The following is a 57671-nucleotide window of genomic DNA, read 5'->3' on the forward strand; positions in this document are numbered from 1 at the left end:
AAGTAAGAGTTATGGGCAAAGATACTTAATGATGAAATCCCCTAGATGGGAGTACTTGTTTATTCGAGAGCCATCGTAGGATGGCTCTTTTTACAGGGCATCCAATAATTTATCCTGTAACTGTTTGATTGGTACGGGCTAATTAAACTTTCACTTTATATGTAATCAAGAAGATTTGACAAGCTTGTCCTCTAATGAGCGTCTAATGATTTCTTGTTTTATAAGTAAAATGAAGTCGGGATTTAATTTTAGTTCTTTTGCTTTATAATAAGACTCAGTGAGTAACTCAGTGGATAACTGTTCCATATGTTTTGTTTTCAAGGTGAGTCACCTCCTAATAATATAAGGATTGATTCGTTGATGCATTTAATGTACCAAAAAAATATGACAGTCACAAACGGGTGGTTATCCACATACCTAGGTGGATAAAGTGTGTATAGTTTGTTAGTAAATTCCAAATTAACTGAAAAATTAATGTGGAAAATGTGTACAATTTTATCCACAGGTTATATATCGAAAAATGTTGTCGAAAAATTTTATGAAAAATCCTCAAAGAGGTGAAAGAAATTGAAACTATTTTTACCAAATGAATATGTGAAAAATGTATATCATGTTCAACCAGAAGATTTAAAAAAACGTGGGATTAAAGGTGTTATTACTGATTTAGATAACACTTTAATTGAATGGGATCGTCCAAATGCAACCCCGCAACTTGAAAAATGGTTCTTGAAAATGAAAGAGCACGGCATCCAAGTAACGGTTGTTTCAAATAATAATGAGCAACGTGTAAAAGATTTTGCTGACCCATTAGGCATTCCATTTATTCATAGTGCACGTAAACCATTTGTTCGAGCGTTTAAGCGTGCGATACAAGAGATGCGTTTACAGGCAGAGGAAGTTGTGGTAATTGGAGATCAGTTACTGACTGACGTGCTTGGTGGAAACCGAGTAGGGCTTCATACAATTTTAGTTGTACCGGTAGCACAAACGGACGGATTAGTGACGCGCTTTAATCGAAAAATTGAACGCAGAATTATGAAAAATATGAAGAAAAAAGGTTTAATTAACTGGGAGGAATAAAGTTTGACTGAAACAATTAAATGTATTGGTTGCGGTGTAGAAATTCAAACAGAAAATAAAAACGAAGTGGGGTATGCTCCTACCTCATCTTTAGAGAAAGAACAAGTTATTTGTCAACGTTGTTTTCGCTTGAAGCATTACAATGAAATTCAAGATGTATCGTTAACAGATGATGATTTCCTACGCATTTTAAATGGAATTGGAAAATCAGATGCATTAGTAGTCAAAATTGTAGATATTTTTGATTTTAATGGTAGCTGGTTACCTGGTTTACATCGTTTCGTAGGAAATAATAAAGTATTACTTGTTGGAAATAAAGCTGATTTAATTCCAAAGTCAGTAAAACATGATAAAGTAAAGCATTGGATGCGCTATAGTGCAAAGCAACTAGGATTAAAACCAGAAGATGTCTTTTTAATTAGTGCAGCGAAGGGACAAGGAATTGCTGAACTAGCAGATGCTATTGAGTATTATCGCGGCGGCAAAGATGTTTACGTTGTTGGATGTACGAATGTAGGGAAATCGACATTTATTAATCGTATGATTAAAGAATTTAGTGATGAGACTGAAAATGTAATTACAACATCTCATTTCCCAGGAACAACACTTGATTTAATTGATATTCCATTAGACGAAGAATCTTCTTTATATGATACGCCAGGTATTATTAACCACCACCAAATGGCTCATTATGTTGGAAAGCAAAGCTTAAAGCTTATTACACCAACAAAAGAAATTAAGCCGATGGTATTCCAATTAAACGAAGAACAAACGTTATTCTTTAGTGGATTGGCACGTTTTGATTATGTAAGTGGTGGTCGTCGTGCGTTTACTTGTCACTTCTCGAATCGCTTAACAATTCATCGTACAAAGCTTGAGAAAGCAGATGAATTATATAAAAATCATGCTGGGGATTTACTAAGCCCACCAACGCCAGAAGAATTAGCAAATATGCCTGAGCTAGTGAAATACGAATTTAATATTCGTGAACCTAAAACGGATGTTGTATTCTCTGGATTAGGATGGGTTACTGTGAACGAACCAGGAGCAAAAATTGTTGCACACGTACCAAAAGGAGTAAGTGTTTCACTACGTAAATCTTTAATTTAATATGGAGAGGGATTTATGAAACAATTATATGGTGTAATCGGAAATCCAATTGGACATTCATTATCACCCGTTATGCATAACAATGCATTTGAACACTTGAATATGGATGCCCATTATCATGCGTTTCTTGTTGAAGAGGAAGTGCTAGGGGAAGCAGTAAGAGGTTTAAAAGCATTAGGTATTTCAGGATTTAATGTAACAACTCCGCACAAGGTTGCTATTATGGAGTATTTGGATGAGATTGACCCATTGGCAAGGAAAATCGGTGCAGTAAATACAGTGGTTCATAAGAATGGAAGGTTAATTGGCTACAACACAGATGGGATTGGTTTTGTTCGAGCGTTGCAGTCAATTAGTCATGAACCACTTCAAGGGAAACGTATTTTGTTACTTGGTGCAGGTGGTGCTAGCCGAGCTATTTATTTTTCTCTTGCTGATGTAGGTGTAAAAGAGATTGATGTAGCCAATCGTACAGTAGATAAGGCGAAAGAACTTATTGCTGCACGTACGGCCGATGTTAATTCTGTTGCTTTGTCGTTAGAAAAAGCGACAGAAGAACAAGGGAATTATGATATTATCATTCAGACGACAACAATAGGTATGCATCCACACGTCGAACATACGCCATTACAAATTTGTTCGTTAAAAAAAGGAACGATTGTATCAGATATAATTTATAATCCATTTGAAACGAAAATTTTATGTGAGGCAAAAGAGCAAGGTGCAATCATTCAAAATGGTATTGATATGTTTGTGTATCAAGGAGCACTTGCATTTGAAATGTGGACAGGAAGTGTACCGAATATCGGGAGAATGAAACAATTAGTTATAGAAAAGCTTGGAGGCTAACATATATGTTAACAGGAAAACAAAAAAGATTTTTACGTGCACAAGCACATCATTTAACACCAATTTTTCAAGTAGGAAAAGGCGGAGTAAATGAAAATATGATTAAACAAATCGCAGATACTTTAGAAGCTCGTGAGTTATTTAAAGTAAGTGTATTACAAAACTGTGAATTTGATCGCCGTGAGGTTGCGGAAGAACTTGCAAAAGGTGCACGTGCTGAAATCGTTCAAGTAATTGGAAGCACAATCGTTTTATACAAAGAATCAAGAGAAAATAAACAAATTAAGCTTCCTCGATAAAAAGATTAGCATGCGCTATTTTTATCGCTGATGCGTAATGATGTAGAGAGCGAAACCAATTGAACTTTTATTAATAGCAACTCTCTTCATTCCTAACCAAGGAGAGTTGCTGTATGTAAAAGGAAGGGGCGTTTCTTTTGAGGAAAATTGGCATCATTGGCGGTACATTTGATCCGCCTCACTATGGACATTTGCTAATTGCAAATGAAGTATATCACGCTTTGGATTTGGAAGAAGTATGGTTCTTGCCAAACCAGATTCCGCCACATAAACAAGGACGTAATATTACAAGTATAGAAAGACGTTTACATATGTTAGAGCTCGCGACTGAGGCAGAAGAACACTTTTCTATTTGTTTAGAAGAGTTAAGCAGGAAGGGCCCATCTTATACGTATGACACTATGTTGCAATTGACGAAGAAGTATCCGGATGTGCAGTTTCACTTTATTATTGGTGGGGATATGGTTGAGTATTTACCGAAGTGGTATAACATTGAAGCTTTACTTAATCTTGTAACGTTTGTTGGAGTTGCGAGACCTGGGTACACATTGCATACGCCGTATCAGATTACTACAGTGGAAATTCCGGAATTTGCAGTTTCTTCATCCTTATTACGTGAGAGATATAAGGAGAAGAAAACGTGTAAATACTTACTTCCTGAAAAAGTACAGGTATATATCGAGAGGAATGGGTTGTATGAATCGTGAGAATGCACTTCATATTGTTAAACAACAAATGCATGAAAAACGTTATACACACACAATTGGTGTAATGGAGACAGCGATTGAGCTGGCTAAGTTATACGGTGTGGACGAGAAAAAAGCAGAGATGGCAGCTATATTCCATGATTATGCGAAATGTAGAGCGATTTCAGAGATGGAAGAGATTATTAAACGTGAAGATTTGCCGAAAGATTTACTTTGCTATAATAAAGAGTTGTGGCATGCGCCTGTTGGGGCATACTTAGTAGAAAAAGAGGTAGGCATTACGGATTCTGAAATTTTGCAAGCTATTACATATCATACAAGTGGTCATGAGAACATGACAATGTTAGATAAAGTGATTTATGTAGCTGATTACATTGAGCCAGGGCGAAAGTTTCCAGGTGTGGAAGAGGCTCGTAAACTCGCATATACGGATATAAATCAAGCTTTATTATTTGCGTTAAAGAAAACAATTCAATTTTTAATGGAAAAAAATCAGATGATTTATCCATTAACATTCCAAACATACAATGCAGTTATCAAGGAGGAAATGAGTAAATGAACGATAAAGATTTATTAGTATTAGCGGCAAAAGCAGCTGATGATAAAAGAGCAGAAGATATGGTTGTCCTAAATATGCAAGGTATTTCACCAATTGCAGATTATTTCATTATTTGTCACGGTAATTCAGATAAACAAGTGCAAGCAATTGCACGTGAAATTAAATCAAAAGCACATGAGTTCCAAATCGACGTACAACGTATGGAAGGTTTTGACGAAGCACGTTGGGTATTAGTTGATCTTGGAGATGTAGTTGCTCATGTATTCCATAAAGATGAGCGTAATCACTATAATTTAGAGCGTCTATGGGGCGATGTGCCACGTGAAGATATTACAGAAGAGCTAGGCCAATGAAATACGAACAATTTGCATTGTTGTACGACGAACTAATGAATGATGTCCCTTATGATAAATGGGTGGAATTCACAGAGGAAAGCCTGCAGCAAGCAGATATGAAAGAGGCAAAAATTCTTGATGTAGCATGCGGTACGGGTAATGTAACCCTTCCGCTTGTGCAAAAGGGTTACGATTTAATAGGTGTCGATCTTTCAGAAGAAATGTTAACAGTCGCTCAGCAAAAACTGGGAGCAGAGGGATACTTTATTCCTTTTTATCAACAAGACATGCGAGAGCTTGATGTTCCAGGTGAGTTTGATTGTGTAACCATCTTTTGTGATTCATTAAATTATGTATTGCAAGAAGATGGAGTGCAAGAAACATTTAGAAGAGTATTTCACCATTTACGCCAAGATGGCTTGTTTTTATTTGATGTACATTCTTTATATAAAATACATCATGTATTTCAAAATGAAACGTATACAGTGAATGGAGAAGAAATATCTCTTATTTGGAATTGCTTCCCTGGTGAAGAATCAAATAGTGTAGAGCATGATTTAACATTCTTTGTTCAAGATCCAGAAGAAGATGTGTACCATCGGTTTGACGAATGTCACGTGCAACGTGCATATCAAGTGGAAGAGTTAACGAAATGGCTTGAAGAAGCAGGTTTTACAGTGCTTCGTGTAACAGGTGATTTTGAGCGACTTGAAGTTACAGAACAAACAGAGCGTATTTTCTTCATGGCGAAGAAAAACGGATAAAGTGAAACTTTAATCAGCGGGGTGCGAAGCTCCCCGCTGATTATTAGTTGAACCAATCGGGCTTTTACGGGCAGCCCGACCCCCTCCTAACTTCTTTGCTTTCGCTGAGTTTTAAGGTGGGGATTTTACTGGCCGTTAATGCGGGATAAAACAAAAGCAACCGAGAAGGTTGCTTTTGTTTTATAAAGAAGATGTATCTTTAGTTCTAGCATAATCTGAAGATCGTATGCGTAAAGTGTGGGAATAGTAGTTGAAGTGAAAATGTATTGTAAAAAAGTAATTATTTATAAAAAGGATTTGGAATGTAAATGACGTATTTATTATGTGTGTTTATTGAATTGCTGATCAACGCATTCTAAATCTTCATCAAATTTTTCATGTGTTCGCTCGATTAACTTATGGAACATATCTCCAACGTGTTCTTCTAAAACCCGAATGCCTTCCCCAGTAACGCCGCCTTTCACGCAAACCTTTTCTTGTAAGGTAGGTAATGTGAAGATTTCTTTTTCAAGTAATTTCCCCATCCCCACGACCATTTCACTTACTAAAGTAGTAGCCTCTTCGTGTGTAATATTTGTTTTATCTACAGCAGCGTTAATGAAGCATTGTAGTAAATAACTAAAGAAAGCAGGACCGCAACTTGCTATATCAGATGAAACGCGCGTTATATCTTCTTCTATTACAAGAGGTGTAGAAATGTTTTTGAATAGACGAAGTAATTTTTGTTGCCATTCTTCAGAGCAATTATCTCCAAATGTAAATAGTGAGGCGCCAGAGAGGGCGCGGTTTGTGATACTTGGAATGATACGCGCGACGTGACAAGGTACGAGAGTCTCTAATTGTGATGGAGATATTGGACTCGTAATAGAAACTAAGCACGTTTCATCAGAAAAATGTTCAGCGTATTTTTTTAGGATAGGGTATATATCTATCGGCTTAACGCAAATAAAAATAAGTTGTGATTGTTCGATTACTTCCGGGATTGTTTTTGCTATATGAACAGAAGGGTATTTTTCTTTTATATGATATGCTTTGGCAGGCGTCCGATTAATGATTGTAAGGCACGAAGGTTTGACAGCACGGGTTTCTAAAAATGCATCGATTAGTATATTCCCCATGTTTCCTGTCCCTATAATTCCTATGTTCAAAGTTTCATCCCTCCTTCGTAACAGCTTTCTCCTAAACAATATGAATGATGTTATAAATTTATGATTAGAGGTGTAAAATGATGTGGGATTTTCCGAAAAAGTGGTTAGGTTTAGTAGCTATTATTGGAACTTTACTTTTTCTTGTTTTTTGGAAAACGAATCAGAGTGTAGAACGAACGCCTATTACAATGAATGTGCAAGAGAAGGAGATAGAAAAAAAGGGTAAACCGAAAATATCGGATACAAAGGAACAGAAAAGAACAATTATAATTGATGTGAAAGGAGCGGTTAATAAAGAAGGGGTATATGAAATGAAGGAAGGAGATCGCGTAAAGGATGCGGTTCAAAAGGCTGGTGGTTTTTTATCAGAAGTAGATATCAAAAAAGTGAATTTAGCACAAATTGTACAAGATCAAATGCTTCTTTATATACCGAGTAAAAATGAGTCAGAACAAGGGATGTTTACTTCTTCTAAGGAAGATGGCAAGATTCGAATAAATACAGCAGTGAAGGAGCAATTGGAAAAGATTACAGGAATTGGCTCTCGAAAGGCAGAAAGTATTTTGAAATATCGAGAAGAACATGGTCCGTTTCAGAAAATAGAAGATTTATTAGAGATTGATGGGATTGGTGCGAAGTCTCTTGAAAAGATAAAAGATCAAATTATTATTCCGTAAAAGATTGACGAAGTTTTTCTTCTTTCGCTACACTACAAGTAGACAAAAAAGTAGGTGAAAAATATGGAACGAATTTCATGGGATCAATATTTTATGACGCAAAGCCATCTACTATCGTTACGTAGTACATGTACAAGGCTTGCGGTAGGAGCGACAATCGTTCGCGATAAACGAATTATTGCTGGTGGATATAATGGTTCGATTAAAGGTGGCGTACATTGTATAGATGATGGTTGTTACGTAATCGATAATCATTGTGTTCGGACAATTCATGCCGAAATGAATGCTTTATTACAATGTGCCAAGTTTGGTGCGAAAACAGAGGAAGCAGAAATTTACGTTACGCATTTCCCTTGTTTACAATGTTGTAAGGCAATTATTCAAAGTGGTATTACAGCGGTTTATTATGCGCAGGATTATAAAAATCATCCATACGCCATAGAGTTATTTGAACAAGCGAATGTAACAGTGAAGCACGTTCCGCTAGAATATGATATTGCTGCATTAGAGGAGCAAAAACGTTATACGGAGTTAAAAGAATTATTTGCGTCTTTAGAAAAAGATAATTTATCAATGGAAGAATTACAGCATGTATTCACGAAAGCAAAAATGATGCTATAAGGAGTGAGTATAAGTTGCAGGAACAATGGGGGTATGTTGCAATCTCGTTTATAATAGGGATTGCAATTGCCTTTTCCTCGTCACTTTTATTGATAGTTTTTTGCCTCTTTTTAAATATTTTCTTCTGTTTATATCGCACTTCGCGTAAAACCTTCTTTTTTTGCATTGTAGCGTGCTTTAGTGGCGCTATATACACTTCTTATGTTCAAGGGTGGAATAAGTCTCTAGGAGAGTCCTATGGAGTTACAAGAGGTGTTATACAAAATACACCGCTTGTTAATGGCGATCGCCTATCTTTTCAATTTGAAGATCACAATAAAAATATAGTGCAATTAAGTTATAGAATAAAATCAGCTCTGGAAAAGGAAAAAATGCAACAATTATACGCAGGGATATCATGTGTATTCGAGGGTGAGAGGAAAGAACCACAAACAGCTCGGAATTTTCATGGTTTTAATTACCGTGATTATTTATACAAGCAACATATTCATTTCACATTTGAGGCTACATATATTTCTGAATGCTATAAAACATCACTGTCGCTTATGCAATGGATTCTCCTTTTGAGGCAACAAGCAATCTCGAAAGTTACAGAAATGTTTCCAGAGCAATCAGGTGCTTTTATGAATGCGTTACTATTTGGTGATAGACAACAAATGACGTTTGAAGTGGAAGAGCAATATCAACAGTTTGGTCTTATACATTTGTTAGCAATTTCAGGTTCGCACATTGTATTGTTAATGGGGATAGTATATTTTATTTTGCTAAGAAGTGGTGCGACGAGGGAGGTAGCAACAATTTGCCTTATCGTCTGTATTCCTTTGTATATGGTTTTAGCAGGGGCGTCACCATCTGTTATAAGGGCTTCTATAGCAGGAGTTTTGATGTTGATTGCTTTTATGTGCTCGATTCGTTTATCTAGTTTAGATGCTTTAAGTGTAACAGCTATATGTATGCTTATATATGACCCTTATCTTGTTTTTAATATTGGATTTCAGTTTTCTTTTGTAGGTAGCTTCGCTTTACTTTTGTCTGCTCCGTTCTTATTAGGGAGTAGCAACGGAGTAATCCGAAATTCTATTTATATTTCTATCATTTCACAGCTCGTTAGTACTCCGATTTTGTTATATCACTTTGGTTATTTTTCTCCATATAGCATTTTCCTCAATCTCTTATACGTTCCGTTTTTATCTATCATTGTATTACCATGTAGCATTATTATTTTACTGTGTATGCCAATTGTCCCGTTTCTCGCAAAAGGATTTGCGAATGTATTATCAATAGGCTTGAGTATGTCTAATGATTTTCTAAGTTATTGTGAAAGTTTACCATTTACCCAGCTTGTTTTTGGGAAAACGCCCTTCAATCTTGTAGCTGTATATTGCGCGAGTATTGTCAGTATATTGATGGTTTGGGAAAGGAGAGCGCCGAAAAAAATGGTGTGTATAGTTGTGAGTGTATTTCTTTTTATTAGCACGTGTCATTATGTATATCCATATTTTAGAGGAAGCGGAAGTGTAACATTTATTGATGTTGGACAAGGTGATGCAATATTAATTCGCCTTCCGTATGATAAAGGGATTTATCTTATTGATACAGGTGGAACGCTTCGTGTTAATAAGGAAGAATGGCAACAAAAAAAGCATGAATTTTCTGTTGGAAATAATGTTTTAATACCCTATTTACAAAAAGAAGGTATTAAAACAATTGATAAATTAATCGTAACGCATGGAGATGCAGATCATATAGGTGCTGCGCAAGAATTATTATCATATATACCTGTAAAAGAAGTGGTATTTGGCCGAAAGGGAAAAGATGCAGTATTAGAAAAAGTAGTAAAGAAACAGGCATTAGAAAAGGAAATGAAAATAACTGAAGTGGGGGAAGGGGAGAGTTGGAGTGTAAATGAAGCTGAATTTTTCGTTTTAGCTCCAAAAGGAAAAGAAAAAAGTGAAAATAATGCTTCAATTGTAATATGGGCAAAATTTGGAGGATTGACGTGGCTATTTACAGGCGATTTAGAAGAAGAAGGAGAGCAGTTTTTAGTATCTGCGTATCCAGATTTGCGAGTGGATGTTTTAAAAGTTGCTCATCATGGAAGTAATACGTCATCTATAGAGTCTTTTTTGAACGTTATACAGCCCCGTGTAGCGATTATATCTGTTGGTAAGCAGAATAGATATGGACACCCGCATAAAGAAGTGATAGAGCGTTTGGAGAAGATGGGGAGTGCGATATGGCGCACGGACAAGCAAGGTGCTATTTCCTATGTTTTTAAAGGGGAAAATGGAACCTTTCAAAGTAAAATCACATACGATAAGACATATAATAGGTGAAAAAGAGAAGACTGCCATGAAGTGGCAGCCTTTAAGAACCGATAAATTTAATAACAGTTGCAATGATGAAAAGTGTTGCGAAAAAACCAAATGAGACGATAAATCCTACCCCTGAATCAATAGCGTCATTGCGTTTACTTTGAACGTTTTGTTCAAAATCATTCATTTAGAATCCCTCCCCAACATTCCACTTTAGTATAAAATATTGTCAGAAAAAAATCTACAATTTCAATGTGAAGAGAAAATGAGCTTTTTGCGAATTTTAGATTATGAAGTAACGTGAGTTTTTTGTTTCCAAGCATGTTAACAGTTGGCACTTATACTGGAATTTTTATTGTGAATAATAAAGGGAAGGTGATTACCGCACACCAATAAGAAACCCGGGGCTTATTGCGTGGCGTTTAATATAAATAAAGGGACGGGTTATAAAGCCTGTTCCTTTGTACTTGTAAAACAAAAGCTAGGGCATTAGTATAAATATATATTGCCAAGTTAGGGAGTAGGAAAAAGTATGAGTGATATACATAAAAAAATTAAAAAGAAACAGTTTGCTCCGTTATATTTACTATATGGGACGGAAGCTTTTTTTATAAATGAAACGATAAAGCTTATTACGACAGAAGCACTTGAAGAAGAAGATCGAGAGTTTAATGTTGTGACATACGATTTGGAAGAAGCGTATTTAGAAGATGTGGTTGAGGATGCGCGTACGCTTCCTTTCTTTGGAGAGCGGAAAGTACTGTTAATAAAATCACCGCTATTTTTGACTTCGCAAAAAGAAAAGTTAGAGCAAAATATAAAAATTTTAGAAGAATACATTGGTGAACCTTCTCCATTTTCTATTCTTGTTTTTGTTGCGCCTTACGAAAAACTTGATGAGCGAAAAAAAATTACAAAACTATTAAAGAAAACAGCAGATGTAGTAGAAGCGAATGCGATGCAAGTGCAGGATGTTCAGAAGTGGATTGTTGCTCGGGCAGATGAAGTGCATGTGCACATTGATAACGCGGCTGTTAGTTTGTTGCTAGAGCTTGTGGGAAGTAATGTAACGATGTTGGCGAAGGAAATGGACAAGTTAACGTTATACGTTGGTATGGGCGGAGAGATTACGACGAAACTTGTTGCAGAGCTTGTGCCAAAATCAGTTGAGCAAAATGTATTTGCTTTGACAGAAAAAGTGGTGAAAAAAGATATTGCAGGTGCAATGCAAATTTTGGATGGATTATTTACGCAGCAGGAAGAACCGATTAAATTGCTTGCGTTATTAGTGAGTCAATTCCGTTTGTTGTATCAAGTGAAAGAGTTACAGCAACGTGGTTATGGGCAAAATCAAATTGCATCTCATATTGGTGTACATCCGTATCGTGTAAAATTGGCGATGAATCAAACGAAATTTTTCTCTTTTGAAGAATTAAAAAAAGTGATTATAGAATTAGCGGAAGCTGATTATAGTATGAAGACGGGAAAGATGGATAAGAAACTTGTGCTCGAGTTTTTCTTAATGCGATTAAATCATATGTGATGACACAAAAAAAGTTCATGTACCTAGTGCATGAACTTTTTTTGTATATAAAAAAACGATCCAAATGGATCGTTTTTTAAACGCCTTACGCGTTTACTTGTTTCGCTAAGCGAGATTTTTGACGAGATGCAGCGTTTTGGTGGATAAGACCTTTACGAGCTGCTTTGTCAAGTTTTTTAGAAGCAGTTTTGAAAGCTTCTTTAGCATTTTCAAGATCGTTATTAGTAACTAAAGCTTCTACAGTTTTAACAGCAGAACGCATGTCAGACTTGATAGAAGCGTTATGTGCACGACGCTCTTCGCTAAGTTTAGCGCGTTTGATAGCAGATTTGATGTTTGCCATACTTTTCACCTCCCTGGTGCAATCGAATGACTCGATTCTTACATAGAACAAGTGATATTCTATCAAACGGTGAAGAGAATTGCAATAGTATATCCATGAAATTTCACGTAAAGGAAAGAATGACCTTATATAACTTTGGGAAATCTAACGATATTTACTATGAATTACGGAGGAGATACGATGAAAGAACCATTGGATTTAAGTAAATATAGCGTTAGAACTGACCTTGCTGTAGAAGCTCATCAAATGTTGCAAGAAAGCCAAGAAGAACAAAAAGGGATACAGGGGGTAATTGTAAAAGAGAGGGAAGAAGAAGGTACTATAATTACAAAAGTAACAATTGATGAAGCTGCCTCTGAAGCGATGGGTAAAAAACCTGGAAATTATTTAACGCTTGAAGTACAAGGTATACGTCAGCAAGATACAGAACTTCAACAAAAAGTGGAGCGTATTTTTGCAAAAGAATTTTCTTATTTCTTAGAAGAGGTTGGTGTTACAAAAGAAGCGAGCTGTTTAATTGTAGGCCTTGGGAATTGGAATGTAACACCGGATGCTCTTGGGCCAATAGTTGTAGAAAATGTATTAGTAACGAGACATTTGTTTCAATTGCAGCCTGAAAGTGTAGAAGAAGGATTCAGGCCTGTTAGTGCAATTCGGCCGGGGGTAATGGGGATTACAGGCATCGAAACGAGCGATGTTATTTATGGGATTATTGAGAAGACAAATCCAGACTTTGTAATTGCGATTGACGCATTAGCTGCCCGTTCTATTGAACGAGTAAATAGCACGATACAAATTTCTGATACTGGAATCCATCCTGGATCAGGGGTTGGGAATAAACGTAAGGAACTAAGTAAAGAGACATTAGGTATCCCTGTTATCGCAATTGGTGTTCCGACTGTGGTCGATGCCGTTTCGATTACAAGTGATACGATTGATTTTATTTTGAAACATTTTGGTCGAGAGATGAAAGAAGGAAACAAACCTTCAAGATCTTTGTTACCAGCGGGATTTTCATTTGGAGAAAAGAAAAAATTAACAGAAGAAGATATGCCAGATGAAAAGAGCCGAAATATGTTTTTAGGTGCTGTTGGTACGTTAGAAGAAGAAGAAAAAAGAAGGTTGATTTATGAAGTGCTATCGCCTCTTGGTCATAACTTAATGGTGACCCCAAAAGAAGTAGATACTTTTATTGAGGATATGGCGAATGTAATAGCGAGTGGTTTAAATGCAGCGCTGCATCATCAAATTGATCAAGATAATACGGGAGCGTATACACATTGAGGGAGAAAGATGATAATAGTTTGAGTCGTTTTGCGCTTTTGTGTATATGTAGTGTAGCTTTATGTTTACTTATGATGATAGCAGGAGTGTCACTTGCTAATCATGGTTTGAAAAGTATGAAAGGTTATCGGCAATTGTCGTATGAACAAATAGCTCATATGACAGGGACAGAGAGTACAGGTGCTGAATCAGAAATTTTGGGTAGTTCGTTTTCAGCTTCAGAAAAACAACAACAATTAGAACGTTTAAGAAGTTTTAATGTTGTAGAAGGAATTGGGATGGCGTTAGCAAGTGTAGCTTATGAAATGACGAAGTTCGGAACGGATATAGTTGTTGGGAAAATAAAGGGGATTTTTAGCTAAGAGTAGCATGGGAGATGGTTGTTTTACTGATTTGTAAGACAACCGTTTTAAAATTTGAAAAGGGTTTGTCTCTTATGGTTTATTCGCATAAGATATAGATAGAATGATTTGTATCGTAAGCAGCACGAGTTTTCATTGAATCTTTGTTGCTCTATTGATATAATCAGTGCTAGTGTATATTGGCGAGACTATTAGGAGTTGAGAACATAGATGAACAAAGAAGAAAGAGCAAAAAGACAGTCCAAAATTCGTAATTTCTCTATTATTGCTCATATTGACCACGGAAAATCAACGTTAGCAGACCGTATTTTAGAGAAAACAAATGCGTTAACACAACGCGAAATGAAAGCTCAGTTGCTTGACTCTATGGATTTAGAGCGTGAGCGTGGTATTACAATCAAATTAAACGCAGTACAATTAAACTATAAAGCAAAAGATGGTGAAGAGTATATTCTTCATTTAATTGATACACCAGGACACGTCGACTTTACGTACGAAGTATCTCGTAGTTTAGCGGCTTGTGAAGGCGCGATTCTTGTAGTAGATGCAGCGCAAGGTATTGAAGCGCAAACGTTAGCGAACGTATACTTAGCGCTTGATAACAACTTGGAAATTTTACCAGTTATCAATAAAATCGACTTACCAAGTGCGGATCCAGAACGTGTACGTCAAGAGGTAGAAGATGTAATTGGTTTAGATGCATCAGAAGCGGTACTTGCTTCTGCAAAAGCTGGAATTGGTATTGAAGAAATTTTAGAACAAATTGTTGAAAAAGTACCAGCTCCGGCAGGTGATTCAGAAGAGCCGTTACAATGTATGATTTTCGACTCTTTATATGATCCGTACCGTGGTGTAATTGCTTATATCCGTGTTGTAAATGGAACGGTAAAAGTTGGCGATAAAGTACGTATGATGGCAACGGGTAAAGAATTTGAAGTAACAGAAGTAGGTGTATTTACACCGAAAACTACGCAACGTGACGAGTTAACAGTAGGTGATGTAGGTTTCTTAGCAGCATCTATTAAAAACGTAGGTGATACACGTGTTGGTGATACGATTACACATGCGAAACGTCCAGCTGCAGAGGCGTTACCAGGTTACCGTAAATTAAACCCGATGGTATTCTGTGGGCTGTATCCAATTGATTCTGCTCGTTATAACGATTTACGTGATGCGTTAGAAAAATTAGAGTTAAACGATTCTGCTCTTGAGTTTGAACCAGAAACATCTCAAGCGTTAGGATTTGGTTTCCGTTGTGGATTCTTAGGACTTCTTCACATGGAAATCATTCAAGAACGTATTGAACGTGAATTTAAGATTGACTTAATTACAACAGCGCCAAGCGTTATTTATAAAGTTTATTTAACAAACGGTGAAGATGTTATTGTTGATAATCCATCTAATATGCCAGACCCACAGTCTATCGATCGTGTAGAAGAGCCGTTTGTGAAGGCTTCAATTATGGTTCCGAATGACTATGTTGGAGCTGTAATGGAAATTTGCCAAGGTAAACGTGGAACGTTTATTGATATGCAATATTTAGATGAAACGCGTGTTACATTAACATATGAAATCCCGTTATCAGAAATCGTATATGACTTCTTCGATCAATTGAAATCAAATACGAAAGGGTATGCATCATTTGATTATGAGTTAATTGGTTATAAACCATCTAAACTTGTGAAAATGGATATTCTTTTAAATAATGAACAAGTGGATGCTTTATCATTTATCGTACACCGTGATTCAGCGTATGACCGTGGTAAAGTAATTGTAGAGAAATTAAAAGAATTAATTCCGAGACAACAGTTCGAAGTGCCAATTCAGGCGACTATCGGAAATAAAGTTGTAGCACGTTCTACAATTAAGGCGATGCGTAAAAACGTACTTGCAAAATGTTACGGCGGTGACATTTCTCGTAAGCGTAAACTTCTTGATAAGCAAAAAGAAGGTAAAAAACGTATGAAGTCTGTTGGTTCTGTAGAAGTGCCGCAAGAGGCATTCATGGCTGTACTGAAAATGGATGACAACTAATATTTGAAATAAAAAAGAAGTCGTTTGTGCGGCTTCTTTTTTCTGTATAATTACTTTTTAGACATCTGAGCAGCTCTCATTTACAATAATGAGAGAGCTTTTTAGTTCATATAGAGTTAGGAGATTGTTAATGTCCGAAAATATTCGAAAAGATATTCAAGATAAAATACAAAATGGCAATTTTAATTGTGAAAAGGAATTGACGCTTTCTATTATTAGTGGAAAGTGGAAAGTTGTGATACTGTGGCATCTTGGTGTGGAAGGGCCTCATCGTTTTAGTGAATTACAACGGTTATTCCCAAGCATTTCTCATAAAGTTTTGTCGAACCAATTAAAAGAGTTAATGGAAGATGGGATTGTTGATCGAACAGTATATCCCGAAATTCCTCCTCGTGTTGAGTATTATATGACGGAACTAGGCATGTCACTTTTACCGATCGTTGAAATGATGTATGATTGGGGAAAAATGCGAATGGAACAAATTCGTAATACGTTAGAGAAGTAGAGAATCCTCCGGAGTGCGGAGGTTTTCTTTTTAGAAAGGTAGGAGTTATATTTGGTACAAGCTGCATATATTCATATCCCGTTTTGTCAGCACATTTGTCACTATTGTGATTTTAATAAAGTGTTTATTGAACGCCAACCGGTTGATCAATATTTAGATTATTTAGAGAAGGAAATAATAAATACGGTTCAAAGAGTTCCGTTTGATAGTATGAAAACGATTTTTGTGGGCGGTGGAACTCCGACAGCGTTAAATATGGAACAGACAAAAAAATTACTCGAGATTATTAATCGTCATTTGCGCCCGTTTGCTCCGAATTGTGAATTGACATTTGAAGCGAATCCAGGAGATCTACCGAAAGAGAAGTTGAATGTACTACTAGAAGGTGGAGTGAATCGAATTAGTTTTGGTGTGCAAACGTTCCGTGATGAACTGCTTGAGAAAATCGGGCGCAAGCATACGAGGGAAGATGCATTCCTAGCGATTCGAGAAGCTCAGGAAGTAGGCTTTAAAAATATTAATGTAGATATTATTTATGCTTTGCCAGGACAAACGATAGAAGATGTGAAGGAAACATTAGACATTGCTTTTACGCTTGGTGTACAACATTTCTCGGCATATTCATTAATTGTGGAACCTAAAACAGTGTTTTATAACTTAATGAATAAAGGGAAATTGCGTCTTCCGGGTGAAGACCATGAAGCGAAAATGTATGAAATGGTAATGGATGAAATGGAGAAACACGGTTATAACCAGTATGAAATTAGTAATTTCTCAAAAGGTGACAATAAAAGTAGACATAATCTCACATACTGGAATAATGAAGAGTATTATGGCTTTGGAGCTGGAGCTCATAGTTATGTGAATGGGGAACGTATTCAAAATGTAGGTCCGCTGAAGCAATATTTTAATAAAATTGATGAAACAGGATTTCCGTATTTAGATGTTCACGTGGTGACGGAGAAAGAAAAGATGGAAGAAGAGTTGTTCTTAGGACTTCGAAAAACAAAAGGTGTATCTAAAATAGCATTTCAAAAGAAATTTAATATGGAGATGGATCAAGTTTTCGCGAAGCAGTTACAAAACAACCAAGAACAAGGATTGCTTGAAGAGAGCGATGGATATGTTCGTTTAACGCGAAAAGGAAAATTATTAGGGAATGAAGTATTCCAATCATTTTTAATTGACTAATTAAATGTTCCATTAACGTGAAAAAGTTTCATTATTTCGTGACGTTTCCGTTGACAATTGAATGTCAATTTTGGTAAGTTATTAATAGATTTAGCACTCAAAGACAAAGAGTGCTAACAGAGGTGATGATGAGATGCTTACGGAACGTCAGCTCTTAATTTTACAAACAATTATTGATGACTTTATTGGATCAGCGCAGCCTGTTGGGTCTAGAACGTTGGCTAAAAAAGATGAAATTACATTTAGTTCAGCTACTATTCGAAATGAAATGGCGGACTTAGAAGAATTAGGTTTTATTGAAAAAACGCACAGTTCTTCTGGACGTGTTCCTTCTGAGAAAGGCTACCGATTTTATGTAGACCATCTTTTAGCACCGCAAAACTTACCGAACGCTGAAATTGTACAAATTAAAGATTTATTTGCTGAAAGAATTTTTGAAGCGGAAAAAATTGCACAGCAATCTGCTCAAATTTTATCAGAACTTACGAATTATACGGCCATTGTTCTTGGACCGAAGTTAAGCACAAATAAACTTAAAAATGTACAAATTGTGCCGCTTGATCGTCAAACTGCAGTCGCTATTATTGTAACTGATACAGGGCATGTACAAAGTAAAACGATTACCGTTCCGGAATCTGTTGATTTATCAGATTTAGAAAAAATGGTTAATGTTTTAAATGAAAAGCTATCTGGCGTACCGATGGAAGAACTTCATAATAAAATCTTTAAGGAAATTGTTACAGTTTTACGTGGGTATGTTCATAATTACGATAGTGCAATAAAAATGTTAGATGGTACATTTCAAGTTCCGTTATCGGAAAAGATATACTTTGGAGGAAAAGCAAATATGCTTTCGCAGCCAGAGTTCCATGACATTCAAAAGGTTAGATCTTTGCTTACCATGATTGATAATGAAGCCGAATTTTATGACATTTTGCGTCATAAACAAGTCGGGATTCAAGTGAAAATTGGTAGGGAAAACACTTCGACGGCTATGGAGGATTGCAGTTTAATTTCTGCAACATATTCGATCGGCGAAGAGCAACTTGGAACAATTGCTATTTTAGGTCCGACAAGAATGCAATATTCTCGTGTAATTAGTTTGTTACAGTTATTTACGAGACAATTTACAGATGGACTTAAAAAGTAAATGAGAGTAATACATTCGCTCAAGTGATGAAATTTTCATTGCTGTGTGTAATATATAATGCTTAGGTAATCATGCTATGCATGATACCTAATACCTTTTAAGGAGGTGAATATTGTGGAAGAGCGTAACGAACAAGTGGTAGAAGAAGTAAAAGAAGCGCAAGTTGAAGAAGCTGTCACGCCAGAAAACAGTGAAGAAACTGTAGAAGAAAAAAGTGAGGCTGCTCTTTTACAAGAAAAAGTAGATGAGTTACAAGCGAAACTAACGGAAACGGAAGGTCGCACATTACGTCTACAAGCTGATTTTGAAAATTATAAGCGCCGCGTCCAAATGGATAAACAGGCTGCTGAAAAATATAGAGCACAAAGTCTAGTTTCAGACATCTTGCCAGCTCTTGATAATTTTGAAAGAGCAATGCAAGTGGAAGCGACTGATGAGCAAACGAAATCCTTGTTACAAGGCATGGAAATGGTGCATCGTCAATTGTTAGAAGCGCTGACTAAAGAAGGTGTGGAAGTGATTGAAGCTGTTGGTAAACAGTTTGATCCTAATGAACACCAAGCTATTATGCAAGTGGAAGATAGTGAATTTGAATCAAACGCGGTTGTGGAAGAATTCCAAAAAGGTTATAAATTAAAAGACCGTGTGATTCGCCCATCAATGGTAAAAGTAAATCAATAATTTACATAAAACTAGGAGGATTCGCCATGAGTAAAATTATCGGTATTGACTTAGGTACAACAAACTCTTGTGTAGCTGTTATGGAAGGTGGAGAACCAAAGGTTATCCCAAATCCAGAAGGAAACCGTACAACACCTTCTGTTGTAGCTTTCAAAAATGAAGAACGTCAAGTTGGGGAAGTTGCAAAGCGCCAAGCAATTACAAACCCAAATACAATCATGTCTGTTAAACGTCATATGGGTACAGACTACAAAGTAGAAGTTGAAGGTAAAGATTATACACCTCAAGAAATTTCTGCAATCATTTTACAAAACTTAAAAGCTTCTGCTGAAGCATACTTAGGTGAAACAGTAACGAAAGCTGTTATTACAGTACCTGCATACTTCAACGATGCAGAGCGTCAAGCAACGAAAGATGCTGGTCGTATCGCTGGTTTAGAAGTTGAGCGTATCATTAACGAGCCAACAGCAGCAGCACTTGCTTACGGTTTAGAAAAACAAGACGAAGAACAAAAAATCTTAGTATATGACTTAGGTGGCGGTACATTTGACGTATCTATCCTTGAGTTAGCAGACGGCACATTCGAAGTTATTTCAACTGCTGGTGACAACCGTCTTGGTGGCGATGACTTTGACCAAGTTATCATCGATCACTTAGTAGCTGAGTTCAAAAAAGAAAATAACATTGATTTAAGCCAAGATAAAATGGCGCTTCAACGCTTGAAAGATGCAGCTGAAAAAGCGAAAAAAGATCTTTCTGGTGTAACACAAACTCAAATTTCATTACCATTCATTAGTGCTGGAGCTGCTGGTCCATTACACCTAGAATTAACGTTAACAAGAGCGAAATTCGAAGAGCTTTCAGCAGGTCTTGTTGAAAGAACATTAGAGCCAACTCGTCGTGCATTAAAAGACGCTGGTTTTGCTCCAAGCGAATTAGATAAAGTTATTCTTGTTGGTGGATCTACTCGTATCCCAGCTGTACAAGAAGCTATTAAACGTGAAACTGGTAAAGAGCCATATAAAGGTGTAAACCCTGATGAAGTTGTAGCATTAGGTGCTGCAGTTCAAGGTGGCGTACTTACTGGTGATGTAGAAGGCGTTCTATTATTAGACGTAACTCCACTTTCTTTAGGTATTGAAACTATGGGTGGCGTGTTCACGAAATTAATCGAGCGTAACACTACAATTCCAACAAGTAAGTCACAAGTATTCTCGACAGCTGCTGATAATCAACCGGCAGTAGACATTCACGTATTACAAGGTGAGCGTCCAATGTCAGCTGACAACAAAACGTTAGGTCGTTTCCAATTAACTGACCTTCCACCAGCACCACGTGGTATTCCACAAATCGAAGTAACATTCGATATTGATGCGAACGGTATCGTTAACGTACGTGCGAAAGACTTAGGAACAAGCAAAGAGCAAGCTATTACAATCCAATCTTCTTCAGGTCTTTCTGATGAAGAAGTAGAACGTATGGTACAAGAAGCGGAAGCAAATGCTGACGCTGACCAAAAACGTAAGGAAGAAGTTGAACTTCGTAACGAAGCTGACCAACTTGTATTCCAAACAGACAAAGTTGTAAAAGATTTAGAAGGTAAAGTAGATGCAGCTGAAGTTGCAAAAGCAACAGAAGCGAAAGAAGCATTACAAGCTGCAATTGAGAAAAACGAGCTTGAAGAAATTCGTGCGAAAAAAGATGCTTTACAAGAAATCGTACAACAATTAACTGTTAAATTATACGAGCAAGCTCAAGCAGCTGCTGGTCAAGCAGAAGGTGCGCAAGGTGCACAAGACGCTGGCACGAAGAAAGACAATGTAGTTGACGCTGAGTTTGAAGAAGTAAAAGAAGACAAGTAATTCAACTGTAAACATAATAAGTAAGATGACAAAAAGTCAAAGTCAAGCGTGCCTTGACTTTGGCTTTTTTCACGAATGAGAAGTGATGTGTGAGGATCTTAAGTTTTTCGCTTTGCATACTGTAAGTGAGGAAACTTTGTTGCAAAGCACTTTCTTTCGGTGTTAAAATTACGTTTATGTGAAAGATTCGGGGGTTGTAAATTTATGAGTAAACGAGACTATTATGAGGTCCTTGGACTTAGCAAGGGCGCTTCAACAGATGAAATAAAAAAAGCGTATCGTCGTTTGGCTAAAAAATACCATCCAGACGTAAGCAAAGAAGAAAATGCAATTGAAAAGTTTAAAGAAGTACAAGAAGCATACGAAGTGTTAAGTGATGATCAAAAGCGTGCGCAGTACGATCAATTTGGTCATGCTGGTGCAAATCAAGGATTCGGTGGATTTGGCGGCGGAGGAGACTTCGGCGGTGGCTTCGGTTTTGAAGATATATTTAGTTCTTTCTTTGGCGGTGGCGGCGGCAGACGTCGTGATCCAAATGCTCCGCGCCAAGGTGCTGACTTACAATATCAAGTCACTTTAGATTTTGAAGAAGCTATTTTTGGTAAGGAATTAAATGTGGAAATTCCAGTAGAAGATCCATGTGATACTTGTAAAGGTAGTGGAGCAAAACCAGGAACTTCAAAAGAAACATGTAAACATTGTTCAGGCTCTGGTCAAGTGAGTGTAGAGCAAAACACACCGTTTGGTCGTATCGTAAACCGTCAAGCTTGTGGTCATTGTTCAGGAACTGGACAAATTATTAAAGAAAAATGTACGACATGTCACGGTTCAGGTAAAGTTCGTAAACGTAAAAAAATCAATGTTAAAATTCCAGCGGGTATCGATAATGGTCAACAAATTCGTGTGTCTGGAAAAGGTGAAGCCGGCGTAAATGGCGGACCAGCAGGAGACTTATATGTTGTCGTTCATGTAAGAAATCATGAATTCTTCGAGCGTGAAGGAGATCACATTATTTGCGAAATGCCATTAACATTTGCGCAAATGGCGCTTGGTGATGAAGTGGAAGTTCCTACTGTTCATGGTAAAGTGAAGCTGAAAATTCCAGCAGGAACACAAACTGGAACAGAATTCCGCTTAAAAGGAAAAGGTGCTCCGAACGTACGTGGATACGGCCAAGGAGATCAATATGTAGTCGTTCGTGTTGTTGTACCGACGAAATTGACTTCACAGCAAAAAGATTTATTACGTGAATTTGCAGGACAAGAAGAGCAGGATGATAGTTTATTCGGAAAGCTTAAACGTGCTTTCAAAGGGGAATAATGGAAATAAAAAATGGAGTTGGTAAATTGTGAAATGGTCAGAAATTAGTATTCATACAACAGAAGAAGCAGTAGAAGCTGTCTCTCATATTTTACATGAAGCTGGTGCTAGCGGAGTTGCGATTGAGGATCCAGCGGAGTTAACGAAAGAGCGCGAGCAACAATATGGTGAAATTTATGCATTGAATCCAGATGAATATCCGGCGGAAGGTGTATTAATAAAAGCATATTTCCCGCAAACGGATTCTTTACATGAAACGATTGCAGGTGTAAAATCATCTATTGATGTGCTTCCATCTTACGACATTGAAATTGGTACTGGAAATATTACCGTTAACGAAGTCAATGAAGAAGATTGGGCTACTGCTTGGAAAAAATATTACCATCCAGTACAAATTTCTGATACATTCACAATCGTACCGACGTGGGAAGAATATACACCATCTTCTCCTGATGAAAAAATCATTGAATTAGACCCAGGTATGGCGTTTGGTACAGGAACTCATCCAACAACAACGATGTGTATTCGTGCTTTAGAAAAAACAGTACAGCCAGGTGACGCTATCATTGATGTAGGAACAGGTTCTGGTGTGCTTAGTATTGCAGCGGCAAAATTAGGTGCGTCTTCTGTTCAAGCATATGATTTAGATCCGGTTGCAGTTGAAAGTGCAGAAATGAATGTGCGTTTAAATAAAACAGATGATATCGTGTCTGTTGGGCAAAATAGTCTTTTAGAAGGTATTGAAGGTCCTGTTGATTTAATCGTAGCTAACTTATTAGCAGAAATTATTCTTTTATTCCCTGAAGATGCAGCGAGAGTTGTGAAGTCAGGTGGATTATTTATTACATCGGGCATTATTGCTGCGAAGGAAAAAGTAATTTCTGAGGCGTTAGAACAAGCTGGATTTACAATTGAAGAAGTTTTACGAATGGAAGATTGGGTAGCAATTATTGCACGAAATGCGTAATATAGATTTTAGTCTATAATGAAAAGGGGAGTCTCTCACTATAAGGTGAGGGACTTGCCGTTTGTTATATGAAAAATGATAATGTTTCGTTCTTTTCGTAAGTGTTGACTTACGAAAGGAACGAAACTCTACTAAGGTGATTATATGCAACGTTATTTTGTAGAAGAAAAACATGTAAGTGAAGCAAAAATTCGCATTGTAGGTGATGATGTACATCACATTGCGAGAGTAATGCGTATGACAGCTGGCGATCAAATTTATTGCTGTGTAAACGGAAAAACAGCAGTATGTTCAATTGATGAAATTACCAGTGAATTTATTAATACGGCTATTGTAGAATGGGTAGAGGCGTCAAGTGAACTTCCTGTTTTCGTGACGATTGCAAGTGGACTGCCAAAAGGAGATAAGCTAGAGTTGATTTTTCAAAAAGGAACTGAGCTTGGGGCAGCTGCATTCTTACCATTTCAAGCATCTCGCTCTATCGTAAAATGGGATGCGAAAAAAGCTGATAAAAAAGTTGAGCGTTTAAGAAAAATTGTGAAAGAAGCTGCGGAACAATCACATAGAAGTGAAATTCCGGAAGTACATGCTCCGGCATCATTTAAGCAACTGCTTACAATGAGTGGTGAGTATGATGTTTGTCTTGTTGCTTACGAAGAGGAAGCAAAACAAGGCGAGAAATCTAATTTTGCGAAAGCTTTAACGACAATGAAACCAGGTCAAAAGCTATTGATTGTATTTGGCCCAGAAGGCGGTTTAGCTGAGGAAGAGATTACAGCGCTTCGTGAACATAAATTTGTACCATGTAGTTTAGGACCAAGAATTTTAAGAACAGAAACGGCGCCGTTATACGCGTTAAGTGCTGCTTCGTATCATTTTGAATTGATGGGGTGATGATCAATGTCAACTGTTGCGTTCCATACGTTAGGTTGTAAAGTAAACCACTATGAAACAGAAGCCATTTGGCAATTGTTTAAACAAGGTGGTTATGAAAGAACAGAATATGAAAAGAAAGCTGATGTTTATGTTATTAACACATGTACAGTAACGAATACTGGGGACAAAAAAAGCCGTCAAGTAATCAGACGTGCTGTGCGTCAAAATCCAGATGCAGTTATTTGCGTAACGGGATGTTATGCACAAACATCTCCAGCTGAAATTATGGCGATTCCAGGTGTAGATATTGTAGTTGGTACACAGGATCGTGAAAAGATGTTAGGTTACATCGAAGAATTCCGTAAAGAGCGTCAACCAATTAATGCTGTCCGCAATATTATGAAAACACGTGTGTACGAAGAACTTGATGTACCTTATTTCACGGATCGTACACGTGCGTCTTTAAAAATACAAGAGGGTTGCAATAACTTCTGTACATTCTGTATCATTCCTTGGGCGCGTGGTTTAATGCGTTCTCGTGATGGAAAAGAGGTTATTAAACAAGCACAACAATTAGTGGATGCAGGCTATAAAGAAATCGTATTAACCGGTATTCATACAGGTGGATACGGCGAAGATATAAAAGATTATAACTTAGCTGGATTACTTCGTGATATGGAAGCGGAAGTAGGCGGATTAAAACGTCTTCGTATTTCTTCTATTGAAGCGAGTCAAATTTCAGATGAAGTAATTGAAGTGTTAGATAAATCTGAAGTAGTTGTACGTCACTTGCATATTCCGTTGCAATCTGGTTCTAATACTGTATTAAAACGTATGCGTCGTAAATATACGATGGAATTCTTCCAAGAGCGTTTAGATCGTTTGAAAGAAGCGTTACCAGGCCTTGCGATTACATCTGACGTAATCGTTGGTTTCCCAGGTGAAACAGAAGAAGAATTCATGGAAACATACAATTTCATTAAAGAGAACCGCTTCTCTGAGTTACACGTGTTCCCTTATTCAAAACGTACAGGAACACCTGCAGCACGCATGGAAGATCAAGTTCCTGAAGATGTGAAGAACGATCGTGTTCATCGTTTAATTGAGCTATCTAATCAATTAGCGAAAGAATATGCATCAGCGTTTGAAGGTGAAGTGCTTGAAATCATTCCAGAAGAGCAATTTAAAGACGGCGACCGTGAAGGGTTATATGTAGGGTATACAGATAACTACTTGAAAATTGTATTTGAAGGATCAGAAGAATTAATTGGTAAGCTAGTGAAAGTGAAAATTACGAAAGCTGGCTATCCATATAACGAAGCGCAATTTGTTCGTGTTCTTGAAGATGATGTGAAAAAAGAATCAGCAAGCGCATAAAAAAGAGCGTGCAACCGGAAATGGTTTGCATGCTTTCTTTATTTGAAGCGGTTAAGAACTAGAAGGTGTGGAGGCGTTTCGTGCATCCCTGTATGAAAAAAGTTGAAATGATAAAAATATAGTTGTCTTCATAAAAGAAGGATACTAGATATTTGTATAACTTTTGAAAAGGAAATGCTTCTATTCTTCTTTTATTCTGCCAAATAGTTGACCTGAAGTGATAAAATGTATTATAATCGTAAAAGACATGCTGAAGAAGTGTTTCTTTTTGCATGCTGAAGTTAGTATGTAAGTGTGATGTTTCGGAGGGAGGGAAAGAGAATGTCAAAAACAGTCGTTCGTAAAAACGAGTCTTTGGAGGATGCACTTCGCCGTTTTAAAAGATCGGTTTCTAAAACTGGTACACTTGCTGAAGCAAGAAAGCGCGAGTTTTATGAAAAACCAAGTGTAAAACGTAAGAAGAAATCTGAAGCGGCAAGAAAGCGTAAATTCTAAGAGAGGGTGTAAGTTATGAGTCTTCTCGGTCGTTTAAACGATGATATGAAACAAGCGATGAAGAATAAACAAAAAGAAAAATTAACCGTTATTCGTATGGTTAAGGCTGCTTTACAAAATGAAGGTATTAAACTGCAACATACTCTTACTGAAGAAGAGGAAGTAACAGTTTTAGCTCGTGAAGTAAAACAGTATAAGGACTCCCTCCTTGAATTTAAAAAAGCTGGTCGTGAAGACCTTGTTAATAAACTGCAAAGTGAAATTCAGATTTTAAGCGCATATTTGCCAGAGCAATTAACTGAAGAAGAACTAGTTGATGTAATCAAACAAGTTATTTCTGAAGTTGGTGCGACTTCTAAAGCAGATATGGGTAAGGTGATGACTGCTGTTATGCCGAAAGTAAAAGGTAAAACAGACGGATCACTTGTGAATAAGTTGGTTATCCAGCTATTAGCATAAAAAAACGTCTCATTTCGTATGAGACGTTTTTTTATTGTTCTTATTAAGGAAAAACGCTATATTGCTTAAAAAGCGTTTCTGTAAGTGATAGAAACGCCTCTGGTATGTAAAAAAGGGTAACGGCCTTAGTTATGATTAATCCCACCATAAAAAAAGCTTTTTCGTTTTCTTAATTTCTTCGACTAACTCCTCAATGCTTTCTGTTCCTTGTTCCACTATATCTGGACAAAATTCATACATTTCTTGCGCGAAAGATTGCATTTCGGCGTCTGTAGGTAACACGCTAAAAATGGTATCAACCCAGTCATAATCTGCACTGATTATGATAAAAGGATAGCGATCATTCCATTTTCTTAGTTTAAAAATAACATCTTTATTGCTAACTTCGTAATTAACGCCATTTGTTGGTTGGATTGCAAGGATATCAAATTGGCCATTTCCTTGTATACTTCCAATGCTACACTTACTCTTACTTCCTTGACTAAAACTTCTTTCACAAATAAAAGCTAAGTATGGGGGGCTGAAGCTCAGATTGAAGTTTTATAACTCTTGCTGTTCAGCATAATCTTCAAAGGTAACGACAGAGACTCCAGCTATTTTAGATTTTGAATCAGTTGCATAGAAGGGCTAGATGCTACTGTCAGTGACTTGTTTTATAACATTCAAAATTTCTTGACTAAATCCAATTTCCTTTCGTATTTCCTCGCTTATTAATTCATTTTTTTGTTTTTTAGTGAATCCTAATATTTTTTGAAATTCATATAACAACTACCTATAAAGTATTCTTACTTACAACGTAAAATTTAGAGTGGAGCAATTTCTTTTTCGAATTTTATTTCATTTGTCTAATGAATGACAACTACTTATTCTATGGTCAGTATGTCACGCCCAGAACAAATTGTAACAGGGTTTTTCAAGTTTCTAACTTCTCACTAGGCTCAATTTCTTCATGCAACTTGTACTGATATCCCCTAGGGGCGCATATTCTTGTATTAATACTTCTATTATTAAGGATCACATCCTCTGATCCATCATTGTCCCGATAAATATGATTTCATATAGCGACTGTTTTATTAACATGATATGAACTCTTACAGAATATAGTTATGTTAGTGAAGTCGTTATAACACGATAGGCACTTGTGAAGAAATACATATATGGGATGAGAGGGGGGTCTTTCGAGATGAAGAAATTAGAACAAATGAAAAATTGGTTAACAAAACAAGTAGACCTACCAGTGGATGTATTAATGGATCTACCTCGGATTACTCTTGTTGGGCAAATACATATTTATATAGAAAATCATCGGGGACTATTAGTGTTTTCAGATAAAGAAGTGCGATTGCTTTTAAAACACGGTCAATTACTAATTAAAGGACAATCCTTTGTTATTAAAACGATTCTTCCAGAAGAGCTTTTGCTCGAAGGGATAATTGAGCAAGTAACATTTTTAGAAAATGAAAAAAAAGGTGATTGAAGTGAAACTTCCATTAGTGAAGTTTTTCTTCTTTATCCTGTAAAAGTTTCGTTAATAGAGATCGATTACAGTTTTACTTTGTTTCATTTTAGTACGAGCTATTTTAATGCTTCAAATCTACTTTTAGAAAGGTAGTGAAGGTGGTAAATGAAAAATAAATGGTTTATAAAGTGGCTTGGATATGTAAAAGTGCGAATTGAAGGTAGAGGAGCGGAACGGTTTGTTAATGAATGTGTACGGAGGAATTTATTAGTTTGGGATGTTAAGAAGATAGCTGATGAAACGTTAGTTTTTTGTATGTTGTTACGCGATGTGAAAAAAATAAAACCAATTTATAGAAAAAATGAATGTAAATTATATTTTATTGGACGTTATGGTTTTCCTTTTTGGAATAAGCGTTTAATTAAAAACAGTGGATTTTTAATTGGGTTTTTAATTTTCTTTTTTGGCGTGATTGCAATGTCCAATATGGTTTGGAAAATTGAAATTACAGGAGCAAAACCTGAAACAGAATATATATTGATGAAAGAATTGGATAAAATGGGTATTAAAAAAGGAAAACTACAGTTTCAAATGCCGAATGTAGAAGATGTACAACGCCATTTGACAGATAATATTAATGCCATTACTTGGGCGGGATTAGAAGTAAGAGGAACGACGTATCATTTTAAAATTGTTGAAAAAAACGAACCGAAAAAAGAAAAGGAACAAATGCCGCAAAATTTAGTAGCAAAAAAAGAAGCGATTATTACAAAAACGTTTGTAGAAGTTGGAAAGCCGGTTGTACTGAAAAATGATCATGTAGAAAAAGGGCAGATTCTCGTATCGGGAATATATGGTAATGAGGAAAGTCCAACGATTGTTTCAGCGAAAGGTATTGTGTATGGCGAAACGTGGTATACATCTAAGGTGGATGTCCCGTTAAAGACGCAATTCCAAGTGTATACTGGTAATGTATACAATGAACATTTTCTTAAATTTGGGGGTACGAAAATAAAAATATGGGGATTTCAACATGATAAGTATAAACGCTCTCGTACTGAAAGCGTAAAGCATGATGTGAAATTATTTGGTTTTACACTGCCGATTGCATATGAAAAAGATGTTGTGAGAGAAGAGGAAGAAGCGAACCGAGAATATACAGAAAAGCAAGCGCTGAAAGTAGCGAAAGAGATGGCCGAAAAAGAACTAAAGAAAAAATTGGATGAACATGCTATGATTGTAAGTGATAAGATTTTGAGTAAAGAGGTTGAGGCGGATCAACTAAAAGTCACATTGCATTATACTGTGATTGAAAATATTGCAGAGCCACAACCAATATCCGAATCCGATATTCAAGGAGACTGAGTAATGGCAGAACAATTAGTAGAAATGAACCAACAATTGGAAAATACTAACGAAGCAATCGCTCTTTTTGGAGTCAATGATGCGCATTTAAAAGTAATTGAACGAGAACTGAATGTATCGATCGTAACTAGAGGAGAAACTGTTCATGTATCTGGGGCAGTTGAAACGGTGACACTCGTAGAAAAAATCTTACAGCAATTACTTGTTGTAATTCGTAAAAGTATATCAATTTCAGAGAGAGATGTTGCGTATGCAATTCAGCTCGCACAACAAGGGGAAGTTGCTCAATTTGAAGAGTTATATGAAGAAGAAATTTTCAAGACTGCAAAAGGTAAATCCATTCGTGTAAAAACAATGGGGCAAAGACGATATATTCATGCAATGAAGAAGAATGATATTGTCTTTGGGATAGGGCCTGCAGGAACTGGAAAAACATACTTAGCCGTAGTAATGGCTGTGAGAGCTTTAAAACAAGGATATGTAAAGAAAATCATTCTAACAAGACCTGCTGTAGAAGCTGGAGAAAATTTAGGTTTTTTACCAGGGGATTTGAAAGAGAAGGTAGATCCATACTTACGCCCATTATATGATGCCTTACATGATATTCTTGGACAAGAATATACGCAGCGTATGATGGAACGAGGAGTAATTGAAATCGCGCCGCTTGCTTATATGAGGGGGCGTACGCTTGATGATTCATTTGTTATTTTAGATGAGGCTCAAAATACAACGGGTGCTCAAATAAAAATGTTTTTAACAAGATTAGGTTTTAGTTCTAAAATGGTTATTACAGGCGACCCTTCACAAGTAGACTTGCCAAAAGGGGTAAAATCAGGGCTATCTATAGCTGCTAATATTTTATCTGGTGTATCAGGTCTGTCATTTATTACATTAGAACAAACAGACGTTGTCAGACATCCATTGGTGCAACGTATTATTGAGGCATATGATAAAATGGAATGATCCTATTTGTCAGGATCATTTCTTTTTGTATGATAAGGTTGGCGAACGGCATATTTTTTACTATCATGAAAGATAAGGAAAATAAACTATAGGTACTGGTGTATAAAATGTTACCTCAAAGTATCGTTGGGTAGAAGAAATGAAAGCTATAAATAGTTTCACTTTATTTCTGGAGAGGAGAAGGTATTGAAATCATGTCAAGATCTCAAGAAATTTCTAAGTGGTTTCGTAATTTACAACATTCGAAAAAACTAAGTTGGATTTCTTACGTTGTATTAGGAGCAGTGCTGTTTTTTGCGCTTATGAATAATGTAAAACCAGAGCAATTAGATGTTAACATGTATTCTATTGCGAAAAAGACAATCCATTCTCCTATAAAAATTGAAGATAAAGTTACAACGGATAAAAAGAAAAAAGAAGCCTCTACAAAAGTTGAAGATCAATATACATATAAAAGTGAGTATAAACAAAATAAAGTTGATATTGTGAATGACGTCTTTGCTAAAGTGGATGAAGTGGTGCAAGAGATTAAAGCTGTTGGACCGGATGATCAAAAAAAGATGACTGATGCTGAGAAAGTGGACAAGTTAAAAAAGAAACTACCCGCTGACTTAACGAAAGAATTATCTGATTCAAACTTACTAAATTTGATTAATGCAGATTCGAGCCAATTAGTATTAGCGAAAGATGCTGCGGTCACAGCGATTAATAGTATCATGACTGAGCACATTAAAATGGACGAATTGAAAGATGCGAAAGAACGATATGTAAGTGAGATGAATAGTGTTAATGTTGATAATGGTTTAAAAGAGTCAATTAAGGCGCTAGGAAGATATGCAATTTCAGCGAATTATTTTTATGACCCGATCTTAACGAAAGAGAAGAGAAAAGCAGAGGAAGATTTAGTTCCACCTGTTTATATTCTTCAAGGACAAGTTCTCGTTAGAGAAGGTGAGACAATTTCAAGTGATGTGTATAATCAGTTGAAATTAGTTGGCTTGTTAGAAAAAGGGAACGGTTTTCAACCTTATGTTGGATTAGCGGTACTCATTGGTGTGTTACTATACTTTATGCATAAACAATTTGAATTATTTTTAAAGAGAAAAAGAGAAGATAGACCGTATGTTTTAGCGTATATCACAATTTTGTCTATCACAATCGTTTTAATGAAAATCATTAGTTTGTTTCAAAAACTTGAATATGCAGGGATTGCATATGTTGTCCCGGTTGCGATGGGAACAATACTTGTGAAATTAATGATTGGTGATCGATTTGTCTTTTTAACGAGTATGATTTTTTCTGTATGCGGAAGTATTATGTTTAATGAAGGAGTAACGAGTACATTAAATTATAGTGTAGGGATTTACGTATTGTTAAGTTCATTATCGGTTAGTATTTTCTTGAGAGAAAAAAATCGTCGTACAATGATTTTACAAGCTGGTATACTCGTTTCTGTATTAAATGTAGTCGTATTGGCGGCGCTCTTATTATTACGTAATGGGAATTTTTCGCCTCTTGAAATTGGTACGCAATTATTAATGGCTTCACTTTCAGGGATTATATCATCCGTTTTGGCTATGGGGATTTTACCATATTTAGAAAGTGGACTTGGAATCGTATCAAGTATGAAGCTTATGGAACTATCAAGTCCAAACCATCCGCTTTTACGCAGAATTTTGTTAGAAGCGCCAGGGACATATCATCATAGTGTAATGGTAGCGAATCTTTCTGAAGCTGCTTGCGAAGCAGTCGGGGCAAATGGTGTATTAGCGCGTGTAGGGGCATATTATCATGATGTAGGAAAAACAGTACAACCACAATTCTTTATTGAAAACCAAATGGGGATTGAAAACCCGCATGATAAATTAGATCCTGTAACGAGTAAAGATATTATAATTGCTCACGTAACGGATGGAGTAAGAATGCTCGAAGAATATCATATTCCACAAGAAATTATTGATATCGCTGGGCAACATCACGGTACAACGTTACTGAAATATTTTTATTATAAAGCGATTAAAGAAGATAAAGAAAAATATACAGAAGAGATGTTCCGTTATCCGGGTTCAAAAGCAACTTCGAAGGAATCGGCAATTGTTGGTATTGCTGATAGTGTAGAAGCTGCGGTACGTTCTATGAATCACCCAACGCCAGAACAAATTAATAATTTAGTGCAAAGCATTATTAAAGATCGATTGCAAGACGGTCAATTTAGTGAATGTGATTTGACGTTTAAGGAACTACAAATCGTTGGGAAAACGTTATGTGAAACGTTAAATGGTATTTTCCATTCGCGTATTACATATCCGGAAATTCCGGAAGAAAAGGAGAAAGAATGAGTTTGTTAATTGATTTTATTGATGAAACAGAAGAAGTAAAAGAAGCGTATATGAGTTTAATTCGTGAAGTGTTAGAAAAGGCAGCTCAAATGGAAAATATCGAGGATGGCGCGGAGGTATCGGTGACATTTGTAGATAATGAGCGCATTAGAGAAATTAATCGTGATTACCGAGATAAAGATCAACCTACAGATGTAATATCCTTTGCCATGGAAGAGATGGGAGAAGGGGAAATGGAGATTGTTGGTGCAGAGATGCCGCGCATGTTAGGTGATCTTATTATCTCTATTCCAAGGGCGAAAGAGCAGGCTGAAGAGTACGGCCATTCTTTCGATCGTGAACTTGGATTTTTGGCGTTACATGGCTTTTTACATTTGCTTGGTTATGATCACATGACAGAAGAAGAAGAAAAAGAAATGTTCGGAAGACAAAAAGAAATTTTAGAAGCTTTTGGATTAGGACGATGAAAAAAGGAAAACTTATAGATAGTTTTGGATATGCTATAGCTGGTATGTTCTTTTGTCTTCGTCATGAACGAAATATGAAAATTCATTATTTAGCCGCAGTCATTGTTATATGCTGCGGCTTTTATTTCCATATTACGAAAATAGAGTGGATGATATTACTTATTGTAATAGGGAGTGTAATGAGTTTAGAAATGGTAAATACGGCTGTAGAAAAAACAGTAGATTTAGCGACTGCTGATATTCATCCGTTTGCAAAAATTGCAAAGGATGTTGCAGCAGGAGCGGTTTTATTGTTTGCAATTATAGCTGTTATAATTGGTGCTATTATCTTTTTACCGTATATGGTATAGTTGCATTCCGAAGCTTTTATTAAGCTTTGGAAGTGCCGTAAGGGCCTTTAATGAGAGAGTGTATCTCTTCATAGCTGTGAACAGGAAGGATGCGGGAATATGAATAGTAAACAATTAATTTTAGAAGCAATCGAAGCGCGTAAACAAGCGTACGTACCATATTCTAAATTTCAAGTAGGTGCAGCATTATTAACGAGCGATGGAAAAGTATATCGTGGATGTAATGTTGAGAATGCATCATATGGCTTATGTAATTGTGCTGAAAGAACAGCTTTATTTAAGGCGGTTTCTGAAGGAGATAAAGAATTTGTAGCCATTGCGGTTGTAGCAGATACAAAGCGTCCAGTACCTCCTTGTGGAGCATGTCGACAAGTTATGGTAGAATTATGTAAACAGGATACGAAAGTATACTTATCAAATTTACATGGTGACGTTCAAGAGACGACAGTCGGAGAATTGTTACCAGGAGCATTTTTAGCGGAGGATTTACATGAATAGAAAAGGTTATAAATCAGGTTTTGTCTCTATTATTGGCAGACCGAATGTTGGAAAATCTACATTTTTAAACCGTATTATCGGCCAGAAAATTGCTATTATGAGTGATAAGCCACAAACGACTCGTAATAAAATTCAAGGTGTATATACAGAAAATGATTCACAAGTTATTTTCATTGATACACCAGGAATACATAAACCTAAACATAAATTAGGCGACTTCATGGTAAAGATGGCTCAAACGACATTGAAAGAAGTTGATATTGTTCTGTTTATGGTCAATGCAGTTGAAGGATTTGGTCGTGGTGAGGAATTCATCATTGAGAAATTAAAAGAAACGAAACAACCAGTATTTTTAGTAATTAATAAAATTGACCAACTTCATCCAGAACAATTACTAGAGTTAATTGATCAATATCGTAAACTACATGAGTTTGCAGAGATTGTACCAATTTCTGCGTTAGACGGTAATAATGTGGATGCTTTAATTGGAACAATTAAAAAGTATTTACCAGAAGGACCACAATACTATCCAGATAATCAAGTAACGGATCATCCGGAGAGATTTATTATTGCGGAGCTTATTCGTGAGAAAGTACTACATTTAACACGTGAAGAAGTGCCGCATTCTGTGGCTGTTGTTATCGATGCGATTCAAAAGCGTGAGGGCGGCGCAGTTTATATAAATGCAACGATTGTTGTTGAACGTGCATCGCAAAAAGGAATCATCATCGGAAAACAAGGGAAAATGTTAAAAGAAGTTGGTAAGCGAGCTCGTTTTGATATTGAAGCGCTACTTGGTTCTAAAGTATTTTTAGAAGTATGGGTAAAAGTGCAAAAAGATTGGCGTAACAAGCTGTCACAGCTTCGAGACCTTGGTTTCCGTGAAGACGAGTATTAAAATATAGTAAAGCTGTAATCAGTGGATGGTTTGTTCATCCGCTGATTATTGGTTTTTATGAACTTTGATAAATTAGGAAAAATTTTTCTCACATGAAAATGGACAAAATGGGTCAATTTAATAACAACAAAGGAAATTGGTTTATAGGCTACGCTTATTGAGAAAGGTGGATTCTTATGCTAGATTTTACCTGGAAGTTTTTCTCCAAAACAGGAAGCATTGAAACGTACTTGCTTTTGAAAGAAATGGAAAAAGACGTAAACGATGAGATGGATCAACATGAAGAGGAGCTAGCACATCTAGACTCTCCAATTTCTTGACCCGTTTTGTTCAAACCTTGGATGGTGACGAACATGTTTCAAAAAGTTGAGGGCATCGTTATCCGTACGACAGATTACGGAGAAACGAACAAGATTGTTACAATATTCTCAAGAGAACTTGGTAAGATAAGTGCAATGGCAAGAGGGGCAAAAAAACCGAAAAGCCGGTTAGCATCTGTGTCGCAATTAATGACACATGGCCATTTTCTTATTCAAATGGGATCAGGGCTTGGAACATTGCAACAAGGCGAGATTATTTCAACTATGAAAGAAATTCGCGAGGATATATTTTTAACTGCTTATGCATCATTTATTGTTGAGTTAACTGATAAAGCAACAGAAGATAAAAAACATAATCCGTATTTATTTGAAATGTTATATCAAACGTTGCATTATATGTGTGAGGGTGTTGATTCAGAAGTATTATCATTAATTTATCAAACGAAAATGCTTCCGGTATTAGGGATGCGCCCGTACTTTGATACATGTGCGATTTGTCATCAAGAAACAGACTTTGTCGCCTTCTCCGTCAGGGAAGGCGGTTTTCTGTGCTCACGTCATGCAGAGCAAGACCCATATCGTATACCGGTAGGAGAAGCTGTTCATAAATTATTACGTCTTTTCTTCCATTTCGATTTACATAGGCTCGGAAATGTATCGGTAAAGGATAGCACAAAAAAACAAATGCGTTTAGTATTGAATACATATTATGATGAATATTGCGGAATTTATTTGAAATCAAGACGTTTCTTAGAACAACTTGATAAGTTTCAAATATAATTTTGGGCCGTATACGGTCCTTTTTACATACTTTCTTTTTCGAATAGCATATTTAGTATATAATATTTAAGAGATAGTATAACTTTTTTCGTTGTGCATTAAAGGTGGTGATTATCATAGAGCTGAATAAACGGCAAGAACATATCATTCAGATTGTAAAAGATCACGGTCCTATTACAGGGGAATCAATTGCAGCGCAATTGGGTCTAACACGTGCGACGCTAAGACCAGACTTAGCAATTTTAACGATGGCTGGTTATTTAGAAGCACGTCCACGTGTAGGTTATTTTTATACGGGTAAAACTGGGGGACAGCTATTATCTGAAGCTGTTAAGAAAATTAAAGTACAAGATTATCAATCTAGACCGGTTGTAATTGATAAAAATGTTTCCGTATACGATGCAATTTGTACGATGTTTTTAGAGGACGTTGGTACATTGTTCGTTGTAGATCAGATGACTCTATTAGTTGGGGTTGTGTCTCGTAAAGATTTATTAAGAGCGAGCTTAGGAAAGCAGGATTTAACCTCTCTTCCGGTTAATATTATCATGACAAGGATGCCAAACATTGCGATGTGTCGTAGAGAGGATTCTTTATATGATATTGCGATGGAATTAATAGAAAGACAGATTGATGCAATGCCAGTTGTAAAAGATACGAAACAAGGTTTAGAAGTGATTGGGCGAATTACAAAAACAAATATTACACGTGCGTTTGTAAATTTAGTAAATAACGAATAAGTGTAATTTGTTTAAAGTGAGGTAATGTAATGGATAATAAAATCGTATATGTCGTATCTGACTCTGTAGGGGAAACGGCTGATTTGGTTGTTCGAGCAGCAATGGGGCAATTCCCGTTTGCTCCTGATATTAGACGTGTACCGTATGTAGAAGATACAGGGACATTAAAAGAAGTGATTTCGATTGCTAAGAGTAATCAAGCACTTATATGTTTTACGTTAGTTAAGCCTGATATGCGCCAGTATTTAGTGACGGAGGCTGCAAGAGAAGGGGTAGAGGCATACGATATTATCGGCCCTCTTATTGATCAAATTGAAGAAATTACGGGGCAAGTGCCGAGGTATGAGCCAGGTGTTGTCCGTAGGTTAGATGAAGAATACTTTAAGAAAATTGAAGCGATTGAGTTTGCTGTGAAGTATGATGACGGCAGAGATGCAAGAGGTATTTTAAAAGCAGATATCGTGTTGATTGGTGTTTCGCGTACATCAAAAACACCACTTTCTCAATATTTAGCTCATAACAAACGCTTGAAAGTTGCGAATGTACCACTCGTACCAGAAGTTGACCCACCTGAAGAACTATATCAAGTGGCAAAAGAAAAATGTTTCGGTTTGAAAATTACGCCAGATAAGTTAAATCATATTCGAAAAGAACGATTAAAATCACTTGGATTAAGTGATGGAGCAACGTATGCAAATATTAATCGTATTCAAGAAGAAATTGATCACTTTGAGGAAGTAATTAGTAAAATAAATTGCCAAGTAATCGATGTATCCAATAAAGCGATTGAAGAAACAGCAAATATTATTGTGAATGCAGTGCAAAACCAAAAAATGTTTTAGCACATTTACCAAAGGTGAATGTGCTTTTTTCGCTCTGGTGAAATATGATATCTATGGATTTTGTAATAGATTGTAGTGTAATGGTTATACTTATACTCCTTTGTCTTTTAGTATATTCAAGGTGTGAGTTTGTCATCCTGAAATGTAAGATGAAAAAATAAAGGGATATGTAGCGTAGTTGAAGAAAATATATTATAATAAAAAATTGTGATAAAAACCTATATTTTACGTTTAGACTTTAATTTTTCAGAATAAACTAGGGATAGGATTTACGAAAAAGACATGTAATTACGTTAAATCGACAAAATCTATACAAGAAAACGCACATTATGGAAGGATTCACAGAAGGGATGTAGAATACAGAAATATGCAAAACATCAACAACATATTAGTTGGTATAGATGCATGTCCCGTGAAGAATGAAATTGTGCAAGTTGGAGCGGAATTTCATGTCGGAATTTTGTTTGTCGCATCATATGCTCATCCTTTAAGGAAATAGCAAGGCAATTGGATCTTTGTAGATACTGAACAAAATGGAGTTGATTGTTATATGGATCAACATGAAAAAGCTACAGATCTCAAGATCAAACAGTATATGTGACTTGCTACTGTTCTTGTAAAAAGGTGTATATGTATTGTTTCTAAGAGGTACATTTGTAACAGATGAGCAAATGTATACAATTTTATATAGCAGGTATGTATCTGCGATTTATGCAGATAAAGGACCTATAGGAAAGGTTCAAAACCGTTTATACAATGTAATCGGCAACACTTTCTAACAAGTTTAGAAAAATATTGTCGAATTATAAAGGAATTTTTTAATTTATATCGAATACAAAATACGACACGGAGATGGAGTTATGGGGAACAGAATTCCCGAAGAAGTTGTTGAACAGATTCGGACATCATCCGATATTGTAGAAGTAATTGGTGAATACGTTCAACTTAGAAAACAGGGGCGTAACTATTTCGGCCTCTGTCCATTTCATGGTGAGAATTCTCCTTCATTCTCTGTTTCATCTGATAAGCAAATTTTTCATTGCTTCGGATGTGGAGAAGGCGGAAATGTATTTTCATTTCTAATGAAAATGGAAGGACTGGCTTTTACCGAGGCTGTTCAAAAGCTAGGCGAAAGAAATGGAATTGCGGTTGCGGAGTACACATCAGGGCAAGGACAACAAGAAGACATATCTGATGACACTGTCATCATGCAACAAGCTCATGAATTATTGAAAAAGTATTATCATCATTTATTAGTAAATACGGAAGAGGGAAATGAAGCACTTTCATATTTATTAAACCGTGGTATTACGAAAGAGATGATTGAGAAGTTTGAAATTGGTTATGCATCACCTGCTTGGGATGCAGCGACGAAAATTTTACAAAAAAGAGGTTTATCGCTGTCTAGTATGGAACAAGCTGGCCTTCTAATAAGAAGTGAGAAGGATGGTAGTCATTACGATCGCTTCCGTGGAAGAGTTATGTTCCCGATCTATACGTTACAAGGTAAGGTGATAGCGTTTAGTGGAAGGGCGTTAGGAGATGACACTCCAAAATATTTAAATAGCCCGGAAACGCCGATTTTTCACAAAAGTAAATTGTTGTATAACTTCCACCAAGCAAGACCGTTTATTAGAAAGCGTGGGCAAGTGGTTCTTTTTGAAGGATATGCCGATGTACTAGCTGCGGTAAAAAGTGGCGTGGAAGAAGCCGTTGCGACAATGGGAACGGCTTTAACTGAAGAACAAGCAAAACTTCTGCGACGTAACGTTGAAACTGTTGTTCTTTGCTATGATGGTGATAAAGCAGGGCGAGAAGCGACGATGAAAGCAGGGCAATTATTGCTAAAAGTTGGTTGCCAAGTGAAAGTCACATCCTTGCCAGATAAGCTTGATCCTGATGAATATGTGCAACAATATGGGACTACCGCTTTTGAAAATCTTGTGAAATCAAGTGTGAGTTTTGTTGGTTTTAAAATAAATTATTTGCGTTTAGGGAAAAATTTGCAAGATGAGTCTGGCAAAGAAGAATATGTGAAAAGTGTTTTAAAAGAGTTATCGTTGTTACAAGATGCGATGCAGGCAGAGTCATATTTGAAGTCATTATCGCAAGAATTTTCGTATTCAATGGAAACACTTTTGAATCAATTGCACCAATATCGCAAAGAACAAAAGGTACAGCAAAAACAAATAAAGCAGGTTGCTAAACCGTCTCAAGTCGTTCAAACAAAACCGAAGTTAACAGGTTTTGAAAGAGCGGAAAGAGAAATTATTTACCATATGTTGCAAAGTGCAGAAGTAGCTGTTCGTATGGAATCCCATATAGAAGATTTTCATACAGAAGAACATAAAGGGATTTTATATGAACTATACGCATATTATGAAAAGGGAAATGAACCTTCAGTCGGAACATTTTTAAGTTGGCTCTCTGATGAAAAGTTGAAAAATATTATCACTGATATTTCGACGGATGAATTTATTAATCCAGAATACACAGAAGAAGTGTTGCAAGGCCATTTGGAGACGCTTAGACGGCATCAGGAAAAACTTGAAAAGATGGAGATTATCTTTAAAGTGAAACAAATGGAAAAAACAGATCCTGTAGAGGCTGCTAAATATTATGTAGCATATTTACAAAATCAAAAAGCGAGAAAATAGCTTTTTTGATAAAGTTTTAGTATAATGAATGTTTGTATCTCGCGTAAGGAGGGGAACAGATGGCTGACAAACCAGCTCGTTCTAAACAAATTGAAACTGAAATGACCCTTGAGCAAGTGAAAGAGCAACTCACTGAGCTCGGAAAAAAACGTGGCGTTCTTACATATGAAGAGATTGCAGAACGCATGAATGGATTTGAAATTGAATCCGATCAAATGGATGAATACTATGAATATTTAGGTGAACAAGGCATTGACTTAGTTGGTGATAATGACAACGAAGAAGGCCCTAATAATCGCCAAATTACAAAAACAGAAGAAGAGTTTGACCTCAATGATTTAAGTGTACCACCTGGGGTTAAAATCAACGATCCTGTTCGTATGTATTTAAAAGAAATTGGTCGTGTAGACTTACTATCTGCAGAAGAAGAAATTCGACTTGCAACGCGTATTGAAGAAGGCGATGAAGAAGCGAAACGTCGTCTTGCAGAAGCAAACTTACGTCTTGTAGTAAGTATTGCAAAGCGCTACGTAGGCCGTGGTATGCTTTTCTTAGACTTAATTCAAGAAGGTAATATGGGTCTAATTAAAGCTGTTGAAAAGTTCGATTATCGTAAAGGTTTCAAATTTAGTACGTATGCAACTTGGTGGATTCGCCAAGCTATTACACGTGCCATTGCAGACCAAGCGCGAACAATTCGTATTCCAGTTCATATGGTTGAAACGATTAATAAGTTAATTCGTGTACAACGTCAATTATTACAAGATTTAGGTCGCGAACCGTCTCCTGAAGAGATTGGTGAAGAAATGGATCTTGCTCCAGAAAAAGTACGTGAAATCTTAAAAATTGCACAGGAGCCAGTTTCTCTTGAAACACCAATTGGTGAAGAAGATGACTCCCATTTAGGTGACTTTATTGAAGACCAAGAAGCAACATCGCCTGCGGACCATGCAGCCTATGAATTGCTAAAAGAACAATTAGAAGATGTGTTAGATACACTAACAGATCGTGAAGAAAATGTTCTGCGTCTTCGTTTCGGTTTAGATGATGGACGAACTCGTACGCTTGAAGAAGTTGGGAAAGTGTTCGGCGTAACGAGAGAGCGTATCCGTCAAATTGAAGCAAAAGCACTTCGCAAATTAAGACATCCAAGTCGTAGTAAGCGTCTTAAGGATTTCTTAGAATAGGTTATTTTTTAAGTTTACTTCACCTTTGTGAAGTAAACTTTTTTATTTTGTTAATTTTTGTTAAAATTTAGCTATCGGCAACGATTACAATTTCTTGTAATTTATTTTACAGAATTGTCTTTTGATTTGCAAATGCTCATTTTTCGATTTTTCGATTAATTTTGTTTATTCTATACAAAAATATATGTAGAAAAGCGAAAAATATGATGAGAAACGTTAATAATTATCGAAATAATAAGCTATATGACAATAAAAAACAATAAACTGAATTTATGGAATATTTCTAACAAGTAGTAGTTTACTCTTTTCTGATAGAGCGTTTTCAAGTACAATGGAAATGACTGAATCATCTAACTATTTAGGGGTATAGAGGGGGGAGAAGAGATATGAAACGTAATCCGCTGATTCCGTTCGCTCTTATTGCAGCATTAGGTATTATCGTTATGTTTGTATTTTCATTTCAGGGGCTAAATAAATCTAAAGAGTTAGCTGATGCAAAAAATGGCGGGAAGCCAGCACAAACAGCATCAAAACCAGAGGATATTGTGAAGCAAAGCTGTACGAGCTGCCACGGTGATCAGTTACAAGGGGCGGTAGGACCTAACTTACAAAAAATTGGTGGGAAACTTTCAAAGGATGAAATTAAAGAAATTCTTTCGAAAGGAAAGGGCAATATGCCTGCCAATATAGTTCCAGCTGATCAAGCCACTAAAGTAGCTGATTGGTTATCGAAGCAAAAATAAAGTCCCGTATGACAAGCCTTTTGCTTATGCAAAGGGCTTGTTTTTCTATATTTTCTAAAATACGATGAATGATAGAGAAATGAATTGTTGTTATGGGCTTGCAACAACTACTATAAATTCATTATCATGGAGACAGACTGACAAGAGAAGGAGTAATGGAAATACATGAATGAAGTAAAGCTTTCAAAACGATTAGAAGAAGTTGTGCGTGAAATACCAGTAGGATCTACAGTTGCTGATATTGGATCGGATCATGCGTATTTACCGTGTTATACAATTATAAATAATATTGCTACAAAAGCAGTTGCAGGAGAAGTTGTAGATGGACCATTTCGTTCTGCACAAGCAACTGTAGCTGAAAGTGGCTTACAAGATAAAGTAGATGTACGTAAAGGGAATGGATTAGCTGTTATCGCGCCAGGAGAAGTAGATGTTATTACGGTTGCTGGAATGGGCGGAGCGTTAATTCGTGACATTTTAGAAAGTGGTAAAGAAAAATTAGAAGGTGTAACACGTTTAATTTTACAGCCGAATATTGCAGCGCATCATATTCGTGAATGGTTTGTTGAAAATGGTTGGGAGCTTATCCATGAAAAAATCGTAAAAGAAGATGGGAAAATTTACGAGATTTTAGTAGGAGAGCGAGGAAATGTCGAAGCACCTTACTCGGAAAATAAACAAGCGGGATTGTTTATGGGGCCATTTCTAATAAAAGAGAAAAATGAAGCTTTTGGTGAGAAATGGGAAGGGGAATTGAAAAACTTCCAAAATATTTTAAAACAGTTAGAACGTGCGGCTAATTCTGAAGAAACAAAAGCGAAACGTGCAGAAGTAGAAGCGAAAATGAAAATGATAGGGGAGATTTTATCATGAGTAAAATTCCAAACGGCCATGAAATTATTTCTTTATTTGAAAGTATGTATCCGAAGCATTTGGCGATGGAAGGAGATAAAATTGGTCTGCAGATTGGAGCGCTTAATAAATCTGTACAACACGTATTGATTGCGTTAGATGTAACGAAGGAAGTTGTGGAGGAAGCGATTCAATTAGGAGCGAATGTCATTATCGCGCATCATCCTTTGATTTTTAATCCGTTAAAAGCGATTCATACAGATAAAGCGTACGGAAGAATTATTGAAACGTGTATTAAAAATGATATTGCCATTTATGCAGCGCATACAAATGTGGATGTTGCCAAGGGCGGAGTAAATGATTTACTTGCTGAGGCGTTAGGGTTGCAAAATACAGAAGTTCTAGCACCAACATATGCGGAAGAAATGAAAAAAGTTGTTGTGTTTGTGCCAGTAACTCATGCAGAAGAAGTACGAAAAGCATTAGGAGACGCAGGTGCTGGTCATATCGGCAATTATAGCCACTGTACGTTTAGTAGCAAGGGTACAGGTACGTTTGTACCTCAAGAGGGGACAAATCCTTATGTAGGGGAAACTGGACAGTTAGAGCGCGTAGAAGAAGTGCGAATCGAAACGATTATTCCAGTTTCACTACAACGAAAAGTGATTAAAGCGATGGTAACGGCACATCCATATGAAGAAGTAGCGTATGATGTGTATCCACTTGATAACAAAGGCGAAACATTAGGGCTTGGGAAAATAGGATACTTAAAAGAAGAAATGACACTTGGACAGTTTGCAGAACATGTAAAGCAATCATTAGATGTAAAGGGTGCACGAGTTGTTGGGAAATTAGATGATAAAGTGCGCAAAGTAGCTGTACTTGGTGGTGATGGTAACAAATACATCAATCAAGCTAAATTTAAAGGAGCGGATGTATATGTAACAGGTGACATGTATTATCATGTTGCTCATGATGCGATGATGCTCGGTTTAAATATAGTTGACCCAGGACATAACGTTGAAAAAGTAATGAAGCAAGGTGTGCAAAAGCAATTACAAGAAAAAGTGGATGCAAAGAAACTCAATGTACACATTCATGCTTCGCAATTACATACAGATCCATTTACATTTGTATAAGAAAAATAAAAACCGTTGCTCATATAGGCAACGGTTTTTATTATTGTTCTTTTTTCACTTTTACACGAGGTAATATTTTTTGTAACGGTACTTTTCGAACTCTCTCCCATGTAGCGGGATTCATTGGGTCATATTGATCTAAGAAAGCGATAACTTCTTTTGTAATTGGAGTTGGAGTAGAAGCACCTGCTGTAACAGCTACGTTTTCTACACCTTGTAGCCACTCTAATTGGATTTCGCTTACATCAGCAACTCGATATGCTTTTGTACCTGCGATTTCTTGTGATACTTGTGCTAAGCGATTTGAATTGTTACTTTTCGGATCACCAACAACAATTGTTAAGTCTGCAACATCAGCTTGTTTAGCGACAGCTTCTTGGCGAACTTGGGTTGCTAAACAAATTTCTTTATGGAATTCTGCTGTTGGGAATTTTTTTTGAATGTCCTCCATCAAATGTTGAACATCCCATTGACTCATTGTTGTTTGATTCGTTACTAAAATTTTATCTGTTGGGATTTCTAATGTTTTTAAATCATCGGCTCTTTCGATAAGGTGAACGATGTCAGGTGCAATACCGACTGCGCCTTCTGGCTCTGGATGATTTTTTTTACCGATATAAATGACATGATACCCTTCCGCTTTCTTAGCTTCGATAAGGTCATGCGTCTTGGTAACATCTGGACAAGTGGCATCGATTGTTGTTAAACCTTTTTCTTTTGCGCGTTGTTTAACTTCTGGAGAAACACCGTGTGCAGTGAAAATAACAGTACCAGAATCAATTTTATCTAAAATTTCTAAGCGACTTGGACCGTCTAATGTGATGATTCCATCTTCTTCAAAAGCGTCTGTAACATGTTTATTGTGAACAATCATACCTAAAATATAAATGGGTCTCGGCAATGATTTATCTAATGCGGCGTTACGTGCAATTACCATTGCATCGACAACACCGTAGCAATAACCACGAGGGGAAATTTTAACAATTTTCATATGAGTAATCCTCTCCTTCTAAACAAGGGATACTTTTGTGCATAGTCTTTTACATTATAAAGGAGGAGTGGATAGAAAACAAAGGATTGTTACACATATAGTTTTGGTTTTGTTGCTGTTTGTTGAACTGGTTCTTTCGGTAACTCTTTTTCTATTACAGGTTCAATCACTATTTTCTTTCGTTTTCGTTTCTTTTTTTGAGGTGTAGGAGGCGGACTTTTTACCTCAACTGGCTCTGTTACATTTTCCGCTTGATTTTCTTCCGTACTTTTTCCAGAGGTGAGGATTTTAACAATGCTTGGTAGACTACGCATAATAGGACCGTACTGTTCGACGACAGGACCTACAGATTGAACGACTTGGGATACTTTTTCGATGTTATTTATCATATTAGTTGGATTCGAAATTAAATTCGAAAAAAAACTGCCGATGCCACTGCTTGCTGCAGCTGTAGTTGCTGCCCCGCCGCGCGTTTCATTTGATTCATACATTTGAGGCGGTATCATTTGCTCAGGATGTTGCTGCATGTATGGTTGATATTGTGGATGTTGCTGAGGATATTGTTGCTGGTATTGCTGCTGATATTGCTGTTGATATTGCTGCGGCGGTGGTTGCTGATGCATCATCGGTGGGCCTTCCATTTGTCGGTAAGGCGGAACCATTTGCATAAAAGGCTCGGTTGGATCGTGTTTTTTAAAAAGCTTAGCAAGAAAACCTTTCTTTTTTTGCGCCATTGGTGGTAGTTGTGGAATGGGATATGGTGTATAAGGTTGTTGTCCTTGATTCGGATACATTTGCCTTGTAGGGGATTTCGGAAACATGTGAGAAATCCTCCTTTCTTCAGTTAGGTATATACACATACAATATGCAATAAAAGGGAAGAAGGTTAGTTTTTGAAGTGAAAACCTAAACTAAAGATGGATTTTACTTGTAGATTTCGATATAATGTAGACTTGACTGATTTGTGCGCGCAGTAGAAATTTTAGAAAGAAGGTGTAACTTATGACACAAAAAACTTTTACACAGTATGATTTTAAACCATTTTTAATAGATGCAGTTCGTGAACTACGCTTTACAGAGCCGACAGGAATTCAGCAGAAAATTTTCCCGGTCGTGAAAAAAGGTGTAAGTGTAATTGGGCAATCCCAAACAGGTTCTGGGAAAACACATGCATACTTACTTCCTACATTAAACAGAATTAATGCAAGCCGTGAAGAAGTACAACTTGTTATTACAGCACCTACTCGTGAGTTAGCACAACAAATTTACGAAGAGATTGTGAAATTAACAAAATTCTGTGCGGAAGATCAAATGATTACAGCGCGTTGTTTAATTGGTGGAACTGATAAACAACGTTCAATTGAAAAATTGAAAAAACAACCTCATATCGTAGTTGGGACACCAGGGCGTATTAAAGACTTAGTTGAAGAACAAGCATTATTTGTTCATAAAGCAAATACGATTATTGTCGATGAAGCAGACTTAATGCTTGATATGGGATTTATTCATGATGTAGATAAAATTGCAGCACGTATGCCTAAAAACTTGCAAATGCTAGTTTTCTCTGCAACAATTCCTCAAAAACTAAAACCGTTTCTGAAGAAATATATGGAGAATCCAGAGCATATTCATATCAATCCAAAACAAGTTGCAGCTGGAAACATTGAACACTATTTAGTGCCTTCTAAACATCGTAATAAAATTGATTTAGTGAATAAAATGCTACTTCAATTTAAACCGTATTTAGCAGTTGTTTTCACGAATACGAAAAAGATGGCGGATCAAGTTGCTGATGGATTAATGGAACGCGGCTTAAAAGTTGGACGAATTCACGGGGATTTATCACCACGTGATCGTAAAAAAATGATGAAACAAATTCGTGACCTTGAATTCCAATATATTGTTGCGACTGATTTAGCAGCACGTGGTATTGATATTGAAGGGATTAGCCATGTTATTAACTATGAGCTACCATCAGATTTAGATTTCTTCGTTCACCGCGTTGGAAGAACAGCACGTGCGGGGCATTCTGGTATTGCAGTGACGATTTATGATCCAGCAAACGAAGAAGCGTTAGATAGCTTAGAAAAACAACGTCATATCGAGTTTAAACATGTAGATTTACGTGGAGATGAGTGGGCGGATTTAGGTGAGCGTCGTCGTCGTAAGAGCCGTAAAAAACCAAATGACGAACTTGATGTTATGGCAACGAAAGTTATTAAAAAACCGAAAAAAGTAAAACCAAACTATAAACGTAAACTTGCAACAGAACGTGACAAAGTGAAGAGAAAATATAGCAATAAAAAAAGATAAGGGGTTTCCCTTATCTTTTTTTAATCCCGCTAATTTAAATGAAGAGTATAGTCTGTTTAAATAGTCAAATAAATTTGTGTAGTGCGTCTTTTGTGAACAAACAATTCACTACATATTTCTACAAATTATGCTATCATTATATCTATTGTATATTGAAGAGGTGATTGTATGTTAAAGATTGGATCTCATGTTTCCATGAGTGGTAAGAAAATGTTATTAGCAGCAAGTGAAGAGGCTGTTTCATATGGTGCAACGACGTTTATGATTTATACAGGTGCACCGCAAAATACACGAAGAAAACCAATTGAAGAATTGAACATAGAAGCAGGAAGAAAACATATGGAGCTGAATGGAATTGAGGAGATTATCGTCCATGCACCGTATATTATTAATGTTGGGAATACGACAAAGCCAGAAACATTCCAATTAGGTGTAGACTTCCTTCGTATGGAAATTGAAAGAACATCGGCATTAGGTGTAGCGAAACAAATTGTTCTTCACCCAGGAGCGCACGTTGGTGCTGGAGCAGATGCTGGTATTCAACAAATTATTAAAGGGCTTAATGAAGTACTAACGCCAGAACAGACGGTTAACATTGCATTAGAGACGATGGCAGGAAAAGGAACAGAATGCGGTCGTAGCTTTGAAGAAATTGCAAAAATCATTGATGGTGTAAAATATAATGAAAAGCTATCTGTATGCTTTGATACGTGCCATACGCACGATGCAGGATATGATATTGTAAATGACTTTGACGGCGTGTTAAACGAATTTGATAAGATCGTTGGTATAGATCGTTTACAAGTACTTCATATTAACGATAGTAAAAATGTACGCGGAGCAGGAAAAGACCGTCATGAAAATATTGGATTTGGTCACATTGGGTATAAAGCATTGCATCACATTGTACATCATCCACAGTTAATGCATGTACCAAAAATTCTTGAAACACCGTATGTAGGGGAAGATAAAAAAGATAAGAAACCACCATACAAATTGGAAATCGAAATGCTGAAAAACGGTAATTTTGATGAAGGGATTCTTGAAAAAATTAAAGCACAATAAGGAGGGGAAATCCCCTCCCTATTTTAGTAGTTGCTGAAATAATGTATTTACTTGTTGGGCAGTGGCAGGGGAAGTTACTCTTGCGATCTGTTTTAAGAGCTCTAGTCGCTCGTTGTTATCGTAAATATTAATATTTTTACCTTTCATAAGTAAAACGATTTGGTCAGCTTGTGCAGTCGTAATAGAAACTTCATATTCTTTGCTATATTTTAATAACTCTTTTGTAGAAATATGATTTAATTTTTTATTAACAATTTGTTTTATGAGGTTCATCTTGTTATCCTCCTTCACGTGTTCTTCTATCGAAATATATGAGCATATAGCTTGTACATATTCGTATGGAGTTTCTTTTTTCATGAGGAAAAGAAGCGTATGTTATAATATAAGGACAAAACTACAGAAAAAGAGTAAAGGGAGGACCTATGGAGCAAAAGCAACATCGAAAAGAAAGTGTTATTCATCTCATTTATCGTTTAGTTATGATTATTTTTGGAGCAGCATGCGCGGCGGTAGCGATTGAACTATTTTTAATGCCAAATAAAATTATTGATGGTGGAATTATTGGTATTTCTCTTATATTAGATTATCTTACTCCTAACATTTGGTGGTTAAGTTTTTCTACTTTAGTCGTTGTTCTCAATATCCCATTTATGTATTCGGGTTATAAGCAAATTGGAAAAACATTTATGTTATCTTCGACATTTGGTATTGTAGCGTTAGCTTTCATTGAGTCAACGTTACATGCGGTGCCACCATTTACAACAGAACCTATTTTAGCGACAGTGTTTGGTGGGCTTATTTTAGGTCTTGGTGTAGGACTTGTAATTCGTCATGGTGGGTCGTTAGATGGAACTGAAATTATGGGGATTTTATTAACGAAGAAATTACCGTTCTCTGTTGGTGAATTCGTAATGTTTGTGAACTTATTTATTTTTGCATGGGCAGCATTTGTGTTTGGTGTGGAACAAGCGATGTATTCTGTTATGACCTACTATATTGCATTTAAAACGATCGATACAGTAATTCAAGGGCTAGATGAAACGAAGGCGGTTTTAATTGTATCTGATCAATACGAGGAAGTATCAAACGCGATTTTGCATCGTCTTGGCCGTGGAACTACAAAGCTGGTAGCAAAAGGTGGTTACACGGATAAAGAAAAAGAAGTTATTTATGCAGTTGTAACGCGTCTAGAAGTGACGAAGTTAAAATCAATTGTGCATGAAATTGATGAAAATGCGTTTGTGACGATTATGAACACGCAAGAGACAAATGGTGGTAAGTTTAAATCGGCTATTCACTAAAAATTTATAGGAATATTTTTCGAAAGCAGAGAATTTTTCTCTGCTTTTTGTTATAATAGTAAGGTTTCTTGAAAAAATAGATATATTTTAGGCAGATTGGTTTACAACTATAATAAGCTGTACTATAATTCAAATAGATATAAATCGGAATCATTCTGAATTAAAATAGGTGAGATGCTATGAATAATATATTAGAGATTGAAGGTTTAACATTCCGATACGAAGATCGGAATGTGTTAGAAAATATTAATTTGCAAGTTCCGAAGGGAGCTTTTTTAGGTTTAGTGGGACCGAATGGTTCAGGTAAATCAACTTTACTTAAGTGTTTATTAGGCGTTTTAAAGCCAAAAGAAGGAAGCATTCGCGTGTTTGGCGTTGATAGTAAGAAGTTTAAGGAATGGAACAAAGTTGGTTATGTATCCCAAAAGGCAAATAGTTTCAATTCTGGTTTTCCAGCAACTGTTTCTGAAGTTGTGTCAATGGGACTTGTTTCGAAAAAAGGGCTTTTTCGCTTTTTCACAAAAGAAGATAAGAAAAAGGTAGAAAAAGCAATTGCTGATGTAGGGATGAGTGAGTTTCAAGGTCGTAACATTGGAGAGCTTTCTGGTGGACAGCAACAGCGTGTATTTATTGCTCGTGCGCTCGTTAGTGATCCTGAATTGCTTATTTTAGACGAGCCTACTGTTGGAATTGATGTAAAAAATGTGGAAAGTTTTTACGAAATATTAGAGGATTTAAACAAAAGGTTGGGAATCACATTAATTCTTGTTACTCATGATATGGGAGCTGTTACCGAAAAAGTAACACATGTTGCATGCCTAAACCAACATCTACATTTCCATGGAAATGTAGAGAAGTTCCGAGAGTTAGAAGATGCAGAAATGTCCGTCTTATATGGACATCATGTTCATCGTTTAGAACACGAACATGAGCATCACGGGAGGATATAATGATACAAGATTTTTTACAATATGACTTTTTACGTAATTCTTTATACGCAGGTATTTTAATTGGACTTGTTGCACCGCTAATTGGTGTGTTTGTTGTTATTCGTCGTTTATCTCTTATTGCGGATGCATTAAGTCACGTGACGTTATCAGGTATTGCAGCAAGTTTATTACTTGAAAAAACCATTTTTACAGGTGGATTTTTAAACCCCTTATATATGGGGATGGTTTTTTCAATTGGTGGAGCGCTACTAATCGAAAAGTTAAGAACTGTATATAAGCACTATCAAGAATTAGCAATTCCGATTATCCTTTCGGCAGGGATGGGAGTTGGAGTTATTTTCATTTCACTTGCAAATGGATTTAACACAGACTTATTTAGTTATTTATTTGGTAGTGTTAGTGCTGTAACAAGTACGGATTTAATTATTATTGGGATTGTAGCAATTGTTGTTGTTGCGACAATTATTTTATTATATAAAGAGCTGTTTCTACTATCATTTGATGAGGAATACGCAGTATCAACTGGTTTAAGAGCGAAATGGATTCACTTTATTTTCATTATATTAGTTGCTCTTGTCATTGCAGTATCAATGCGTGTAGTAGGGGTTCTTCTCGTATCATCATTAATGACGTTGCCAGTTGCAGCGAGTATTCGTATTGCTAAAGGATTTAAACAAACAATTTTCTTTTCCATTTTATTTGGTGAAATTGCAGTTATTGGTGGAATGTTTGCTTCGTATCAACTTGATTTAGCGCCAGGTGGTACAATTGTTATGATAGCAGTTCTTATTTTAATCGGTGCGATTTTATGGAAGAAGAAAAAAACTGCATAAAGTAGGGATAGGTATGAATCTAACGGAAGCTTTACGCCTAATGAAAGAAAAAGGATACAAACATACTGGAAAAAGAGAAGAGATGCTAAGATTATTTGCAGCACATAATCGTTATTTAACTGCGAAAGACGTTTTAGAGCATATGAAAGACGACTATCCAGGGCTTAGTTTTGATACGATTTATCGTAACTTAACAGTTTTTGCTGAGATTGGTGTTTTAGAACAAACGGAATTAAATGGTGAAAAACATTTTCGTTTTACTTGTTCTATTATGGAACATCATCATCATTTTATTTGTTTGGATTGTGGGGGGACGAAAGAGATTACTTCCTGCCCAATGGATTTTATGAATAAAGATTTTACTGGTTATGAAGTAACGGGTCATAAGTTTGAAATATATGGTCGTTGTCCAAAATGTGCAAAGTAAAAGCTCGTCGGTTATATAACTGACGAGCTTTTTTACGTAGAAAAGAAGGTTGCTCACAAATATTGTGGCAACCTTCTTTTTATTGTTCTTGTGTCTCTTTTTCTTTTTCTCGTTCAGCAGCCATTTCAGCAGCAATTACGTCGATTTCTTTTTTCAGTTCTTCTACCATTGTTTCTTCTGGTACTTTACGAACGACTTGCCCTTTACGGAATAATAATCCCTCTCCACGTGCACCAGCAATACCGATATCAGCTTCACGAGCTTCACCAGGGCCATTTACAGCGCAACCAAGTACTGCAACTTTAATTGGTACTTGAAGTGTAGAGATGTATTCTTCCACTTCGTTAGCGATGCTAATTAAATCGATTTCAATACGACCACAAGTTGGACAAGAGATAAGTGTCGCTGCGTTAGACGCAAGACCGAATGATTTTAATAATTCACGAGCAACTTTTACTTCTTCAACTGGATCAGCACTTAATGAAATACGTAGTGTATTTCCGATGCCTTTACTTAAGATTGCTCCAAGACCAGCGGCACTTTTTACAGTTCCAGCAAACAATGTTCCAGATTCTGTAATACCTAAATGTAATGGGTAATCAAAAGCGCGAGCAGCTTTCTCGTATGCTTCGATTGCTAAGTTAACATCAGAGGCTTTCATAGATACGATAATATCGTGGAAATCTAAGTCCTCTAAAATTTTAATATGATGTAGCGCGCTCTCAACCATACCATCTGCAGTTGGGTACCCGTACTTTTCTAAAATGTGACGCTCTAATGAACCGGCGTTTACACCAATACGGATTGGAATACCGCGCTCTTTTGCTGCATTTACAACAGCTTCTACTTTATGGCGACGACCAATATTACCTGGATTGATACGTACTTTATCAATGCCACCTTCAATTGCTTTTAAAGCAAGGCGATAATCAAAATGAATATCAGCAACAAGTGGAATGTTGATTTGTTTTTTTATATCAGCAATAGCATCTGCTGCGCGTTCATCTGGAACGGCAACGCGGACGACTTGACAGCCGGCTTCTTCTAAACGCTTGATTTCAGCAACTGTTGCTTCAACATCATGTGTTTTTGTTGTTGTCATACTTTGTATAATTAATTCATTATTACCGCCGATTGTTAAATTACCGACTTTAACTGGACGTGTTTTTGTACGATGAGTCATTTCATTCACGAATAGATCGCTCTCCTTATAAAAGAAGTTTCTTATTTAGTCCCTCATATCAATGATAGTATACGTGATATAGGGCTATAGAAACCGAAGTGCTCGGTTTCACTTTTACTATTGTATCAGCGCCTTTATGTAATTGACAAGGATTAAGTGATAGCTTATTGATATAACGGGAATTTATAAGACTTTCCAATTTGGATTTTTGTAGCAGATGTACTTTTGTTTAATAGTTTAAAGTCGTCAATGACTTTTTCTATGGAAGGAATTTTTTTCTTGTTAATTTGTTCTGTAATAGAAAGAACTGTCTCACCAGTTTTTACTTCAATTGTTTTATAAGATGTATCCGTTTCTTTTTCTGTTTTATTCTCTTTATTTTGTTGGCTGTCTGCGTTCTCTTTTTTAATCGTTTGGGCAGAGGTTGTTTTTTTATATGAACTTAACATCGGTAAAGTACCGATTTTTATATCGTAATAAAATACATAACCGAGAACAAGCACGAATAGGAATATACCTAACCTCTTCATATTCTTCACTCCTTTGCTAGGAATATATGCTTGTCCAAAAAAAAAATGCCTATTTAGGCATTTTTTTATTTTTCTTTCGGTTGGGGTACCTCTTTAATCGTTAAGTATAGAACGATTAAAACAACAGCGATATAAATGAATGTTGCCCCAGGTACGACGATTTTGAATAAATCCATAATCATGAAGAAAATGGTTGGGATTGTGTAGCTGTATGCAGTTAGTGTCCAAACTTGTTTATAGGATAGTTTACGTTGACCGCTCATAGCAGAACCGATGAACGCAAGTAAAGTCACGCCTACAAAAGTGATGAATAATTGGAATAGGTACACTAAGAATCCGATAACGAATAATAAAATTGGATAAATATTATCGAATAAAGAAATAAATTCTTGTAGATCTTTTTTCTCAAGAGATGCACCTAACAAATCGTTATAAGAATACGTTTGTGTTTGACCATTTCCCATAGAGACTACTTTATCTTTTAAAACAAATAAACCTGTTTTATTTTGATATTTTTCTAGGTCTGTTGAATTTGGATCAAATACGAAAAGTGCATTTCCTTCTTCTTTTTCAATGGGTTGATCAATATCGGCTTTTAGTTCGCCATTTTCAATCTTAAAGTCAGGTAAATCTTTATCGATGACTTGATTTACCATGCCTACACCATCTTGGATAAAACTACCGTACAAAAAAGTTCTTGGAATAGTAGTAATTAAGCAAAGTAGCATAATATACAAAATGGTTTTACCGATTTTTTGAAAACGGAATAGCGCCATATCTTTAGGCGAGTATATGCTTTTTACGAATTGGGTAAATATGGACATAGATTCACTTCCTTTATGTATGTATAAAATCATTGTAACGTAGGAATCTAGAGAATCTCAAGATATATTATATTTACATATAGTGGAGATAACTAAATTTCTTTTTATTAACTTTCTTCTTTTAAATAAGAAAAATACAATTGACACTTTTCTTTTCTATATGGTAAATTTATCTTACCTTTCTTAAAGGGCATATCCGATAGGAATTCCTTTATTTGATATGTTGTTACATACATAATTGTGGACCCTTAGCTCAGCTGGTTAGAGCAGACGGCTCATAACCGTCCGGTCGTAGGTTCGAGTCCTACAGGGTCCATATCCATTTCGCATGTTTATTATGTTAGCAGGAAGCTTCCTTGTAGAAGGAAGCTTTTTTTACGGAATATATGAGCATTTTAATTGAAAAGAAGTGGGAATTTTGCTACTTTAATGATAGCAAGACAATGTGATTTATTTGTTTGCACCCTATGGCAATTAGGGTAGAATGAAGTTGTATGTCACTAAGTGGCAATACATAAACTGGGAGGAATATAACAATGGCAAAACACGAATTACCAAATTTACCTTATGCGTATGATGCTTTAGAGCCTCACTTTGACAAAGAAACAATGAACATCCATCATACAAAACATCACAACACGTATATTACAAACTTAAACGCTGCTTTAGAAGGTCATGCAGAATTAGCTGACAAAAGCGTAGAAGAATTAGTTGCAAACTTAAACGAAGTACCAGAAGCGATCCGTACAGCAGTACGTAACAATGGTGGCGGACACGCTAACCATACATTCTTCTGGACAATCTTATCTCCAAACGGCGGAGGACAACCTGTAGGTGAACTTGCAACTGCAATTGAAGCGAAATTCGGTAGCTTCGATGCATTCAAAGAAGAATTCGCAAAAGCTGGCGCAACTCGCTTCGGTTCTGGTTGGGCTTGGTTAGTAGTAAACAATGGTGAGTTAGAAGTAACAAGCACTCCAAACCAAGATTCTCCTTTAACTGAAGGTAAAACTCCAGTTATCGGTTTAGATGTTTGGGAGCACGCTTACTACTTAAACTACCAAAACCGTCGTCCAGACTACATCGGCGCATTTTGGAACGTTGTAGATTGGAACGCTGCTGAAAAACGTTACCAAGAAGCAAAATAATCGTAATAAATATAGAAAAAGCTAGGGGAGAGCCCCTAGCTTTTTTCTATGCTTTCCTTTTACATAATTGGGCTTGTCTTTGGAAGACTAGAACATGAAGTAAAGGAGAGTTGTGTATGAAGTGGAAACATATAATTGGTGACGTTGAAGTGAATCGGGATTTAGTGTTATTGCTCCTTATAGGAGGTTTATACACGCTCGCAATTTCTTTATCGAATACGTTTGTAAATATTTATTTATGGAAGCAAACACAAAATTATGTGAATCTTGGCTTGTATAATTTGGCCAGCGTTGTATTACAGCCTCTCACATTTCTTGTAGGGGGGAAATTAGCGAAACGTATCGATCGCTCGATTTTATTACGAATAGGAGTAGGAACGCTCGCAATTTTTTTTATCGTTGTTTTAGTGGCTGGAAAAAGTGCTTCTCAGTATATTTTATTAATGGGGGCTCTTTTAGGAGTAGGATACGGTTTTTACTGGTTGGCTTTTAACTTATTGACATTTGAAATTACAGAACCAGAAACAAGAGATTTCTTTAATGGATTTCTTGGACTTCTTACATCTTTCTCTGGGATGATTGGACCAATAGCAGCAGGATACACAATTTCACGCATGGAGAAATGGAGTGGTTATACTGTTATATTCTTTCTTTCATTAGTTTTATTTGCAATTGCTGTCGTCTTAAGTTTCTTTTTATCTAAAAGAGAATGTGAAGGGCGTTATGAAATTGTGCAAGTATTGAAAGAACGAAGAGTTGATAAAAATTGGGGAAAGATTACACGAGCTCATTTTTTCCAAGGATTGAGAGAAGGAACGTTTATTTTTGTCATTTCAGTATATGTGTATTTAGCAACTAATAGTGAGTTCGCATTAGGGAAATATAGTTTAGTGAACTCTGCTGTATCCTTTGTATGTTATTACTTGGTCGCTCGCATGTTAAAGAAAGAGTGGCGAAAAAAAGCAATTTTACTTGGGGGCATTATTTTATATGCTGTCGTCTTTTTAGTTATTTTCAATGTTACATACACGAAATTACTTATTTATGCGGCATGTATTGCGGTTGCATATCCTATTTTACTTGTTCCATACGGGTCAATGACATATGACGTAATTGGTAGAGCTAAAAATGCGAGAGAATGGCGTGTGGAATATGTCGTTGTCCGGGAGTTATGGTTAAATGCCGGAAGAATCTGTTCCATTTTAAGTTTTTTATGTGCTGTACTATTCTTTCCACCTGAAAAAAGTTTACCTTACTTATTATGTATTTTAGGTGCTGGACATTTTCTTATTTATTTTGCAGTTAAAAATGTCAAATATGATGGGGAAAATGCAGATAAAACAAGTGTTGTAACGCAAGGAACTACGCAGAATCAAACTGAACCAGAAGGTTAACTTCTCGTTTGTTTTATGCTAGAATAGAAAAAGATGTAAAACAGCAGTGAGGACACCTGTATGAAGGTGTCCCTTTCACATTACATAGCTGTTGGTAGAGGGGGTTTGTATGAGCAAGAAGCAGAAGCAAAATAAGAAAAAGACCCACGTTCCTTTTCGGTTAAACGTGCTGTTTTTCTGCGTGTTTTTAATGTTCTCCG

Annotated in this window: 63 protein-coding genes, 1 tRNA gene and 1 pseudogene (1 of these 65 running past the window's edge); 54 read left to right on the plus strand and 11 right to left on the minus strand. The window is 36.4% G+C overall.

The window, feature by feature from the left end:
- Window positions 1–165 precede the first annotated feature (165 nt).
- Window positions 166–321 carry a sporulation histidine kinase inhibitor Sda gene (locus tag N2V92_RS13190; protein ID WP_000850094.1) on the minus strand — a complete coding sequence of 52 codons (156 nt, stop codon included), beginning with the start codon at window positions 319–321 and terminating at the stop codon, window positions 166–168.
- A 246-nt stretch (window positions 322–567) separates the two neighbouring features.
- On the opposite strand from N2V92_RS13190, the gene N2V92_RS13195 reads away from it, so the two are divergent.
- The 8 genes from N2V92_RS13195 (at window position 568) to N2V92_RS13230 (ending at window position 5703) form a co-directional block, all read left to right on the plus strand.
- Window positions 568–1080, plus strand: coding sequence for a YqeG family HAD IIIA-type phosphatase (locus N2V92_RS13195; RefSeq protein WP_000765316.1), 513 nt, complete (start codon window positions 568–570; stop codon window positions 1078–1080).
- Window positions 1081–1083: 3 nt separating this feature from the next.
- Complete coding sequence (yqeH, locus tag N2V92_RS13200) at window positions 1084–2190, plus strand: ribosome biogenesis GTPase YqeH (protein ID WP_000140807.1); 1107 nt, start codon at window positions 1084–1086, stop codon at window positions 2188–2190.
- Window positions 2191–2205: 15 nt separating this feature from the next.
- On the plus strand, window positions 2206–3039 hold the full coding sequence (gene aroE / locus N2V92_RS13205; RefSeq protein WP_000812105.1) for a shikimate dehydrogenase: 834 nt from the start codon (window positions 2206–2208) through the stop codon (window positions 3037–3039).
- A gap of 5 nt (window positions 3040–3044) precedes the next feature.
- A complete protein-coding gene (gene yhbY, locus N2V92_RS13210; RefSeq protein ID WP_000955224.1) occupies window positions 3045–3338 on the plus strand; it encodes a ribosome assembly RNA-binding protein YhbY in 294 nt (97 codons plus the stop codon).
- A 137-nt stretch (window positions 3339–3475) separates the two neighbouring features.
- The gene (gene nadD / locus N2V92_RS13215; RefSeq protein ID WP_001226031.1) at window positions 3476–4045 is read left to right on the plus strand and encodes a nicotinate-nucleotide adenylyltransferase; all 570 of its coding nucleotides are present in this window, start codon (window positions 3476–3478) and stop codon (window positions 4043–4045) included.
- Window positions 4035–4604: a bis(5'-nucleosyl)-tetraphosphatase (symmetrical) YqeK gene (yqeK, locus tag N2V92_RS13220; RefSeq protein WP_016077251.1), complete on the plus strand. Its 570-nt coding sequence runs from the start codon at window positions 4035–4037 to the stop codon at window positions 4602–4604. The genes nadD and yqeK overlap by 11 nt, the downstream gene beginning before the upstream one ends.
- Window positions 4601–4957, plus strand: a complete 357-nt coding sequence (rsfS, locus tag N2V92_RS13225; RefSeq protein WP_000998173.1) for a ribosome silencing factor — start codon at window positions 4601–4603, stop codon at window positions 4955–4957. Before yqeK ends, rsfS begins: the two co-directional genes overlap by 4 nt.
- Complete coding sequence (locus tag N2V92_RS13230) at window positions 4954–5703, plus strand: class I SAM-dependent methyltransferase (protein WP_000873064.1); 750 nt, start codon at window positions 4954–4956, stop codon at window positions 5701–5703. Before rsfS ends, N2V92_RS13230 begins: the two co-directional genes overlap by 4 nt.
- Window positions 5704–6023: 320 nt before the next feature.
- Here the strand turns inward: N2V92_RS13230 and comER are convergent, their stop codons facing one another.
- Complete coding sequence (gene comER / locus N2V92_RS13235) at window positions 6024–6851, minus strand: late competence protein ComER (protein ID WP_001020554.1); 828 nt, start codon at window positions 6849–6851, stop codon at window positions 6024–6026.
- A 77-nt stretch (window positions 6852–6928) separates the two neighbouring features.
- Between comER and N2V92_RS13240 the strand changes: the two genes are divergently transcribed.
- From N2V92_RS13240 to N2V92_RS13250, 3 genes are all read left to right on the plus strand, one after another.
- Window positions 6929–7528, plus strand: a complete 600-nt coding sequence (locus tag N2V92_RS13240; RefSeq protein WP_016077252.1) for a helix-hairpin-helix domain-containing protein — start codon at window positions 6929–6931, stop codon at window positions 7526–7528.
- Between the two features lie 63 nt (window positions 7529–7591).
- Complete coding sequence (locus N2V92_RS13245; protein ID WP_000439773.1) at window positions 7592–8149, plus strand: ComE operon protein 2; 558 nt, start codon at window positions 7592–7594, stop codon at window positions 8147–8149.
- A gap of 14 nt (window positions 8150–8163) precedes the next feature.
- The gene (locus N2V92_RS13250) at window positions 8164–10485 is read left to right on the plus strand and encodes a DNA internalization-related competence protein ComEC/Rec2 (protein ID WP_001157829.1); all 2322 of its coding nucleotides are present in this window, start codon (window positions 8164–8166) and stop codon (window positions 10483–10485) included.
- Between the two features lie 31 nt (window positions 10486–10516).
- On the opposite strand, the gene N2V92_RS13255 is transcribed toward N2V92_RS13250, so the two are convergent.
- A complete protein-coding gene (locus N2V92_RS13255; RefSeq protein WP_000997609.1) occupies window positions 10517–10651 on the minus strand; it encodes a YqzM family protein in 135 nt (44 codons plus the stop codon).
- Window positions 10652–10996: 345 nt separating this feature from the next.
- On the opposite strand from N2V92_RS13255, the gene holA reads away from it, so the two are divergent.
- Window positions 10997–12007: a DNA polymerase III subunit delta gene (gene holA, locus N2V92_RS13260; RefSeq protein ID WP_001279923.1), complete on the plus strand. Its 1011-nt coding sequence runs from the start codon at window positions 10997–10999 to the stop codon at window positions 12005–12007.
- Window positions 12008–12092: 85 nt separating this feature from the next.
- Here the strand turns inward: holA and rpsT are convergent, their stop codons facing one another.
- Entirely contained in the window at window positions 12093–12350 is a 258-nt protein-coding gene (rpsT, locus tag N2V92_RS13265; RefSeq protein ID WP_001274012.1) for a 30S ribosomal protein S20, read from the minus strand.
- 180 nt (window positions 12351–12530) lie between these two features.
- Between rpsT and gpr the strand changes: the two genes are divergently transcribed.
- The 14 genes from gpr to N2V92_RS13335 all read left to right on the plus strand — a co-directional run bounded on the left by gpr (window position 12531) and on the right by N2V92_RS13335 (window position 26913).
- On the plus strand, window positions 12531–13634 hold the full coding sequence (gene gpr, locus N2V92_RS13270) for a GPR endopeptidase (RefSeq protein ID WP_000662644.1): 1104 nt from the start codon (window positions 12531–12533) through the stop codon (window positions 13632–13634).
- Entirely contained in the window at window positions 13631–13996 is a 366-nt protein-coding gene (locus N2V92_RS13275) for a YqxA family protein (protein ID WP_001207093.1), read from the plus strand. Before gpr ends, N2V92_RS13275 begins: the two co-directional genes overlap by 4 nt.
- A gap of 210 nt (window positions 13997–14206) precedes the next feature.
- A complete protein-coding gene (lepA, locus tag N2V92_RS13280) occupies window positions 14207–16030 on the plus strand; it encodes an elongation factor 4 (protein ID WP_001030948.1) in 1824 nt (607 codons plus the stop codon).
- Window positions 16031–16160: 130 nt separating this feature from the next.
- Window positions 16161–16535: a winged helix-turn-helix transcriptional regulator gene (locus N2V92_RS13285; RefSeq protein WP_001293539.1), complete on the plus strand. Its 375-nt coding sequence runs from the start codon at window positions 16161–16163 to the stop codon at window positions 16533–16535.
- Between the two features lie 51 nt (window positions 16536–16586).
- Entirely contained in the window at window positions 16587–17726 is a 1140-nt protein-coding gene (hemW, locus tag N2V92_RS13290) for a radical SAM family heme chaperone HemW (protein WP_000249440.1), read from the plus strand.
- A 133-nt stretch (window positions 17727–17859) separates the two neighbouring features.
- Complete coding sequence (gene hrcA, locus N2V92_RS13295) at window positions 17860–18876, plus strand: heat-inducible transcriptional repressor HrcA (protein ID WP_000954942.1); 1017 nt, start codon at window positions 17860–17862, stop codon at window positions 18874–18876.
- A 114-nt stretch (window positions 18877–18990) separates the two neighbouring features.
- Entirely contained in the window at window positions 18991–19557 is a 567-nt protein-coding gene (gene grpE, locus N2V92_RS13300) for a nucleotide exchange factor GrpE (RefSeq protein WP_000392711.1), read from the plus strand.
- A 26-nt stretch (window positions 19558–19583) separates the two neighbouring features.
- Window positions 19584–21419, plus strand: a complete 1836-nt coding sequence (gene dnaK, locus N2V92_RS13305) for a chaperone protein DnaK (RefSeq protein WP_000034701.1) — start codon at window positions 19584–19586, stop codon at window positions 21417–21419.
- Between the two features lie 204 nt (window positions 21420–21623).
- Entirely contained in the window at window positions 21624–22739 is a 1116-nt protein-coding gene (dnaJ, locus tag N2V92_RS13310; RefSeq protein WP_000043947.1) for a chaperone protein DnaJ, read from the plus strand.
- Between the two features lie 28 nt (window positions 22740–22767).
- Window positions 22768–23706: a 50S ribosomal protein L11 methyltransferase gene (gene prmA, locus N2V92_RS13315; protein ID WP_000872098.1), complete on the plus strand. Its 939-nt coding sequence runs from the start codon at window positions 22768–22770 to the stop codon at window positions 23704–23706.
- A 144-nt stretch (window positions 23707–23850) separates the two neighbouring features.
- Window positions 23851–24600, plus strand: coding sequence for a 16S rRNA (uracil(1498)-N(3))-methyltransferase (locus N2V92_RS13320; RefSeq protein ID WP_001190142.1), 750 nt, complete (start codon window positions 23851–23853; stop codon window positions 24598–24600).
- A 6-nt stretch (window positions 24601–24606) separates the two neighbouring features.
- Window positions 24607–25959 (plus strand): tRNA (N(6)-L-threonylcarbamoyladenosine(37)-C(2))-methylthiotransferase MtaB, encoded by a 1353-nt coding sequence (gene mtaB / locus N2V92_RS13325; protein ID WP_000108679.1) that lies wholly within the window; start codon window positions 24607–24609, stop codon window positions 25957–25959.
- Window positions 25960–26280: 321 nt separating this feature from the next.
- Window positions 26281–26454, plus strand: coding sequence for a 30S ribosomal protein S21 (gene rpsU, locus N2V92_RS13330; protein WP_000048061.1), 174 nt, complete (start codon window positions 26281–26283; stop codon window positions 26452–26454).
- A gap of 15 nt (window positions 26455–26469) precedes the next feature.
- Entirely contained in the window at window positions 26470–26913 is a 444-nt protein-coding gene (locus N2V92_RS13335) for a GatB/YqeY domain-containing protein (RefSeq protein ID WP_000054582.1), read from the plus strand.
- A 135-nt stretch (window positions 26914–27048) separates the two neighbouring features.
- Here the strand turns inward: N2V92_RS13335 and N2V92_RS13340 are convergent.
- Window positions 27049–27681 (minus strand): annotated as a pseudogene (locus N2V92_RS13340) (DUF4253 domain-containing protein).
- A gap of 415 nt (window positions 27682–28096) precedes the next feature.
- On the opposite strand from N2V92_RS13340, the gene yqfC reads away from it, so the two are divergent.
- From yqfC to N2V92_RS13430, 18 genes are all read left to right on the plus strand, one after another.
- Window positions 28097–28390 (plus strand): sporulation protein YqfC, encoded by a 294-nt coding sequence (yqfC, locus tag N2V92_RS13345; protein WP_000732269.1) that lies wholly within the window; start codon window positions 28097–28099, stop codon window positions 28388–28390.
- A 147-nt stretch (window positions 28391–28537) separates the two neighbouring features.
- A complete protein-coding gene (yqfD, locus tag N2V92_RS13350) occupies window positions 28538–29737 on the plus strand; it encodes a sporulation protein YqfD (RefSeq protein WP_000792496.1) in 1200 nt (399 codons plus the stop codon).
- Window positions 29738–29740: 3 nt separating this feature from the next.
- Window positions 29741–30700, plus strand: coding sequence for a PhoH family protein (locus N2V92_RS13355; protein ID WP_000840517.1), 960 nt, complete (start codon window positions 29741–29743; stop codon window positions 30698–30700).
- 194 nt (window positions 30701–30894) lie between these two features.
- The gene (locus N2V92_RS13360) at window positions 30895–33039 is read left to right on the plus strand and encodes an HD family phosphohydrolase (RefSeq protein WP_000091515.1); all 2145 of its coding nucleotides are present in this window, start codon (window positions 30895–30897) and stop codon (window positions 33037–33039) included.
- Window positions 33036–33506 (plus strand): rRNA maturation RNase YbeY, encoded by a 471-nt coding sequence (gene ybeY, locus N2V92_RS13365; protein ID WP_000054680.1) that lies wholly within the window; start codon window positions 33036–33038, stop codon window positions 33504–33506. The genes N2V92_RS13360 and ybeY overlap by 4 nt, the downstream gene beginning before the upstream one ends.
- Window positions 33503–33856, plus strand: coding sequence for a diacylglycerol kinase family protein (locus N2V92_RS13370; protein ID WP_000715475.1), 354 nt, complete (start codon window positions 33503–33505; stop codon window positions 33854–33856). Before ybeY ends, N2V92_RS13370 begins: the two co-directional genes overlap by 4 nt.
- 99 nt (window positions 33857–33955) lie before the next feature.
- Entirely contained in the window at window positions 33956–34354 is a 399-nt protein-coding gene (locus tag N2V92_RS13375; RefSeq protein ID WP_001086287.1) for a cytidine deaminase, read from the plus strand.
- Entirely contained in the window at window positions 34347–35252 is a 906-nt protein-coding gene (gene era, locus N2V92_RS13380; RefSeq protein ID WP_001080236.1) for a GTPase Era, read from the plus strand. Before N2V92_RS13375 ends, era begins: the two co-directional genes overlap by 8 nt.
- A gap of 176 nt (window positions 35253–35428) precedes the next feature.
- On the plus strand, window positions 35429–35572 hold the full coding sequence (locus tag N2V92_RS13385; protein WP_000883924.1) for a YqzL family protein: 144 nt from the start codon (window positions 35429–35431) through the stop codon (window positions 35570–35572).
- Window positions 35573–35605: 33 nt separating this feature from the next.
- Entirely contained in the window at window positions 35606–36352 is a 747-nt protein-coding gene (gene recO / locus N2V92_RS13390) for a DNA repair protein RecO (protein ID WP_000487007.1), read from the plus strand.
- Between the two features lie 107 nt (window positions 36353–36459).
- Window positions 36460–37092 (plus strand): helix-turn-helix transcriptional regulator, encoded by a 633-nt coding sequence (locus N2V92_RS13395; RefSeq protein WP_000583756.1) that lies wholly within the window; start codon window positions 36460–36462, stop codon window positions 37090–37092.
- Window positions 37093–37121: 29 nt separating this feature from the next.
- Window positions 37122–37934 (plus strand): pyruvate, water dikinase regulatory protein, encoded by an 813-nt coding sequence (locus tag N2V92_RS13400; RefSeq protein ID WP_000368949.1) that lies wholly within the window; start codon window positions 37122–37124, stop codon window positions 37932–37934.
- A gap of 635 nt (window positions 37935–38569) precedes the next feature.
- A complete protein-coding gene (locus N2V92_RS13405; protein WP_000479749.1) occupies window positions 38570–38713 on the plus strand; it encodes a hypothetical protein in 144 nt (47 codons plus the stop codon).
- Between the two features lie 81 nt (window positions 38714–38794).
- A complete protein-coding gene (dnaG, locus tag N2V92_RS13410) occupies window positions 38795–40591 on the plus strand; it encodes a DNA primase (protein ID WP_000528221.1) in 1797 nt (598 codons plus the stop codon).
- 59 nt (window positions 40592–40650) lie between these two features.
- Window positions 40651–41778, plus strand: coding sequence for an RNA polymerase sigma factor RpoD (rpoD, locus tag N2V92_RS13415; protein ID WP_000764066.1), 1128 nt, complete (start codon window positions 40651–40653; stop codon window positions 41776–41778).
- 386 nt (window positions 41779–42164) lie between these two features.
- On the plus strand, window positions 42165–42521 hold the full coding sequence (cccA, locus tag N2V92_RS13420) for a cytochrome c550 (protein ID WP_016077253.1): 357 nt from the start codon (window positions 42165–42167) through the stop codon (window positions 42519–42521).
- A gap of 165 nt (window positions 42522–42686) precedes the next feature.
- Window positions 42687–43394, plus strand: a complete 708-nt coding sequence (locus tag N2V92_RS13425; protein ID WP_001006546.1) for a tRNA (adenine(22)-N(1))-methyltransferase — start codon at window positions 42687–42689, stop codon at window positions 43392–43394.
- Window positions 43391–44512, plus strand: a complete 1122-nt coding sequence (locus N2V92_RS13430) for a Nif3-like dinuclear metal center hexameric protein (RefSeq protein WP_000036251.1) — start codon at window positions 43391–43393, stop codon at window positions 44510–44512. The genes N2V92_RS13425 and N2V92_RS13430 overlap by 4 nt, the downstream gene beginning before the upstream one ends.
- A 40-nt stretch (window positions 44513–44552) precedes the next feature.
- Here N2V92_RS13430 and N2V92_RS13435 read toward each other — a convergent pair whose 3' ends face one another.
- Window positions 44553–45503, minus strand: coding sequence for a 4-hydroxy-3-methylbut-2-enyl diphosphate reductase (locus N2V92_RS13435; protein ID WP_000706658.1), 951 nt, complete (start codon window positions 45501–45503; stop codon window positions 44553–44555).
- An 89-nt stretch (window positions 45504–45592) separates the two neighbouring features.
- Window positions 45593–46324, minus strand: coding sequence for a VrrA/YqfQ family protein (gene vrrA, locus N2V92_RS13440; protein ID WP_016077254.1), 732 nt, complete (start codon window positions 46322–46324; stop codon window positions 45593–45595).
- A 181-nt stretch (window positions 46325–46505) separates the two neighbouring features.
- Between vrrA and N2V92_RS13445 the strand changes: the two genes are divergently transcribed.
- Together N2V92_RS13445 and N2V92_RS13450 are read left to right on the plus strand one after the other, a co-directional pair.
- Complete coding sequence (locus N2V92_RS13445; RefSeq protein WP_000192443.1) at window positions 46506–47816, plus strand: DEAD/DEAH box helicase; 1311 nt, start codon at window positions 46506–46508, stop codon at window positions 47814–47816.
- A 168-nt stretch (window positions 47817–47984) separates the two neighbouring features.
- On the plus strand, window positions 47985–48881 hold the full coding sequence (locus N2V92_RS13450) for a deoxyribonuclease IV (RefSeq protein ID WP_000912458.1): 897 nt from the start codon (window positions 47985–47987) through the stop codon (window positions 48879–48881).
- An 18-nt stretch (window positions 48882–48899) separates the two neighbouring features.
- Here N2V92_RS13450 and N2V92_RS13455 read toward each other — a convergent pair whose 3' ends face one another.
- Window positions 48900–49154 carry a DUF2624 domain-containing protein gene (locus N2V92_RS13455; RefSeq protein WP_001048959.1) on the minus strand — a complete coding sequence of 85 codons (255 nt, stop codon included), beginning with the start codon at window positions 49152–49154 and terminating at the stop codon, window positions 48900–48902.
- Between the two features lie 149 nt (window positions 49155–49303).
- Between N2V92_RS13455 and N2V92_RS13460 the strand changes: the two genes are divergently transcribed.
- From N2V92_RS13460 to N2V92_RS13475, 4 genes are all read left to right on the plus strand, one after another.
- Window positions 49304–50182, plus strand: coding sequence for a YitT family protein (locus N2V92_RS13460; RefSeq protein WP_000435962.1), 879 nt, complete (start codon window positions 49304–49306; stop codon window positions 50180–50182).
- A gap of 179 nt (window positions 50183–50361) precedes the next feature.
- Window positions 50362–51132: a metal ABC transporter ATP-binding protein gene (locus N2V92_RS13465; RefSeq protein WP_001059662.1), complete on the plus strand. Its 771-nt coding sequence runs from the start codon at window positions 50362–50364 to the stop codon at window positions 51130–51132.
- A complete protein-coding gene (locus N2V92_RS13470) occupies window positions 51132–51965 on the plus strand; it encodes a metal ABC transporter permease (protein WP_000613817.1) in 834 nt (277 codons plus the stop codon). Before N2V92_RS13465 ends, N2V92_RS13470 begins: the two co-directional genes overlap by 1 nt.
- Before the next feature lie 13 nt (window positions 51966–51978).
- The gene (locus N2V92_RS13475; protein WP_001054516.1) at window positions 51979–52392 is read left to right on the plus strand and encodes a Fur family transcriptional regulator; all 414 of its coding nucleotides are present in this window, start codon (window positions 51979–51981) and stop codon (window positions 52390–52392) included.
- 79 nt (window positions 52393–52471) lie between these two features.
- Here N2V92_RS13475 and ispG read toward each other — a convergent pair whose 3' ends face one another.
- From ispG to yqgB, 3 genes are all read right to left on the minus strand, one after another.
- Window positions 52472–53575: a flavodoxin-dependent (E)-4-hydroxy-3-methylbut-2-enyl-diphosphate synthase gene (ispG, locus tag N2V92_RS13480; protein ID WP_153578351.1), complete on the minus strand. Its 1104-nt coding sequence runs from the start codon at window positions 53573–53575 to the stop codon at window positions 52472–52474.
- A 164-nt stretch (window positions 53576–53739) separates the two neighbouring features.
- Entirely contained in the window at window positions 53740–54105 is a 366-nt protein-coding gene (gene yqfZ, locus N2V92_RS13485) for a protein YqfZ (RefSeq protein ID WP_000825421.1), read from the minus strand.
- 65 nt (window positions 54106–54170) lie between these two features.
- Window positions 54171–54929: a protein YqgB gene (yqgB, locus tag N2V92_RS13490; RefSeq protein WP_000021895.1), complete on the minus strand. Its 759-nt coding sequence runs from the start codon at window positions 54927–54929 to the stop codon at window positions 54171–54173.
- A 242-nt stretch (window positions 54930–55171) separates the two neighbouring features.
- Between yqgB and N2V92_RS13495 the strand changes: the two genes are divergently transcribed.
- The 4 genes from N2V92_RS13495 to N2V92_RS13510 all read left to right on the plus strand — a co-directional run.
- Window positions 55172–55245: transfer RNA gene (locus N2V92_RS13495), tRNA-Ile, on the plus strand.
- A 220-nt stretch (window positions 55246–55465) separates the two neighbouring features.
- Window positions 55466–56077 (plus strand): superoxide dismutase [Mn], encoded by a 612-nt coding sequence (gene sodA / locus N2V92_RS13500; protein WP_001052031.1) that lies wholly within the window; start codon window positions 55466–55468, stop codon window positions 56075–56077.
- Between the two features lie 116 nt (window positions 56078–56193).
- Window positions 56194–57471: an MFS transporter gene (locus N2V92_RS13505; RefSeq protein WP_000871388.1), complete on the plus strand. Its 1278-nt coding sequence runs from the start codon at window positions 56194–56196 to the stop codon at window positions 57469–57471.
- A 109-nt stretch (window positions 57472–57580) separates the two neighbouring features.
- Window positions 57581–57671: the 5' end (the start) of a peptidoglycan D,D-transpeptidase FtsI family protein gene (locus N2V92_RS13510; protein ID WP_000038980.1), read on the plus strand. Its footprint extends 2036 nt past the window's final position; only the first 91 of its 2127 coding nucleotides appear in the window; it begins with the start codon at window positions 57581–57583; its stop codon lies beyond the right edge, outside the window.

The sequence above is a fragment of the Bacillus sp. CH_48 genome, assembly GCF_038008465.1.
In the GTDB taxonomy this organism is placed as follows: Bacteria; Bacillota; Bacilli; order Bacillales; family Bacillaceae_G; genus Bacillus_A; species Bacillus_A thuringiensis_S.

Bases quoted from the DNA above. Each gene is read 5' to 3' on its own strand.
- N2V92_RS13505 (WP_000871388.1), top strand. From the start codon at position 56,194: ATGAAGTGGAAACATATAATTGGTGACGTTGAAGTGAATCGGGATTTA.
- N2V92_RS13470 (WP_000613817.1), top strand. From the start codon at position 51,132: ATGATACAAGATTTTTTACAATATGACTTTTTACGTAATTCTTTATAC.
- N2V92_RS13445 (WP_000192443.1), top strand. From the start codon at position 46,506: ATGACACAAAAAACTTTTACACAGTATGATTTTAAACCATTTTTAATA.
- N2V92_RS13355 (WP_000840517.1), top strand. From the start codon at position 29,741: ATGGCAGAACAATTAGTAGAAATGAACCAACAATTGGAAAATACTAAC.
- rpoD (WP_000764066.1), top strand. From the start codon at position 40,651: ATGGCTGACAAACCAGCTCGTTCTAAACAAATTGAAACTGAAATGACC.
- aroE (WP_000812105.1), top strand. From the start codon at position 2,206: ATGAAACAATTATATGGTGTAATCGGAAATCCAATTGGACATTCATTA.
- dnaK (WP_000034701.1), top strand. From the start codon at position 19,584: ATGAGTAAAATTATCGGTATTGACTTAGGTACAACAAACTCTTGTGTA.
- yqfD (WP_000792496.1), top strand. From the start codon at position 28,538: ATGAAAAATAAATGGTTTATAAAGTGGCTTGGATATGTAAAAGTGCGA.
- holA (WP_001279923.1), top strand. From the start codon at position 10,997: ATGAGTGATATACATAAAAAAATTAAAAAGAAACAGTTTGCTCCGTTA.
- N2V92_RS13465 (WP_001059662.1), top strand. From the start codon at position 50,362: ATGAATAATATATTAGAGATTGAAGGTTTAACATTCCGATACGAAGAT.
- mtaB (WP_000108679.1), top strand. From the start codon at position 24,607: ATGTCAACTGTTGCGTTCCATACGTTAGGTTGTAAAGTAAACCACTAT.
- ispG (WP_153578351.1), bottom strand. From the start codon at position 53,575: ATGACTCATCGTACAAAAACACGTCCAGTTAAAGTCGGTAATTTAACA.
- N2V92_RS13245 (WP_000439773.1), top strand. From the start codon at position 7,592: ATGGAACGAATTTCATGGGATCAATATTTTATGACGCAAAGCCATCTA.
- gpr (WP_000662644.1), top strand. From the start codon at position 12,531: ATGAAAGAACCATTGGATTTAAGTAAATATAGCGTTAGAACTGACCTT.
- N2V92_RS13320 (WP_001190142.1), top strand. From the start codon at position 23,851: ATGCAACGTTATTTTGTAGAAGAAAAACATGTAAGTGAAGCAAAAATT.
- N2V92_RS13285 (WP_001293539.1), top strand. From the start codon at position 16,161: ATGTCCGAAAATATTCGAAAAGATATTCAAGATAAAATACAAAATGGC.
- hrcA (WP_000954942.1), top strand. From the start codon at position 17,860: ATGCTTACGGAACGTCAGCTCTTAATTTTACAAACAATTATTGATGAC.
- N2V92_RS13255 (WP_000997609.1), bottom strand. From the start codon at position 10,651: ATGAATGATTTTGAACAAAACGTTCAAAGTAAACGCAATGACGCTATT.
- ybeY (WP_000054680.1), top strand. From the start codon at position 33,036: ATGAGTTTGTTAATTGATTTTATTGATGAAACAGAAGAAGTAAAAGAA.
- N2V92_RS13450 (WP_000912458.1), top strand. From the start codon at position 47,985: ATGTTAAAGATTGGATCTCATGTTTCCATGAGTGGTAAGAAAATGTTA.
- recO (WP_000487007.1), top strand. From the start codon at position 35,606: ATGTTTCAAAAAGTTGAGGGCATCGTTATCCGTACGACAGATTACGGA.
- cccA (WP_016077253.1), top strand. From the start codon at position 42,165: ATGAAACGTAATCCGCTGATTCCGTTCGCTCTTATTGCAGCATTAGGT.
- vrrA (WP_016077254.1), bottom strand. From the start codon at position 46,324: ATGTTTCCGAAATCCCCTACAAGGCAAATGTATCCGAATCAAGGACAA.
- N2V92_RS13360 (WP_000091515.1), top strand. From the start codon at position 30,895: ATGTCAAGATCTCAAGAAATTTCTAAGTGGTTTCGTAATTTACAACAT.
- N2V92_RS13430 (WP_000036251.1), top strand. From the start codon at position 43,391: ATGAGTAAAATTCCAAACGGCCATGAAATTATTTCTTTATTTGAAAGT.
- yqfZ (WP_000825421.1), bottom strand. From the start codon at position 54,105: ATGAAGAGGTTAGGTATATTCCTATTCGTGCTTGTTCTCGGTTATGTA.
- N2V92_RS13370 (WP_000715475.1), top strand. From the start codon at position 33,503: ATGAAAAAAGGAAAACTTATAGATAGTTTTGGATATGCTATAGCTGGT.
- N2V92_RS13435 (WP_000706658.1), bottom strand. From the start codon at position 45,503: ATGAAAATTGTTAAAATTTCCCCTCGTGGTTATTGCTACGGTGTTGTC.
- N2V92_RS13385 (WP_000883924.1), top strand. From the start codon at position 35,429: ATGCTAGATTTTACCTGGAAGTTTTTCTCCAAAACAGGAAGCATTGAA.
- yqeK (WP_016077251.1), top strand. From the start codon at position 4,035: ATGAATCGTGAGAATGCACTTCATATTGTTAAACAACAAATGCATGAA.
- N2V92_RS13475 (WP_001054516.1), top strand. From the start codon at position 51,979: ATGAATCTAACGGAAGCTTTACGCCTAATGAAAGAAAAAGGATACAAA.
- rpsT (WP_001274012.1), bottom strand. From the start codon at position 12,350: ATGGCAAACATCAAATCTGCTATCAAACGCGCTAAACTTAGCGAAGAG.
- N2V92_RS13335 (WP_000054582.1), top strand. From the start codon at position 26,470: ATGAGTCTTCTCGGTCGTTTAAACGATGATATGAAACAAGCGATGAAG.
- N2V92_RS13425 (WP_001006546.1), top strand. From the start codon at position 42,687: ATGAATGAAGTAAAGCTTTCAAAACGATTAGAAGAAGTTGTGCGTGAA.
- N2V92_RS13460 (WP_000435962.1), top strand. From the start codon at position 49,304: ATGGAGCAAAAGCAACATCGAAAAGAAAGTGTTATTCATCTCATTTAT.
- N2V92_RS13240 (WP_016077252.1), top strand. From the start codon at position 6,929: ATGATGTGGGATTTTCCGAAAAAGTGGTTAGGTTTAGTAGCTATTATT.
- lepA (WP_001030948.1), top strand. From the start codon at position 14,207: ATGAACAAAGAAGAAAGAGCAAAAAGACAGTCCAAAATTCGTAATTTC.
- N2V92_RS13375 (WP_001086287.1), top strand. From the start codon at position 33,956: ATGAATAGTAAACAATTAATTTTAGAAGCAATCGAAGCGCGTAAACAA.
- N2V92_RS13400 (WP_000368949.1), top strand. From the start codon at position 37,122: ATGGATAATAAAATCGTATATGTCGTATCTGACTCTGTAGGGGAAACG.
- sodA (WP_001052031.1), top strand. From the start codon at position 55,466: ATGGCAAAACACGAATTACCAAATTTACCTTATGCGTATGATGCTTTA.
- N2V92_RS13230 (WP_000873064.1), top strand. From the start codon at position 4,954: ATGAAATACGAACAATTTGCATTGTTGTACGACGAACTAATGAATGAT.
- dnaJ (WP_000043947.1), top strand. From the start codon at position 21,624: ATGAGTAAACGAGACTATTATGAGGTCCTTGGACTTAGCAAGGGCGCT.
- yqfC (WP_000732269.1), top strand. From the start codon at position 28,097: ATGAAGAAATTAGAACAAATGAAAAATTGGTTAACAAAACAAGTAGAC.
- yqgB (WP_000021895.1), bottom strand. From the start codon at position 54,929: ATGTCCATATTTACCCAATTCGTAAAAAGCATATACTCGCCTAAAGAT.
- dnaG (WP_000528221.1), top strand. From the start codon at position 38,795: ATGGGGAACAGAATTCCCGAAGAAGTTGTTGAACAGATTCGGACATCA.
- yhbY (WP_000955224.1), top strand. From the start codon at position 3,045: ATGTTAACAGGAAAACAAAAAAGATTTTTACGTGCACAAGCACATCAT.
- era (WP_001080236.1), top strand. From the start codon at position 34,347: ATGAATAGAAAAGGTTATAAATCAGGTTTTGTCTCTATTATTGGCAGA.
- rpsU (WP_000048061.1), top strand. From the start codon at position 26,281: ATGTCAAAAACAGTCGTTCGTAAAAACGAGTCTTTGGAGGATGCACTT.
- rsfS (WP_000998173.1), top strand. From the start codon at position 4,601: ATGAACGATAAAGATTTATTAGTATTAGCGGCAAAAGCAGCTGATGAT.
- N2V92_RS13455 (WP_001048959.1), bottom strand. From the start codon at position 49,154: ATGAACCTCATAAAACAAATTGTTAATAAAAAATTAAATCATATTTCT.